The 57,671-nt window shown below is 65.0% G+C and carries 45 protein-coding genes (1 of these 45 only partly in view); 20 read left to right on the top strand and 25 right to left on the bottom strand.

Translation table 11 applies throughout. The annotated features are described in order from the left end of the window. Positions 1-891: 891 nt before the first annotated feature. Positions 892-1,812, bottom strand: coding sequence for a DNA-binding protein (locus POS15_RS06920; RefSeq protein ID WP_088434184.1), 921 nt, complete (start codon positions 1,810-1,812; stop codon positions 892-894). A 103-nt stretch (positions 1,813-1,915) separates the two neighbouring features. On the opposite strand from POS15_RS06920, the gene POS15_RS06915 reads away from it, so the two are divergent. Genes POS15_RS06915 through dsr1 form a run of 5 tightly spaced genes read left to right on the top strand, consistent with a single transcriptional unit; the run spans position 1,916 to position 12,152 of the window. After that, on the top strand, positions 1,916-2,998 hold the full coding sequence (locus POS15_RS06915) for a site-specific integrase (protein ID WP_284129281.1): 1,083 nt from the start codon (positions 1,916-1,918) through the stop codon (positions 2,996-2,998). A gap of 27 nt (positions 2,999-3,025) precedes the next feature. Continuing rightward, positions 3,026-5,416 (top strand): DEAD/DEAH box helicase family protein, encoded by a 2,391-nt coding sequence (locus POS15_RS06910; protein ID WP_284129280.1) that lies wholly within the window; start codon positions 3,026-3,028, stop codon positions 5,414-5,416. A 14-nt stretch (positions 5,417-5,430) separates the two neighbouring features. Then, entirely contained in the window at positions 5,431-7,227 is a 1,797-nt protein-coding gene (locus tag POS15_RS06905) for an N-6 DNA methylase (protein WP_284129279.1), read from the top strand. Continuing rightward, positions 7,224-8,369, top strand: coding sequence for a restriction endonuclease subunit S (locus tag POS15_RS06900; protein WP_284129278.1), 1,146 nt, complete (start codon positions 7,224-7,226; stop codon positions 8,367-8,369). The genes POS15_RS06905 and POS15_RS06900 overlap by 4 nt, the downstream gene beginning before the upstream one ends. After that, entirely contained in the window at positions 8,370-12,152 is a 3,783-nt protein-coding gene (gene dsr1 / locus POS15_RS06895) for an anti-phage defense-associated sirtuin Dsr1 (RefSeq protein ID WP_284129277.1), read from the top strand. Positions 12,153-12,284: 132 nt separating this feature from the next. On the opposite strand, the gene POS15_RS06890 is transcribed toward dsr1, so the two are convergent. The 3 genes from POS15_RS06890 to POS15_RS06880 form a co-directional block, all read right to left on the bottom strand. Then, the gene (locus tag POS15_RS06890) at positions 12,285-13,013 is read right to left on the bottom strand and encodes a DUF4365 domain-containing protein (protein WP_284129276.1); all 729 of its coding nucleotides are present in this window, start codon (positions 13,011-13,013) and stop codon (positions 12,285-12,287) included. Between the two features lie 354 nt (positions 13,014-13,367). After that, on the bottom strand, positions 13,368-14,087 hold the full coding sequence (locus tag POS15_RS06885; protein WP_284129275.1) for a GNAT family N-acetyltransferase: 720 nt from the start codon (positions 14,085-14,087) through the stop codon (positions 13,368-13,370). 426 nt (positions 14,088-14,513) lie between these two features. Beyond that, the gene (locus POS15_RS06880; protein ID WP_200899474.1) at positions 14,514-15,992 is read right to left on the bottom strand and encodes an aldehyde dehydrogenase family protein; all 1,479 of its coding nucleotides are present in this window, start codon (positions 15,990-15,992) and stop codon (positions 14,514-14,516) included. A 65-nt stretch (positions 15,993-16,057) separates the two neighbouring features. On the opposite strand from POS15_RS06880, the gene POS15_RS06875 reads away from it, so the two are divergent. After that, on the top strand, positions 16,058-17,635 hold the full coding sequence (locus POS15_RS06875; RefSeq protein WP_284129274.1) for a PQQ-dependent sugar dehydrogenase: 1,578 nt from the start codon (positions 16,058-16,060) through the stop codon (positions 17,633-17,635). Between the two features lie 141 nt (positions 17,636-17,776). On the opposite strand, the gene POS15_RS06870 is transcribed toward POS15_RS06875, so the two are convergent. After that, complete coding sequence (locus POS15_RS06870) at positions 17,777-18,460, bottom strand: BRCT domain-containing protein (protein ID WP_284129273.1); 684 nt, start codon at positions 18,458-18,460, stop codon at positions 17,777-17,779. A 7-nt stretch (positions 18,461-18,467) separates the two neighbouring features. Between POS15_RS06870 and POS15_RS06865 the strand changes: the two genes are divergently transcribed. Together POS15_RS06865 and POS15_RS06860 are read left to right on the top strand one after the other, a co-directional pair. After that, a complete protein-coding gene (locus tag POS15_RS06865; RefSeq protein WP_284129272.1) occupies positions 18,468-18,677 on the top strand; it encodes a hypothetical protein in 210 nt (69 codons plus the stop codon). Between the two features lie 284 nt (positions 18,678-18,961). Beyond that, the gene (locus POS15_RS06860) at positions 18,962-20,077 is read left to right on the top strand and encodes a hypothetical protein (RefSeq protein ID WP_284129271.1); all 1,116 of its coding nucleotides are present in this window, start codon (positions 18,962-18,964) and stop codon (positions 20,075-20,077) included. 54 nt (positions 20,078-20,131) lie between these two features. On the opposite strand, the gene POS15_RS06855 is transcribed toward POS15_RS06860, so the two are convergent. The 11 genes from POS15_RS06855 to POS15_RS06805 all read right to left on the bottom strand — a co-directional run bounded on the left by POS15_RS06855 (position 20,132) and on the right by POS15_RS06805 (position 35,237). Then, positions 20,132-20,653, bottom strand: coding sequence for a DUF6622 family protein (locus POS15_RS06855; RefSeq protein WP_019183710.1), 522 nt, complete (start codon positions 20,651-20,653; stop codon positions 20,132-20,134). Between the two features lie 155 nt (positions 20,654-20,808). After that, entirely contained in the window at positions 20,809-22,191 is a 1,383-nt protein-coding gene (locus tag POS15_RS06850) for an aldehyde dehydrogenase family protein (protein WP_026069855.1), read from the bottom strand. A 33-nt stretch (positions 22,192-22,224) separates the two neighbouring features. Then, entirely contained in the window at positions 22,225-23,880 is a 1,656-nt protein-coding gene (locus POS15_RS06845) for an acetolactate synthase large subunit (protein ID WP_019183708.1), read from the bottom strand. Positions 23,881-24,044: 164 nt separating this feature from the next. Beyond that, the gene (locus POS15_RS06840; RefSeq protein ID WP_019183707.1) at positions 24,045-25,223 is read right to left on the bottom strand and encodes an MFS transporter; all 1,179 of its coding nucleotides are present in this window, start codon (positions 25,221-25,223) and stop codon (positions 24,045-24,047) included. A gap of 101 nt (positions 25,224-25,324) precedes the next feature. Beyond that, a complete protein-coding gene (locus POS15_RS06835) occupies positions 25,325-26,230 on the bottom strand; it encodes a LysR substrate-binding domain-containing protein (RefSeq protein WP_019183706.1) in 906 nt (301 codons plus the stop codon). 52 nt (positions 26,231-26,282) lie between these two features. Continuing rightward, positions 26,283-27,221 carry a hypothetical protein gene (locus POS15_RS06830; RefSeq protein WP_157267036.1) on the bottom strand — a complete coding sequence of 313 codons (939 nt, stop codon included), beginning with the start codon at positions 27,219-27,221 and terminating at the stop codon, positions 26,283-26,285. A gap of 112 nt (positions 27,222-27,333) precedes the next feature. Next, positions 27,334-29,565, bottom strand: coding sequence for a TonB-dependent receptor (locus tag POS15_RS06825; protein ID WP_266084330.1), 2,232 nt, complete (start codon positions 29,563-29,565; stop codon positions 27,334-27,336). 247 nt (positions 29,566-29,812) lie between these two features. Next, complete coding sequence (locus tag POS15_RS06820; RefSeq protein ID WP_019183704.1) at positions 29,813-30,811, bottom strand: dipeptide epimerase; 999 nt, start codon at positions 30,809-30,811, stop codon at positions 29,813-29,815. Between the two features lie 184 nt (positions 30,812-30,995). Then, the gene (locus tag POS15_RS06815) at positions 30,996-32,438 is read right to left on the bottom strand and encodes a serine hydrolase (RefSeq protein WP_019183703.1); all 1,443 of its coding nucleotides are present in this window, start codon (positions 32,436-32,438) and stop codon (positions 30,996-30,998) included. 37 nt (positions 32,439-32,475) lie between these two features. Further along, a complete protein-coding gene (locus POS15_RS06810; protein ID WP_284129270.1) occupies positions 32,476-34,095 on the bottom strand; it encodes a D-aminoacylase in 1,620 nt (539 codons plus the stop codon). Then, positions 34,095-35,237 carry an alpha/beta hydrolase gene (locus tag POS15_RS06805; RefSeq protein ID WP_284129269.1) on the bottom strand — a complete coding sequence of 381 codons (1,143 nt, stop codon included), beginning with the start codon at positions 35,235-35,237 and terminating at the stop codon, positions 34,095-34,097. Before POS15_RS06805 ends, POS15_RS06810 begins: the two co-directional genes overlap by 1 nt. A gap of 217 nt (positions 35,238-35,454) precedes the next feature. Between POS15_RS06805 and POS15_RS06800 the strand changes: the two genes are divergently transcribed. From POS15_RS06800 to POS15_RS06785, 4 genes are read left to right on the top strand one after another with little or no spacing between them, the layout of a single operon-like run. Then, a complete protein-coding gene (locus POS15_RS06800) occupies positions 35,455-36,807 on the top strand; it encodes a TolC family protein (protein ID WP_235318882.1) in 1,353 nt (450 codons plus the stop codon). Beyond that, positions 36,800-37,816, top strand: coding sequence for an efflux RND transporter periplasmic adaptor subunit (locus POS15_RS06795; protein WP_019183699.1), 1,017 nt, complete (start codon positions 36,800-36,802; stop codon positions 37,814-37,816). Before POS15_RS06800 ends, POS15_RS06795 begins: the two co-directional genes overlap by 8 nt. Then, positions 37,813-39,000: an ABC transporter permease gene (locus tag POS15_RS06790; protein ID WP_284129268.1), complete on the top strand. Its 1,188-nt coding sequence runs from the start codon at positions 37,813-37,815 to the stop codon at positions 38,998-39,000. The genes POS15_RS06795 and POS15_RS06790 overlap by 4 nt, the downstream gene beginning before the upstream one ends. Beyond that, positions 38,997-40,109, top strand: coding sequence for an ABC transporter permease (locus POS15_RS06785; protein WP_284129267.1), 1,113 nt, complete (start codon positions 38,997-38,999; stop codon positions 40,107-40,109). Before POS15_RS06790 ends, POS15_RS06785 begins: the two co-directional genes overlap by 4 nt. A 32-nt stretch (positions 40,110-40,141) precedes the next feature. Here POS15_RS06785 and POS15_RS06780 read toward each other — a convergent pair whose 3' ends face one another. After that, entirely contained in the window at positions 40,142-40,498 is a 357-nt protein-coding gene (locus POS15_RS06780) for a YkgJ family cysteine cluster protein (protein ID WP_343312345.1), read from the bottom strand. A 161-nt stretch (positions 40,499-40,659) separates the two neighbouring features. On the opposite strand from POS15_RS06780, the gene POS15_RS06775 reads away from it, so the two are divergent. Further along, positions 40,660-41,064, top strand: coding sequence for a response regulator (locus POS15_RS06775; protein WP_284129265.1), 405 nt, complete (start codon positions 40,660-40,662; stop codon positions 41,062-41,064). An 83-nt stretch (positions 41,065-41,147) separates the two neighbouring features. On the opposite strand, the gene POS15_RS06770 is transcribed toward POS15_RS06775, so the two are convergent. The 4 genes from POS15_RS06770 to POS15_RS06755 are packed head-to-tail and all read right to left on the bottom strand — an operon-like array spanning position 41,148 to position 46,042. Next, positions 41,148-42,419, bottom strand: a complete 1,272-nt coding sequence (locus POS15_RS06770; protein ID WP_284129264.1) for a carbohydrate porin — start codon at positions 42,417-42,419, stop codon at positions 41,148-41,150. Next, a complete protein-coding gene (locus tag POS15_RS06765) occupies positions 42,416-43,813 on the bottom strand; it encodes a cytochrome c (RefSeq protein ID WP_284129263.1) in 1,398 nt (465 codons plus the stop codon). Before POS15_RS06765 ends, POS15_RS06770 begins: the two co-directional genes overlap by 4 nt. Then, positions 43,810-45,450, bottom strand: coding sequence for a GMC family oxidoreductase (locus POS15_RS06760; RefSeq protein WP_019183692.1), 1,641 nt, complete (start codon positions 45,448-45,450; stop codon positions 43,810-43,812). The genes POS15_RS06765 and POS15_RS06760 overlap by 4 nt, the downstream gene beginning before the upstream one ends. A gap of 46 nt (positions 45,451-45,496) precedes the next feature. Continuing rightward, complete coding sequence (locus POS15_RS06755; protein ID WP_284129262.1) at positions 45,497-46,042, bottom strand: sugar dehydrogenase complex small subunit; 546 nt, start codon at positions 46,040-46,042, stop codon at positions 45,497-45,499. A gap of 181 nt (positions 46,043-46,223) precedes the next feature. On the opposite strand from POS15_RS06755, the gene POS15_RS06750 reads away from it, so the two are divergent. Both POS15_RS06750 and POS15_RS06745 read left to right on the top strand, forming a co-directional pair. Beyond that, positions 46,224-46,469, top strand: a complete 246-nt coding sequence (locus POS15_RS06750) for a hypothetical protein (RefSeq protein WP_284129261.1) — start codon at positions 46,224-46,226, stop codon at positions 46,467-46,469. 6 nt (positions 46,470-46,475) lie between these two features. Then, positions 46,476-46,670 (top strand): hypothetical protein, encoded by a 195-nt coding sequence (locus POS15_RS06745; RefSeq protein WP_070474059.1) that lies wholly within the window; start codon positions 46,476-46,478, stop codon positions 46,668-46,670. 124 nt (positions 46,671-46,794) lie between these two features. On the opposite strand, the gene POS15_RS06740 is transcribed toward POS15_RS06745, so the two are convergent. Further along, the gene (locus POS15_RS06740) at positions 46,795-47,094 is read right to left on the bottom strand and encodes a hypothetical protein (RefSeq protein ID WP_070425179.1); all 300 of its coding nucleotides are present in this window, start codon (positions 47,092-47,094) and stop codon (positions 46,795-46,797) included. A gap of 211 nt (positions 47,095-47,305) precedes the next feature. Here POS15_RS06740 and POS15_RS06735 point away from each other — a divergent pair, with 211 nt between their 5' ends. Next, entirely contained in the window at positions 47,306-48,892 is a 1,587-nt protein-coding gene (locus POS15_RS06735; protein ID WP_284129260.1) for an SDR family oxidoreductase, read from the top strand. Positions 48,893-49,014: 122 nt separating this feature from the next. Continuing rightward, positions 49,015-50,802, top strand: a complete 1,788-nt coding sequence (locus POS15_RS06730; RefSeq protein ID WP_284129259.1) for a sensor domain-containing phosphodiesterase — start codon at positions 49,015-49,017, stop codon at positions 50,800-50,802. On the opposite strand, the gene POS15_RS06725 is transcribed toward POS15_RS06730, so the two are convergent. Both POS15_RS06725 and POS15_RS06720 read right to left on the bottom strand, forming a co-directional pair. After that, positions 50,792-51,466 (bottom strand): ChrR family anti-sigma-E factor, encoded by a 675-nt coding sequence (locus POS15_RS06725; protein ID WP_284129258.1) that lies wholly within the window; start codon positions 51,464-51,466, stop codon positions 50,792-50,794. The two genes, POS15_RS06730 and POS15_RS06725, sit on opposite strands and share 11 nt — an antisense overlap. Then, positions 51,463-52,062: a sigma-70 family RNA polymerase sigma factor gene (locus POS15_RS06720; protein WP_019183684.1), complete on the bottom strand. Its 600-nt coding sequence runs from the start codon at positions 52,060-52,062 to the stop codon at positions 51,463-51,465. The genes POS15_RS06725 and POS15_RS06720 overlap by 4 nt, the downstream gene beginning before the upstream one ends. Before the next feature lie 176 nt (positions 52,063-52,238). Between POS15_RS06720 and POS15_RS06715 the strand changes: the two genes are divergently transcribed. Genes POS15_RS06715 through POS15_RS06705 form a run of 3 tightly spaced genes read left to right on the top strand, consistent with a single transcriptional unit; the run spans position 52,239 to position 55,003 of the window. After that, a complete protein-coding gene (locus POS15_RS06715; protein WP_046272823.1) occupies positions 52,239-53,378 on the top strand; it encodes an SPFH domain-containing protein in 1,140 nt (379 codons plus the stop codon). Between the two features lie 21 nt (positions 53,379-53,399). After that, positions 53,400-54,758, top strand: a complete 1,359-nt coding sequence (locus POS15_RS06710) for a TFIIB-type zinc ribbon-containing protein (protein WP_284129257.1) — start codon at positions 53,400-53,402, stop codon at positions 54,756-54,758. Further along, the gene (locus POS15_RS06705) at positions 54,755-55,003 is read left to right on the top strand and encodes a hypothetical protein (protein ID WP_019183681.1); all 249 of its coding nucleotides are present in this window, start codon (positions 54,755-54,757) and stop codon (positions 55,001-55,003) included. The genes POS15_RS06710 and POS15_RS06705 overlap by 4 nt, the downstream gene beginning before the upstream one ends. A gap of 30 nt (positions 55,004-55,033) precedes the next feature. Here POS15_RS06705 and POS15_RS06700 read toward each other — a convergent pair whose 3' ends face one another. Beyond that, positions 55,034-57,671, bottom strand: the 3' portion of a protein-coding gene (locus POS15_RS06700) for an efflux RND transporter permease subunit (RefSeq protein WP_284129256.1). 479 nt of this gene lie beyond the right edge of the window; 2,638 of the gene's 3,117 nt are visible here — the last part of the coding sequence; its start codon lies off the right edge, out of view — the gene reads right to left on this strand; its stop codon occupies positions 55,034-55,036.

The raw sequence follows: 57,671 nt of genomic DNA, 5'->3' as shown, positions 1-57,671 counted from the left end.
GTCCATGGGGCCAGGTCGTGACTTCTTTCTTGAGCTTCCTCAGGCGCTTGAAAGACCGATGGCGCGTATCACGGCCTCAGTTGCGGCGAAGTTCCGCGAGTCGACCTTCTCGGCACGTGAGCGAGCCTGCTTAGGCTTGCCTGAGGCCTCGGAAGGTGGGGGGCAGCCATCCTCGCGCGCTTCGGTTGTATTGCTCCCCGCCTACAGAGTCCGCGAGCACCTGTTCCTGGATGGCCGTGTATTGGGTAGGCCCACACAGGCGGTCCTAAGAGAGATCGCGCAGGCAATGTCTCTCCTCCCGTCTGACAACCCTGCGATCGAGGCCCTGGCGCGGGCATACGAACGGGTACTGGGTCGCGGCTTCGCGAGCTCCGCCCTTCACTTGCTCGGCCGACTTGACGGCTCTGCTACCGATGATGAAGCCGCACTGATCCGCCCAGTGGTGTTGATCAGACATAGAAGGAGCTCGTGCCTTCTGACTCTGGCGTGGCTGGGCTGCGCCCGCAAGGAGCGAAGCAGAGCCGGCGGTCAGGTGTAGTGGATGGAGGATCCTTCCCTGCCAAACCTGGACCGCCCCTTACTAGTTCGTTGAGATGCAGAATTGTCTGCATCGGATCTCCGAAGGGCGGAATTGTCGGCATCTGACCTTCCAGTGGAAGGAATGTCTGCGACTGGCATCCTAGGCACAGAAAGATCTGCGTTGGATCATGGAGATTGTGGCGTTGCGATAGAATTATGACCCAAGAAATCAGTGACTTAGCTTGCCGTCAAATCTCTGCGACGAACAATCAGGTTGTGGCGCGCGTGCAAGCGACAATCGATGCAGCCAGCATGCGTCGGAAAGCCGCAGAAGATCGATTCATCTGTTCGGGGACCCTTCGGCGGTTACGCTCATGTCGACTTCGGGCTCTGGCGTCGTGGGCGCAACCTTGGGATCGCTTGCTTCGGTGTGTTCCGCTTGAAGGCTGCCTCCAGTTGCGCCGGAAGTTCTCGTAGACTGCTGAGTTGCTTCTCAAGTCCCTCGCACCTGCCCCGGAGAACATCGGCAGCTTGACCGGCCGAGATGGCTGCAGATTGGGCTGCATGCAGCTCCTGGCGTAGCTGATCCTCGATTGCCCTCTGGGCTTTGGCCTGATTGTTGAGTTGAGCCTGGAGATCTTTCGCCTCCTGCCGAGATCGATCCACGTCGCCGAGCGTTCGATTCTCGACAGATCTGACGTACTCGGTCCAGTCCTCTCGCTCAGATTTTGCCGTTTCCAGCGTTTCATGAAGCCGGGCATCAAGATTTTGTCTTGCTGCCTCAGCTCGATCGGCTCTCCGAAGCCCAAGATCCCGCTGCTCCGTTAGCTCTGAGATCTGCAGGTGTAGCTGATCGACCAACCGCTCCAGTTCGGCCGCTTGCGTACTAGCTATGCGTTCGCCGGCGATAGCCGAGGCGCGCTCTGAGCGCATTTGACTCAGTTCGTCAGCCACGAGCCGTGACCTGGCATCCAGCGCTTCACGCTGGGTAGCCAGTGACCGCTCAGTCTCTGCGAACTCTCGAAGGGCCGCCTCCCTAGCGTGCGTCAGCGCCAGCTCCCACCATTGCCCGGCTAGTTCCGCCAACACCGCCGGGGCGTCTTCAAAGTCCGGACGTCGTGGCTGCAGGCGCGTGCCGAGTCGAATCCACCAAGTCTCCAGCCAGCGAGTGACCGTGTTCGGAGAGCCGGTCCCCAGGTGAGCACGGATTCGCTCAACGGTTGGGCGCTCACCCTTGGCCACCAGTTCGTCGGCGGCGGTGTGGACGTCAGATTCGGTGATGCCGCGGGCCATGCGAAGTCTCCTGTACTGGCGCCCTACTCTGCTGGTAACGTACTGGCGATAAGTGATGATTATCGCGGTTATAAGCTCTATGTCGTAGTATATATTACATAGTATGAAAGATAATTCTACGATCCCCGTGCTCGCCGCGACGACTGCCAGCCTGGTGCTGCCGGAACAGTTGGCCCAACAAGCCGCCGAGGCGGTGCGCGAACTGCTGGCCGAAGCGGCCGCCGAGAACACCACCCGCAGCTACAGCAGCGCGCTGCGCTACTGGGCCGGCTGGCATGCGGCGCGCTACGGGATCGAGCTGACCTTGCCGGTGCCCGAAGCGACTGTGCTGCAGTTTGTGGTCGACCACGTACAGCGCCGTTCGGCCTACGGCGAATTGGCCTGGGAACTGCCGCCGGCCGTCGATCAGGCCTTGGTGGCGGCCGGCCTGAAAGCCAAACTTGGGCCCTGGACGCTGGCCACCGTGCGGCACCGGGTCGCCGTACTGTCCACCGCACACCGGCTCAAACAAGCCACCAATCCCTGCGAGCAGCCGGCAATCCGCACCGTGCTCAGTCGCGCCGCGCGGGCCGCGGTCAAGCGCGGCGAGCGCCCACGCAAAAAGACTGCGATCACCCTGGGCGAGCTGGAGGCCATGTTGGCCACCTGTGACGACAGCTTGGAGGGAGTTCGGGATCGCGCCCTACTCTGCTTCGGATTCGCCAGTGGTGGGCGCCGGCGCAGCGAGATCGCCGCCGCTGACTTGCGCGACCTGCGTCGGATCGGCGAGGCGGGCTATATCTACCGATTGGAGCACAGCAAGACCCAGCAGGCCGGCGCTACCGCCACCTCGACCCCGGACAAGCCGGTGCTGGATCGGGCCGCCCTCGCCCTGCAGGATTGGCTGGAGGCCTCTGGGATCACCGAGGGGGCGATCTTCCGGCGGCTGTGGAAGCAACGCGTGGGCCCTGCCCTGTCCCCGGCCGCCGTGGGCGAGATCGTGCAGCGGCGGGCGCGCCTAGCGGGTCTGGAGGGGGATTTCGGCGGGCATAGTCTGCGCTCGGGGTTCGTCACCGAAGCCAGCCGCCAGGGCGTGGCGTTGCCGGCGATCATGCAACTGACCGAGCACCGGTCGGTGTCGAGTGTATTGGGCTACTTCCAATCGGGTGCATGCGACCAGAATCCAGCAGCCAGGTTGCTCGAGTAAAATTGCATGGGTACTACGGGGGCACTGATGACAATTGGCGAAATCGTGAGCGAGGCTGACACCTGCCGGGAACTGGTCACACCCAAGCTCGTCGAGGCTGAATGGGGCAATGCGCCGCACGTGATCGGCGAGCAGCGCACCTTCACCAATGGCCGCATCATGGTCACCGGTGGTCGCGTGCGCCGTGGCAAGCAGAAGCGCGCCGACTACCTGCTGTACTACCGGCGCGACTATCCGTTGGCCGTCGTGGAAGCGAAAGAACTGGGGCTACCGGCGGAAATCGGGGTGCAGCAGGCTAAAGAGTACGCCGAGATTCTCGGCCTGAAGTTCGCTTATGCCACCAACGGCCATCGTATCATCGAGATCGACTACACCACCGGCACCGAGCGTGAGGTGGAGCGCTTCGCCACGCCCGCCGAACTCTGGCAGCGACTGACCGCTGCTACCGATCTACCCGATCCGGCCACACCCCACCTGCTCGAACCCTTCAACCTGGTTTCGGGCAAGGTGCCGCGCTACTACCAGCAGATCGCGATCAACCGCGTGATCGAGGCCATCCTGCTTGGTCAGAAGCGCGTGCTCGCCACGCTGGCCACCGGCACCGGCAAGACCTGCGTGGGGTTTCAGCTGTGCTGGAAGTTGTGGAGCAGCCGCTGGAACCGCACCGGCGAGTACCGGCGCCCGAAGATCCTGTTCCTGGCCGATCGCAACATCTTGGTCGATGACCCGATGGCCAAGATGTTCGCGCCGTTTGGCGATGCCCGCCACAAGATCGCCGGGGGCGATGTGAGCCAGAGCCGGGACATGTACTTCGGCATCTATCAGGCGCTGTCCACCGCCAATGAAGACGTATTCCGCCAGTACCGGCCGGACTTCTTCGATCTGATCATCATCGACGAATGCCATCGCGGCTCCAGCCGCAACGACAGCAACTGGCGTGCGGTACTCGATTACTTCGCGCCTGCCGTACAGTTCGGCATGACGGCCACGCCGCTGCGCGAGGAATCGCGCGACAGCTACGAATACTTCGGCAACCCGGTCTACACCTACAGCCTGCGCCAGGGCATCGAGGATGGCTTCCTCGCGCCCTATCGCGTGCATCGCGTGATCACCACGGTGGATGCCGCTGGCTGGCGTCCGTCCAAGGACGAGCTCGACCGTTTCGGCCGCCCAGTGCCGGACGACGAATACCAGACCAAGGATTTCGAGCGCGTCATCGCGCTGCGTGCACGCACCAAGGCCATCGCTAAGCATCTTGCCGACTTCCTCAAGGGCACCGACCGCTTCGCCAAAACCATCGTGTTCTGCGTCGACCAAGAGCACGCAGCCGAAATGCGCCAAGAGCTGATCAACCTCAACAGCGATCTGGTCAAGCAATACTCCGACTACGTCTGCCGCGTCACCGCCGACGAAGGCACCATTGGCCTTACCCACCTCGCGCACTTTCAGGACGTGGACAAACCCACGCCGGTGATCCTGACCACCTCGCAATTGCTGACTACCGGCGTTGACGCCGAGATGGTCAAGAACGTGGTGCTGGCGCGCGTGGTCGGCTCCCGCTCCGAGTTCAAGCAGATCATCGGGCGCGGTACCCGACTGAAGGTCGACTACGGCAAGGAATACTTCAACATCATCGACTTCACCGGCACCGCCACCCGGCACTTTGCCGATCCGGATTTCGATGGCGATCCCGCACGCATCGAGGAAGTGACCATCGATGAGGCTGGCGAGACCATTGAATCAGTCATCGAAACGCCCCCCAGCGTCGAAGAGCCGCAGGCCGACTACACCGTAGACGCCGACGCAGGCCAAGGCGAGATCCTCACCGAACCGCCGGAGGAACCGCGCAAATTCTACGTCGACGGTGGCGACATCGAGGTGATCGGCCATCTGGTCTACGACCTCGACACCGACGGCAAAAAACTACAAGTGGTCAAGTACACCGAATACTCGGGCCGCACCGTTCGGACTCTGTACCCGACTCGCGATGCGCTGCAATCCGCCTGGGCCAACCCCGACACCCGCGCTGACGTGCTGCGTGAGCTGACCGAGCGCGGCATCAGCTTCGAGGAGCTGGCGGCTAGCGCCGATCAGCCGGACGCCGACGCCTTCGATCTGCTGTGTCATCTGGCCTGGAACGCGCCGCTGCTCACCCGCCACCAACGCGCGGAACAGGCCAGAAAGGCAGCGCAGGATCTGTTCGAGCAGTACGGCGATTCGGCCCGCGAAATCCTCACGCTGCTGCTCGACAAGTACATCGAACGCGGCATCGTCCAGTTCAACGCCCTTTCCGTGCTGATGAAGGTGCAACCCTTCGACCGCTTCGGCAGCCCGTCCGAAATCGCAACCCGGCATTTCGGAGGCATCAAACCTTTCAAGGAAGCCGTCTCGCGCCTGCAGACGGCTCTTTACCAATGACGAGAAGTTCCTGAATGGCCGCAACCGAAAAGAAGACCAGAACCAAACGTGCCAAGGCACCGCTGACCACGCGCGACAACTTGTCGGCGCTGATCGGCAGCGCCCGCAAGATCCTGCGCAAGGACAAGGGCCTCAATGGCGACGTTGACCGCCTGCCGCTGCTTACCTGGGTGATGTTCCTCAAGTTCCTCGACGACCTCGAAGTCGTGCATGAGGAAGAAGCGGAGCTCGACGGCAAGCCCTATCACCCCATCATCGAATCCTCCTACCGCTGGCGCGACTGGGCCGCGCGTGAGGATGGCTTGACCGGCGATGAACTGCTGGCCTTCATCAACCAGGACGAATGCCACCGTGCCGACGGCTCGCGCGGCGCGGGTCTGTTTGCCTATCTGCGCGGCCTGGCTGGCAGCGGCGAGAAAGGCAGCCAGCGCGAGGTCATCGCCAACGTGTTTCGTGGCGTACAGAACCGCATGGTCAGCGGCTACCTGCTGCGCGACATCATCAACAAGGTCAACGGCATTCACTTCAGCAGCAGCGAGGAGATCCATACCCTCTCGCACCTGTACGAATCCATGCTGCGCGAGATGCGCGACGCTGCCGGCGACTCGGGCGAGTTCTACACCCCGCGCCCGGTGGTGCGTTTCATGGTGCAGGTCACCGACCCGCGCCTTGGCGAGTCCATGCTGGACCCTGCCTGCGGCACCGGCGGATTTCTGGTGGAGGCCTACAACCACCTCAATCAGCAGGTGACCAATCCGGACCAGCGCCGCACCCTTCAGCGCGACACGCTGTTCGGGCAGGAGGCCAAGCCGCTGCCCTACATGCTGGCGCAGATGAACCTGCTGCTGCACGGGCTGGAAGCGCCGCAGATCGCCTACGGCAACACACTGGAGCGGCGCATCACCGAGATCGGCCACAGCGAGCGGGTGGACGTAATCCTCACCAACCCGCCCTTCGGCGGCGAGGAAGAAGCCGGCATCAAAGCCAACTTCCCGGCCAACATGCAGACGGCCGAAACCGCACTGCTATTCCTGCAGTACATCATGCGCAAGCTGCGCTATGCCGGGCATGGCGCAGAGCAGGGAGGCCGCGCCGCCGTGGTGGTGCCCAACGGCACGCTGTTTGGCGATGGCGTGTGCGCCGTCATCAAGGAGGAGATGCTCAAGGAGTTCAATCTCCACACCATCGTGCGCCTGCCGCAAGGCGTGTTCGCGCCCTACACCGACATCCCGGCCAACCTGCTGTTCTTCCAGCGCGGCTGCCCGACCGACACCATTTGGTACTACGAACTGCCGCAGCCCGAGGGCCGCAAGAAGTACAGCAAGACCGCACCGCTACCCTTCGAGGCCTTTCAGTCCGTGCTCGACTGGTGGAACGCCCGCGAGGAAGGCCCGCAGGCCTGGCGCGTGGACTTCGCCGCCAAACGCGCTGCCGCCATCGACGCCGCCACACCACACTGGCAACGAGCCGAAACCGAGCGCGCCAGCGCCCTCGCCCTGGGCAAGCCAATCCGCGAACTGGATCAGGCCATCGGCTATGCCGCCAATGGCGACAAGGCCGCGCTGCAAGCGCAGCTGCGCGAGCTGAAGGCGCAGCAGCAGACGCATGAGGCCGCCGCCAAAGCAGCGCAGGCCGAGGGCGATGCGCTCTACTGGCCGATCTACAACTTGGACCTGAAGAACCCGCATGCCGCCGAAGGGCTAGAGCACGCCGATCCGAAGGACCTGGTGGCCGCCATGCGCGCGGGTGAGGAAGATGTGCTGCGCCTGCTCGTGGAGATCGAGGCTCTGGTAGTCGAGGTGCAGGGATGAGCCAGTGGCCGAAGATCGCACTGGGCGATGTGCTCTGTCGTTCCAGCGAGCCTGCCGTGTGCGTGCCGGACGTCGAGTACGACGAAGTCACCATCCGTCTTTGGGGAAAAGGCGTTATCAGCCGTGGCAAAGTTCGCGGTGCTGATGTCACTACTCCGCGACGTGTAGTGCGTGCCAACCAGCTGATCCTCTCCAAGATCGACGCCCGCAACGGCGCAATCGGGCTGGTTCCGCAAGAGCTTGATGGTGCGATCGTCAGCAACGACTTTCCTTCCTTCGAGTTTTCCAACAGCAGACAACTCGCTCCGGCATTCATGGGATGGATGGTGCGCTCACGTCACTTCGTCGATCTGTGCAAGGCGGCCAGCGAAGGCACAACCAACCGCGTTCGCATCAAGGAGGATCGATTTCTCGCACAGCAAATCGTGCTGCCGCCGCTTTCCGAACAACAAGCCATTGTCAGCCGACTCGACACGCTGGCCGATAAGGTGCGGCAGGTAAACGAGCGGCTCAACGCCATCGAACAAAAATCCGCAGCGCTGTTTCTCAGCCTGCACTACAGGCTGTCAGGTGATCGAGTGAGGCGGCTCGGTGACGTTGTCGAGTTGCACGAAGAGCCCGTGCCTGTTCGAGCTGACAGCGAGTATCCGCAAGTCGGCGTGCGTGGTTTCGGTGGCGGCCTGTTTCCGAAGGCCGCAGTGGCAGGCACAGAAACCTCCTACAGAGCCTTCAATCGCCTCTACGTAGATGCGCTGGTATTGAGCCAGGTGAAAGGATGGGAAGGTGCACTTGCACTTTGCGCCCCCGAGCTTGCGGGAATGTATGTGTCACCCGAGTACCGCACTTTTCGTTGCGTTCCAGGTGAAGCCACGCCCGCATATATCGGAGAACTGGCCCGGACGCCTTGGTTCTGGAGCCTCCTTCAAGACGCCACGCGCGGAGTTGGCGCTCGTCGCGAACGGACCCGACCAGAGCAATTCCTGAATGTCGAACTACCGATGCCACCGGAGGATAAGCAGCGCAAGGTTGTTGAAATCCTCGATCGGCAATCCCTCTTGAGATCCCGCCACGCCACCATCCGTCAGGCCAATGACGCGCTGATCCCGGCGACGCTGGAACGCGTTTTCTCCGGGGCTCACTGAATGCAGTTCGTCCGCCACGGCCCCGATATCCCCGAACGCCTGCTGCAGGCGCACGAGGACGGGCGCGTGGTGTTTTTCTGCGGCGCGGGCATCTCTTACCCGGCCCGCCTGCCGGGTTTCTCCGGGCTGGTGGCGAAGGTATATGTAACCTTGGCCACCACACCCAACGCGGTGCAGCAGGCCGTGATCAAGGCCGGGCAGTTCGATACCGCCATCGGCCTGCTGGAAGCGGACATCGTCGGCGGCCGCGAGACGGTGCGCCGGGCGTTGGCCGGCATCCTGACACCCGATCTCAGCGCCCCAAACGCGATCGCCACACATGATGCATTGCTGACGCTGGCCAAGTGTCGCAATGGCCATACACGCCTCATTACCACCAATTTCGATCGTCTGTTCGAGGAGGTGATTGCGGCGAAGTCCCTGCCAATCCAGCGGTTTCAAGCACCACTCCTGCCGGTGCCGAAGAACCGCTGGGATGGCCTGGTGTATCTACATGGACTACTTGGCGCCACATCGACCGCGAGTGAGCTGGATCGCTTGGTCGTCTCCAGCGGCGATTTCGGCCTGGCCTACCTCACCGAGCGCTGGGCAGCGCGTTTCGTCAGCGAGTTGTTCCGCAACTACACCGTTTGCTTCGTCGGCTACAGCATCAACGACCCAGTATTGCGCTACATGATGGATGCCTTGGCAGCCGACCGTCTGCTGGGTGAGTCGCCGCCGGAGATGTTCGCCTTCGGCAGTTTTTCCAAAGGCAAGGAAGAGCAACGGGCCAACGAGTGGCGAGCCAAGAACGTCACCCCCATCCTCTACCGCGAGCATAACCGCCACGCCTACCTGCACAAGACCCTGCGGGCTTGGGCTGAGACCTACCGCGATGGCGTGCACGGCAAGGAGCGCATCGTGGTCGAATGCGCCATGGCTCGCCCCTTGGCGAGCACCCGACAGGACGACTTCGTCGGCCGCCTGCTGTGGGCACTGAGCGATGCTGGCGGCTTGCCCGCCAGACGCTTTGCCGATCTGGACCCGGTGCCTTCGCTGGATTGGCTAGTGCCACTGAGCGAGGAACGCTACCGGCATGCCGACCTAGGCCGCTTCGGTGTCCCGCCCAGAACAACCGTGGATGACAAGCTCACCTTCAGCCTGACCCGCCGACCCTCGCCTTATCCTCTGGCTCCTTTGATGTGTTTAGCCGATGCCGGCACGCGTGGCTGCCACTTAGACGAGGTGATGCGACAACTGGCGCGCTGGCTGATTCGCCATCTCGACGACCCGGCACTGTTGCTATGGCTGGTCAAGCACGGCGGCCAGCTGCATGGCGATCTGGTCTCGTGGATCGGACAGCGTCTGGACGAGCTGGCCAAACTTGAACGCGAGGGAAATACCGCCGAGTTGGCGCGCATTCGTGAAGGCGCACCCAGCGCGATCCCCGGACCATTGATGCGCATCCTATGGCGGCTGCTGCTGACCGGGCGCGTGAAATCGTGGCTGCGCGACTTCGACCTATATAGCTGGCGCAACCGCTTCAAGCGCGATGGGCTCACCGCAACCCTGCGCCTGGAACTGCGCGAGATGTTGACACCGCGCGTACAGTTGCGCGAACCGTTCCAAGGGCCCGCAGAGGACGGCCAAAGTCGCGAGCCGGAGCGCGTCAAGGAGCTGGTGGAATGGGAGATCGTGCTGTCGGCTGGTCACGTCCATTCCAGCCTGCGGGATCTCCCAAGGGATGAGCGCTGGGATGCCGCATTGCCGGAGTTGCTGTCCGATGTAAGCGCCCTGTTGCGCGACGCGCTTGATCTGATGCGCGAGCTCGGTAGCGGTGAGGACAGGAGCGACCTTTCCTACCTGCATCAACCCTCGATCAGTGAACATCCACAGAACCGGGACTTCCGCGACTGGACCGCATTGATCGACCTGACCCGAGATGCGTGGCTCGCCACAGTTGCACAATCACCGGCGCGGGCTGTCCTCGTGGCGGAGTCTTGGTGGCACACGCCCTATCCGCTGTTCCGACGCCTCGCCTTCTTTGCCGCGGCACAGGACAATGTAATCCCCCATCGCAAGGCACTCGACTGGCTACTGTCAGACGATAACTGGTGGCTGTGGTCGGTGGAAACCGAACGGGAGGCCATGCGACTGCTGGTCGCACTGGCGCCGCACCTCGATGAGATGATGCTGCACGAACTGGAACAGGCCGTGCTCGGCGGTCCTCCGCGCGGCATGTTCAAGGAGGACATCGAGCTGGAGCGCTGGATCCATATCGTGGACCACAAAATATGGCTCCGGCTGGCAAAGATCGCCGACGTCGGCACGATATTGGGCAGCGTCGCCAGAGACAGACTGGACAGACTTTCAGCTCAGTATCCTGAGTGGCGAATCGCTGCAGATCAGCGCGACGAATTTCCTTTCTGGATGGGCGATGTCGACGAGTGGAGCAAGTTCGTCGCCGCACCGCGTAGTCGCCGTGAACTCATCGAGTGGTTGAGGCAGCAGCCCAGCCCAGATCCTTGGCAAGAGGATGACTGGCGGCAGCGCTGTCGCGACAACTTTGCCACGACCGCTTGTGCCTTATGCGCCCTGGCCAGAGAAGGTGTGTGGCCTACAGAGCGCTGGCGAGAGGCCCTGCAGGCCTGGTCTGAGGAAAAACTCCTGAAGCGCTCCTGGCGTTACATGGCGCCGATCCTGGCCACCGCACCTGACAAGGTACTGCAGACGCTCGCCCATGGTGTCAGCTGGTGGCTACAGGCCATTGCCAAGACCTTCGAAGGTCACGAAGCACTCTTCTTCGCTTTCGCTCGTCGTATCCTGGCGCAGGATCATCAGGGTGGCAGTGATACCGATGATCCCGTCGGGCGAGCCATCAATCATCCCGTGGGGCACGTCACCGAGGCACTGCTACGCTGGTGGTATCGACGGTCGCTGGAGGATGGGCAAGGCTTGCCGGAAGAGATCAAGAGCATGCTCACCGAGCTTTGCGATACCCAGATCGACAAGTATCAGCATGGCCGTGTGTTGCTGGCGGCCCATGTCATAGCCTTGTTCCGCGTCGATGGTGATTGGGCGACACAACACCTGTTGCCGCTTTTCGACTGGCAGCGCTCGGAAGCCGAAGCACGTGCAGCGTGGGAAGGATTCCTGTGGTCACCGCGCCTGTACCGCCCGCTGATGGAAAAGCTCAAGCCGGCCTTCCTAGACACCCCGCGCCACTACGCGGCATTGGGCAAGCACGATGGACAATACGCATCGTTACTGACATTCGCCGCTCTTGACGCGAGTGACACCTTCACCACTACCGAGCTGGCAGCCGCCACTCGCGCACTGCCACCGGATGGTTTGCACGATGCTGCACAGGCATTGGTCAGAGCCCTGGAGGGTGCGGGTGAGCAACGTGCCGACTATTGGACTAACCGGGTTGCCCCGTATCTGCATGCCATCTGGCCCAAGACGCGAGACAACGTTTCACCCGCCATCGCCGAAAGCCTGGCCCGCCTTTGTGTGGCAGCACAAGATGCGTTCCCCGAGGCTTTGACGCTGCTCCGCGGCTGGTTGCTACCAGCGGCTCACCCGGAGTACCTGGTGCATCGGCTACAAGAGGCAGGCCTCTGCGGCAGGTTCCCCGAACATGCACTGGACTTCCTGAGTCTGGTGATAGGGGATCAAACCCAATGGCCGTCCAGTGACCTCGGTGACTGCCTCGAGGAGATAAGCTCGGTCGCGCCTGACCTCGATACGGATCCACGTTTTCAACAGCTAATCGTGTACTTAAGACAGAGCGGGCGCAGATAAGATCTGAGCTCGTAGCCACGATAAATCTTCCTAATCCACCGCCCCTCCGGCCGCCGCTACCGCCAGTAGCGGGTGTTCAACTCTGGATTGCGCCGACTTGCATAACGAGTCCGGCTTGACCAATCGCTAGACCTACATGCCATTGACGCCATTTCTCCAACTCACCTCAGCATAGTTCCAGTAACGGTACATCTCACTTTTCATTCGCTCTATTTTTTTTGAAGAGAATTCGCTGATGCGCCAAGGGTAATGGCGACGAATTTCCTCTATTCTTGAAACAATGGATTCAAAGGTGTCGTTAACTTTGTGTATTTCATCCAATTCATCGCCAGAAATGGCGAACACATCCGAAGCAACTTGTCTTTTGTAGATGGACTCTGCCTCAGTGATCAAATCTAAAATATCTTTGAAGTGATCTGGTGATGCTAAAGAGGAAATCTTGCTCGTTGCTTCAGGTTTCAATTCATCCTCAGACAAATTGAATGTGATTTTTCTAGATGCCCCACCTGTCGCGTAGGCTTCTGTCGCGCTGATCGGCTTCCAGTACACTTTCTCGTTCTTAAGGTCGACGCAGACGATTATGGTTGGGACTGAGAATCGCTGCCAATAGTCGATATCTGAGTCATCAACGTAGACATCGTGACGCTGTGATCCTGACAACTCTTGAAAGGACTTTATTTGAAGTTTGACCACGTTTCCTGTCGCGGAGAATTGCTGGTCACAAATCTCCAATTCTGCGTCGATGCCTAAATCGACACTTTGAAGTCGACAAGGCCACTTTAGGGTTTGTGTAAACTTGTACGCCGCGAAATGCTCGCCAGCGTCGCCACTGATTGACCTCTTTGGGTACTGCTTTGCCATGTGAGTAGACCTGACTACCTGATAGCCGGATGCTTGGGTCCGGTTATTCGATTCATCCATAGCTCACCGCATGGTGGGCCATCCCCTTAATACAGCTAGATCTTAGGGCTATCGGGCACGGCGTACAAGCCAGCGAACCAGCCAGGAGAGAGATCTGCCACTACTGCAAGCTCTCCGCTCCGGTAGAGGTTCAGATGCGCGCGACGGGACGGCACGTGCCCTCCCCTGCCCCCGATAAACATTCCTAATCCCCTGCCCCGCCGATGTCCGCTTCCGGCCAGAAGCAGACATATGCCGCAGCGCAGACCTCGCCGTACATCGCTACCTTGACCTCCTTTCAAGACCCCTGCGATTCTAAGGCAGGCAAGCGACCTCCCACTTTCCGTACGGCGCCAACTCGAGAGATTTTGCAAGCCCATTCGACGCCACATTGTCTAACTGACAGCGATACTGAGCCTCATACCCGTGCTTGCCGGCGTATTCAATCATCGCGAGTATCAAAGACCTGGCGATGCCCTTACCGCGCGCTCGTGGCATGGTCAGCACTCCCATATCGGCAATGGCCGCGCCACCCCATGGGTAGAGACTGGAGACAGCCAACAGCTCCGATTCCACGAACGCGCCAAAGGCCGCCCAGTGCCCGAGCTCCACGGACGCATCGTCCTGGTCGGCTGGTGATATCTGTGCCATGAATCCATCGAACAGTGCTGCATCGTCAGGCGCCAACGGGCGTACCTCTACCAAGGTGGTGCTCCGCGTTGCGGAGACTCCGGCGGCTGCCACGTAATAGATGACATCGGGCGCATGCATCTCAACGCCTGCGGCGTGAAGTGCCTGGCGCAGCCATGATACTGAGACCGGAATACCGTCCGACGCGATTCCCAGCGCAGAGGCCACGCATGGAGACACTGCGGAACGCGTGCACCCATTGTTAGCCACCATGACCATTGCTCGCCGCGCAGTGCCAAGGTGCGGGTTGATCACCAGGCTGAACTCATCTGCAGTCGGCACACAGATACCGGAGTCGAAGAGTCCATGCCAGTAGGAGTCGACTGCGGAATTCCACTGCTGCATTGTTTCCCCCAAACCTAGCCTGGCAACGCCGATTCTAGAGGCGGGGCTCGCAGCTGTCTGCTTCCGGCCAGGACCGGACATCTACCCTACCCCTGATAACGCACCCTTATCAATGAGGTATGGAGCGGAGCCTGACGCAACTCACTTCCGATACATGCCGTTCCCGAATGCTTGGAGTCCTCGGACCCCAAGGGTGGCAGGTTCATCACGCTGTCCGACGGTCCATGGCGCCCGGAGCGTTGGGCCTCGGGCGACAGAGTAAGGGCCTCAGCGGAAAAAGCAGCAATCCTGCTGAAATCCTTTTGAGCATGAGCTTCCCCCTGTAGCTGGGGGAAGCTTACCGCTTCAAGCCTGCGCCCGACGCCCTACCCGGCTCGGCCACCGCAAGCAGGCGCAGAGTCCGGCAGCCCGGTGCCGGTGCCGAAATCAAGCCGACGCTGTAGCCGCAATCTTTATCGACTTGACGTTCACGAACTCCTTCAGACCTTCCGGACCATGCTCGCGGCCATAGCCGGATGCCTTCACGCCGCCGAACGGAAGCGTTGGCGATGCCACGTCGAAGGTGTTGATGAAGATCATGCCGGTGTCGAAGTACTTGCTGGCCAGCTCCCGGGCGCGCTGCACGTCGCGGCTGAAGATGCCGCCGCCCAGGCCGTAGCGGCTGTCGTTGGCGATGCGCATCGCATCCTCATCGTCCTCGGCGCGGATGATGGCCGCTGCAGGGCCGAACAGCTCATCCTCGTAGGCCACCTGCCCCGGTGCCACATCCGCCAGCACCGTGGCCGGGTAGAACCAGCCGGTGCGGTCCGGCACTTCGCCGCCAACTATCAGACGTGACCCTTGGGAGACGCTCTTGGTCACCTGTTCGTGCAGCTTGTCGCGCTGCGCCTTGGAGACCATGGGGCCGAGTTGGGTGTTATCGGCATTCGGGTCACCCATGCGGATAGCTTCGAACGCCGTTGCGTAGGCGCTGACGAACGCCTCGTAATTCTTTTTTGTCACGATGAAGCGCTTGGCATTGACGCAGGTCTGCCCGTTGTTGAACAGGCGCCCTTTGACGCAGGTCTTCACCGCCAGGTCCAGGTCGGCGTCGTCCAGCACCAGATACGCGTCATTCGAGCCCAGCTCGAGCACCGTCTTCTTGAGTGCCGCGCCGGCCTTGGCGGCCACGGTGCGCCCTGCGGCCTCGCTCCCGGTCAGCGTCACCGCGCGCACCAGGTCGTTCTCCACGATGTCATTGGACTGGTCGTGGGTGATCAGCAGCACCCCAAACAGCCCCTTGGGCAGCCCGGCGCTTTCGTAGATGTCACGCAGCAGCAGCCCACTCCCGGTGCAGCTCTCGGCATGCTTGAGCAACACCCCGTTGCCCGCCATCAGGCTGGCGATGGAATAGCGGATGGCCTGATAGGCCGGGAAGTTCCACGGCTGAATGCCGTAAACCACGCCGATCGGGGCGTGAGTCACGATGCCGGTGGCGCCCTCCACCTCGCGCTCTTCATCGGCCAGGGCGACGGGCCCTTGCTTGGCGGTGTAGTCGCAGATGCTGGCGCACAGCTCGACTTCGGCACGGCTGTCTTCAATGAGCTTGCCGACCTCGTCGGTCATGAGCTGCGCAAACTCTTCCTTGCGCGCACGAAGCGCCTTGGCGATGTCCGCGATGACTTTCGCTCGCTCATCCAGACTGCGCAGACGCCACTGAAGAAATGCGTCATGGCTTGCCTTCACCGTGGCGGCGGCTTCGCCGTCTGACATGTAGGAATAGGTGGCGAGCACTTCTTCGGTCAACGGATTGATGGTCGTGAGTTGCTTGTTTGTCATGGGAAGAGAGGCTTTACGTAGAGGGAAGATCCGTAGAGGGTCGCCGCCGTGCAGTTCCTCCGCTGTGAATTCTTCAACGGAATGCATCACTGGAGGTTCACCGGATCTCATTGTTAGAGTGTGGATTCGGCCTGCTTTGACCAACTCCCTGCATGCGCTCCTGGTTGCGAACAGTCTCAATCACCCTCACTGCTGCATTGGCGACGGCCGCTGTTGCCAGCCTGCTCCAGACCCAGATCAATCTGCATGCCCTTACCCAGCTGGGCCTGGACGTCAGCTGGCCGGCACGGGCCGCAGTCACCGTGGAAGATCTGGCTCGGTTCGGACCTGTAATGTTCAGCTTTTCGCTGGCCGGCGGCGTGCTTGCGTCAGGTCTGCAGCCAATTCTGCGCCGGCTTGGCCTCCATGCCCTGCCCTGCGCACTGCTCGCCGGTGTAGCCGGGCTGGCGGTCGTGCTCGCGCTGCTGCGCAGTGTGATTCCGATGCCGGCGATCGCCGCCATCCGGGAGCTTCCAGGCTACGCCCTGCTCAGCCTGTGTGGGCTGGTGGGCGGCTATGTGAGCTACACGCTGAGGGCGCGTACCGTGCGCGAAACGCACCCCCACGGCGGCGTGGCCTGGCTGTTGCCGGCTGGCCTGGTGCTGCTTCCGCTTGCCTCATTCATGTTGATGCAGCCGACGGCGCAACGTGCACAGCCGCCTGCGGCAGGAGGCTACCAGGTCGCGACCGTCGCCAGCGGCCTTCAGTGGCCGTGGTCGCTGGCGGGACTGCCCGACGGAACGCTGCTCGTCACCGAAATGGCTGGCCGCCTGAAGCTGATTGACCGCGCCGGTGCACGTGTGGACGTCAATCTATCCAAAATGCCCGCGGGCTATCAGCGTGAACGCGTGATCGGCCTGATGGACATTGCGCTGTCGCCGGATTTCGAGACCGATCGCCGCGTCTATCTGACGCAGGGTTATCGAGATCAACGCGGCGTGGGTGTTCGGTTGATCCGTGGCGCGCTGGAACGCGTTGGCGATGCGTGGTCCATGGAACAGGTGGAGATTCTTTTCGAATCCACGCCAAAAGCCAGCGACGGCAACAACGGCGGCCGCGTGGCCTTTCTCGACACGCACATCCTGCTGATGACCGTGGGCGACGGTAGTGCCCGCCGGGAGGAAGCGCAGAATGTGCGCAACTCACTGGGCAAGGTGATGCGCATCCATCTCGCGCCTGGCGCGAGCGTGGCGCCCCTGTACACCTCCGGGCATCGCAACCCACAAGGCATCGTGCATGACCCTGTCACAGACTCCATCTATATCAGCGAACACGGGCCGCGCGGCGGTGACGAGCTCAACCGACTTCGACCGGGCGCAAACTACGGCTGGCCGATGCTCAGTCACGGGATCGACTACCCGTTTGCCCGGGTGAGCCCGTTTACCCGGCACAAGGCGTTCGAGGACCCTGAGGTGATCTGGTCGCCGTCCATCGCGCCCTCCGGTCTTGCCGTGTATCAAGGCGCCCTCTTCAAGGGATGGCAGGGAGATCTACTGGTGCCTGCATTGCGTGAGCGGAGCATCCGCCGGCTCGTTCGTGACGGTGATCGCGTGGTGCGCCAGGAGCGGCTGCTTGTCGAATTGGGTGAACGGATTCGTGACGTCATGGTCGCTGCAGATGGCTCCGTCTATGCGCTCACCGATGGGGTGGACGGCAAGCTACTTAGACTGATACCGGAAAAAACGATGTGAGCACGTCGCTCAGGTGAAGTCACGTGCGGAGGATTGACCCCGCACGCTCACGCTCGCCAGCAGGCCCGCGCCGAAGGCAAGCGCGGTGCCACCGGCGCTGGGGGTATCGCTGGCCCTGAAGCTGCTGGCGGCCCAGGCGAATCAGCCGCCGTGATCGGCCAATGCATCGTGAAAGTCGAGCTCGTGAACGAGTACGACACGTGACCCTGACTTACGAAGCGCAATGGCCTTTTCGACCTTGCGCCCGTAGCAGGCAAAGGCCCAACAAGGATTGCCTTCCGCGCCGATGACCAGGTAGTGGACCTTCTTCGATGGGGCCGCGTGGGCCGATCCCCCGAGCCTCTCGACGATCTGTTGGAACTCGGTGCGGGTGAAGCGTGACGATGCGCCGGTAAAGCAAAAGCCCCTATCCAGAAAGTTGATCTCGGGATCCACGGCGCACAAGCCGACGATCCTCTGTTCTTTCAGTACGAGCGGATTGGTAATCGTGCGGTCGTCGAGCAGTGGCGTGAACTCCGCAAAGAATGCGAGGAGCAACGCGTGTTCCTTCGGGTCTATCTGTCCGTCGGCGAGTACGCCTGTGATGAGGCTCCCCACCTCGTCGAATGGCCAGCATGTCCTCAGGTGCTCGTGATCTGCCATCCAATCTGACAGGGCGCGGAGCTCTTCCACGGAGATGTGCGTATCCGCAACGATGCCCCCCAGGATTCCGTGCAATCGCTGCAGGTCGGCAGTCACATCGGCGTAGAACTCGGTGGAGCGCAGCCGTTCGCACAGCCACAGGATGTCTGCGCGCTCTTCCTCGGTCAGGACGCCGTCGGCCACGGCGGTAGTGACAACCGGCACCAGCTCGTTGAATGGGGTGCTGCTCTCGCACTGCCTCGTGCTCGACCAACCACAGGTTGAGGTAGTCGAGCTCAAGGGGATTGATCCGGCCGTCGATCACGATCCCTTCGACGATGCCGATCAGGGCGTTGACGGATTTGTTCAGTCGGGCTTTCGAGGTGAACCTGAAGTAGCTGCGGTGATCGGGGTGCATTGAGGTACGTCCCTGTTGGACGCCGTCCAGCGGCGTGTCATGGAAACTTACCGCGTCATTGACATCTGGCGCCAGAGGCAGGCTGGCCCCTGTAACGATCCAGTTGCAGCATCGCAGCTGCGGCGTGACTACAACCAATGGCACACGAGCCAGGGGGCTGTGCACGCTATGTTGGTTCCGATGGAATGGAGGGAGTACGTGTGAGGCGTCTATTTTTCTCGGCAGCGCTGCTGTTGATGTGTGCGACGGCCGGAGCAGGTTCCAAGGCCGCCGACGGGACGACAACCGTGATCGTGCTTGGCGTGGACCACGCTGCCCAGCTTGTGGCCAGAAATGACCGCCCTGCCCGCCTTGCGGCCTTCCTGGCGCATGCCAGGCCCGATGCCATCTGCATCGAGCGGTCGCCGGAGGCCTTCGCACGCAACGACTATTACGAGTTCACCTACGAAGTTCAGGACGTCGTGGTTCCTTTCGCCCGGCGCAACGGGATCGATCTGTGTCCCATCGACTGGGAGCCACCCGTCGAAGATGCCAAGCTTGGATTCGGCCTGGACCTGGGGGCGCCGCCGGAACTGCGCCCTGCCAGCGGGTTCCAGCAGTTCCTTTCATTCCCCTCCCCGAGCCAGCTCACGCGGGATCTCTTCCACGCCGACGAGGCAAAGGACGTGGAGCGGATCGCGCAGTGGGCCGCAACGCCGGCCAAGCGGGCAGCGGATGATCTGCCACGCAGGCTGTATCTCTATCGCACCTACCTGCAGGCGCAGCGGGTAGCCGCCGCGGTGAAAGCGCGCCCCGGCGGCACGGTTGTCGTGGTGGTTGGCGAGTTCCACAAGCGGGACATCGAAGCGATCCTGGCCGCTTCCCCGGACCTGCGGATCGTACAGCCCTCCAGCCTCGGCGAACCCGGTGAGGCGCTGGTGCAGCGGGAGGAGCGCCGTGAGTACCACGCCGCTGTCGCCAGCTTCAACCTGCTGGGCGTCCAGTCCGGCACCGGCAACATGGACCGCGCGTTTGTTCGGGAGTCGGTGCAAGCCCTCAAGGTAGAGCGCAACTCGCCTGAAGTCGCGTTGCTGCAGACGCGCCTGGATGTGCTGGAAGGCAGGATCGCGCCGGCCATGGCAGTGGACCGGTACCGATCCATTGCCACGGAGGCGGGCGAAACACGCTTCACCTGGACTGGCGTAGCTGACGCCTCACGCCTTGACTCTTACTTCGACCCCTTCGGTAACCTCAACGTACGCCAGCGGGCGCTGCTCGAGACGGCCCGCGAGTTATACCGTGCCGAACGTGGCGAGGAAGCAGCAGGGATACGGCAGACCCTCGGCAGCGAGCTGGGCAACCGAAAGGCGGCTCAGCTTGCCGGCTACTGGGAGCGCTACGTCGTGAAGCCGGCATCGCCTTAAGCTGCATGGTGGTCAAGCGAATCAACATGACCGCCGATGTGCGCCGGCCCCAACTCAGCCCACCGCATCCACGGTCCTGTCCGGTGCAGCAAGCCGAGACGCGCGCAGGTACCGCAGATACTTGCCGAGAAAGATGCCCGTGAACCCGCCAGACAGCAGCAGATACGCGGCACGGAAACTGCCGTCCGCGCTCAGTGAGGGGGATACGGATAGCGCGCACTCGAAGCCGTACTTCACCGCAAAGGTCACCAGGAGCAGCGGCAGGAGACTGTAGTCCGCACTGCGCCACAGCTTTCCCGTCGACGGCTTCAGGGTGAGCGTTGCCCGGCGCAGCAGCAGCCATCCAAGCCCCACGCCTGCACCGATGCCCACCGACCACTGACCCCATGCTTCCCAGGCATTGCCGAACCGGTGGTTTATCGACACGATGCCCCACGCCACGAAAAGGGTCGGCACGATGGCCAGTTTCGTGAGCGAGGTTTCTCCAGGTTTCATGGCGGCGACGCCCCGTGCGACCAGAAAGACCAGAAGCGCCCAGACCCACACCGGGGTGTTCGAGAGAAGGGGATGCAGCATGTTCACGGGGCGTCCTTGAGCTGGGTGGGTGCCGGCGATGCAGCGCCGTGCGGGAATGGGTCCATTCTCGCTTTGCACCGACCCGTCACAAGTGACAGGTGTCAGGCATCCGGACGTACATTACGCAGCCAGCGCCGTAGACGTCGCCTGCCCGATCAGCTCCTGCGCATCAGGATCATCTTCTCCTGTGACATGTCCCGCATCGTGTACGGGATGCCGCCTGTGCCATACCCCGACTCGCGGCGCCCGGCGAAGGGCATCCAGTCGGTCCGGAACGCGGTGGCATCATTGATCATGACGGCCGAGGCATCCAGCCGGTTGGCGGCGCGCATGGCGATATCGATATCCTGCGCGAATACGCTCGCCTGGAACGCGGTGGGCAGCGCGTTGGCACGCGCGATCGCCTCGTCCAGGTCGGTATAGCGATACACCGCCACCACCGGCCCGAACACTTCCTGCGTGGTGATCCGTGCGTCGCTGGCCGGATCCAGCAGCACCGTGGGCTGCAGCGTGGTCTCGGAAAGTCGCTTGCCGCCGGTGGCCAGTTGCGCACCGCCACTTACCGCTTCGTCAATCCATTCAGCGACGCGGTCGGCCTCGCGTGGCTGGATCAGCGGGCCGACATCCGTGTCCTTCAGTGTGGGGTCGCCGGTGCGCAGGCGCTCGACCCGTGCGATGAGCGCCTGGGTAAAGTCATCGGCAACATCCTCGTGGACGAAGACGCGCTGGGTGGAGACGCACACCTGGCCTGCATGGTAGTAGCCGCCTTTGACGACCGGTTCGATGATCCTGCCGAGGTCGGCGCTGCGATCGACGATGGCCGGGGCGACCCCGCCGTGTTCCAGCGCCGAACGCGCACCGTGTGCGAGCTTGGCGTGCAGCGACCACCCTACCCTGGCCGAGCCGATGAAGCTCAGGAAGGCCACCCGCTTGTCGGTGGCCAGCGCCTCGGCCAGGTCGTTGCCCTCCGGCAGGAAGCTCTGGCACCACGGCTCGGGCAGCCCGGCTTCGTGCACCATCGCGACGAATTCCAGGCACGACAGTGGCGTCGCGGAGGCAGGTTTGATGATCACCGGGCACCCGACGGCGATGGCCGGCGCCACCTGGTGGACGATCAAGTTCAGTGGGTGGTTGAACGCAGAGATCGCGGCAACCACGCCGATCGGCTCCCGCGTGGTGAACGCCCAACGCCCCTCCGCCGCGGCCGACAGCCCCATCGGGATTTCGCGACCGGCGAAGTTGCGCAGCTCGTCGGCGGCGTTGTGGACACCGTCGATGGCGCGTGTGGTTTCGACGATGGCGTCCGGCAGCGGCTTGCCGCCCTCCCGGGCAATCTGCAGCGCCAGATGATCACGCCTGGCGTCCATCAGCGCGGCGAGCCGGCGCAGGATCGCGATGCGCTGGTGCGGCGCGAGCCAGCCGTCGCGGTCCTTGAATACCCGCTCGGCGGCACTGAGCTTGCGCTCCAGGGCCGCGGCGGTATCCAGCCCGATCTCGGCGATGGGGGCACGGTCGAACGCCTGGACGACAGTCAGCATGTTGGGTTCCTTGCTCAGCATCAGGGATGACGATCAATCACAGCCCACGTCCGGCGTGCGGTTGCGCAGTTCATCGACCAGCACGCGGGTGTTCTCGGCATAGTCGATCGGTACATCCAGCACGTGGACGCCGCCGCCGGCGAAAGCGGCCTCGATCATCGGCACCAGCGCTTCGACCGCGGTCACCCGGCTCCCCTTCGCACCGTAGGCTTCGGCATACTTCACGAAATCCGGATTGCCGAAGCGCATGCCGAAATCGTCGAAGCCATCCACTGCCTGTTTCCAGCGGATCATGCCGTAGGCGCTGTCGTTGAGGATCACCACCACCAGGTTGAGCCCCAGGCGTACCGCGGTTTCCATCTCCTGGGAGTTCATCATGAAGCCGCCGTCACCACACACCGCCATGACGCGGCGCTGCGGGTAAAGCATGGCTGCCATCATCGCCGACGGCAGGCCAGCGCCCATGGTGGCGAGCGCGTTGTCCAGCAGCAGCGTGTTGGCCACGTGCGTGCGGTAGTTGCGGGCGAACCAGATCTTGTACATGCCGTTGTCGAGGCAGACGATGCCGTCGTCCGGCATGGACTGGCGCACGTCATGCACCAGCCGCTGCGGCGTGACCGGGAAACGGTCCTCTTCGGCGCGGTCGTTGATGCGGGCCAGGATTCTCTGGCGCAGGGCGATCATGCCCTCGTCCGCAGGCAACCGCCCTTCCAGGCGTTCGGCCAGGGCATCCACCGAAGCCCCGATGTCGCCCAGCACTTCGATATCCGGCTGGTAGACCTGCTCCACCGTCGCGGACTGGAAGCTGATGTGCACGACCCTGGGTCCGCCGCCGCTCTTCATCAGGAACGGTGGCTTTTCAATGGTGTCATGGCCGATGGCGATGATCAGGTCAGCGCGGGCGACCGCCTCGTGCACGTAGTCGCCCTCGGAGAGCGCGGCCGTGCCCATGTAGAGGTTGGAGCCGCCGGTGACCGCACCCTTGCCCATCTGTGTATTGAAGAACGGCAGGCGCGTGCGCGCAACGAATGCGGAGAGTGATTCGGCAAGCCATGGCCGGCTGCCCGCCGCGCCGATCATCACCAATGGGCGTTTGGCGGCCAGGATCGCCGCTTCCGCCCGGTCGAGCGCGGCAGAGGGTGCGATGGGACGTTCCAGCGGGTGGATGGGGATGATGGGCACATCCTCCACCTCCTCACCTGCGACATCCTCCGGCAGTTCCAGGTGCACCGGCCCGGGGCGCTCTTCCATGGCCACCCGGAAGGCATCGCGTACGGTGGCCGGAATCGCGGCAGGGCTGACGATCTGGCGCGTCATTTTCGTGAGCGGCTTCATCGACGCCACGATATCCACGATCTGGAACCGTGCCTGCTTGGCGCTCATGACAGGCTTCTGGCCGGTGATGAGAATCATCGGCCACGCGCCCAGGTGGGCATACGCCGCGCCGGTCGAGAAATTCAGTGCGCCGGGGCCGAGGGTGGCCAGGCACACGCCGGGCCTGCCCGTCAGCCGGCCGTGGGTGGCTGCCATGAACGCGGCCGCCTGCTCGTGGCGGGTGAGCACCAACTCGATGCGCGAGGTCCGGAGCGACTCCAGGAAGTCCAGATTCTCCTCGCCCGGCACACCAAAGATGCGGTCGACGCCCTCGTTTTCCAGCGCCTTGACCAGTAGATCCGAGCCCTTCTGCATAGCTTCGATCCTTGCGGTGAAGTCAGGGGCACTATACCGGGGCGGATGTCGCTGCCGTGTGGCCGCCAGCGCGGGCACACTGACGCGCGCATCGAAAAGATCCTGGGGAGCAACTACGCCCGGCGGTTCACGGAGGCATGTGGATGGGGGCGCTCGGTCGCTACTCAGCCGGTTGAGGCTGCCGGCGCGCGCATCCGTCGCTTCTGCAGATACAACACGACCGCCGCCAGCACCGCGGCCACGGCGCCTGTCAGCGGTACCGAGGCCAGCGTCGCGTAGCTGATCGTGAGGCTGCCCAAGGCACCGCCCAGCGCGGTTCCAAGGTTGAACGAGGCAATGTTCAACCCCGCGGCCACAGAGCTGTATGCGGGGATGAGCTGTTGGGCCTGCCTGAGCAGACGCAGGGTCAGCAGCGTCACGATCGAGAAGAAGCAGATGCCCAGCGTGCCGACCAGGAGCATCATCAAGGCTGGGATACGTGCGAAGCCGTAGAGCCCGATCAGGTTCAACGCCAGCGCGATCAACGCCAGCCGGAGGCTGCGATCCCCGTCCATCGCATCGCCCAGCCATCCCCCGAGCAGATTGCCTGCGATCGCGCAGGTGCCGAACAGCAGCATCCCCAGGCTCAGCCACTGCACATCCACAGCGGTGATCTGCTGCAGATAGGGCGAGACGAAGGTGAAGAACGAGAACGTGGCGACACTGACCAGCGCGCCGATGCCGGCCGTCGTCAGCAGCTGCGGATGGGTGATGGCCTTCACGCCCTTCCACGCACCGCCCCGGGATCGGGTGGAGCCGGCATGCTCGGGCATGCACAGTGCCAGCCCGAGCATGCCGGCCACACTGAGCACGCCGATCGCCATGAAGACCACGCGCCACGACCACGCGCTGCCCAGCCAGGTCCCGATCGGCACGCCGAAGGCCAGCGCGAGCGTCAATCCGATCCACACCACTGACAACGCCCGACCGGACCGCTGCGGGTCCACCAGCCGGGTCGCGGCGTCCGAGGCTACCGCCATGAACACACCGTGGCCGAGGCCGACCACAAACCGAATGACCAGCAGGGTGACCAGGTTGGGCGAGGCGCTCATCAGCAGGCTGCCCAACGCCAGCAACGCAGTGGCCAGCAGCAGGATCTGCCGGTCCCGCCAATGGGCGACCAGTGCGGTGATGAGCGGTGCACCGATGGCAGCGCCCAAGGCATAGGCGGCGATGGCCGTCCCGACGAGAGAAATCTGCGCGCCAAGGTCGTCGGCAATGGCGGTCAATACGCCGGCGACGACGAATTCGGACAGACCGAACGCAAAGGCGCACAGCGAGAACACGTAGATGGCAGCAGGCATGGCGGGTCCTTCACAGCAGGGCCGCAGAAGCCTAGTGCCTGGCCATGCGCGGGTGAAGGACGGGTTTCATACCGCAGCAAGACGCCGCGCGTCTCGTCACCTCAGGATGGAGAACGGGTCTGCAGGACTGCCTGTAGCAAGCGGTCGCGGATCGCTGACGGCCGGGTTTCGTTCCACGCCATCAACAGGTCCAGCCGTGACGCTTCCTCCGGCGCATCCACCTGAAGCGGCCGGAACACCACATCCTCGCGGGCTTCCATCGCCAGCGAAGCGGGGAGCAACGCGATACCGAAGCCGGCGGACACCAGCGCGATCAGGGTCTGCATCTGCCGGCCCTGCTGCACGATATCGGGCACGAACCCGGCGGCCTGGCACAGGCTGATCAGCTGGTCATGAAATCCTTTGCCGAGTGACCGTGGCGAGGCGACGAACGCCTCCTCCTTCAGCGACGCAAGGTGGATGCCCGGTTCCGCGGCAAGGCGGTGGCCGGCCGGCAGCGCCACGCAGATCGGTTCGCTCAACAGGCGCTCCATGCGCAGGTGCGGCGTCGTGGTGCCCGGCGTGCGCATGAAGCCAATATCCGCCCTGCCCTGTTCCAGCGCGTTTACCTGCTCCTGGGTGGTGGCCTCCAGCATCGTGAAGGCTATGCCCGGGTTGAGCGCTCGAAACCGGCGCAGTGCCTGAAGCAACGCGGCATACGGGGCGATGTTGATGAAGGTCAGGGTCAGATGGCCCTCGATGCCCTGGGCCACCCGCTGCGTTTGCGCCACGCCCGCTTCCAGCGACTGCAGGGTGCGGCGGGCGGTATCGAGAAATGCGGTTCCGGCCGGCGTCAACGCTACGCTGCGGTGCGTCCGCACGAACAGCGGCGTGCCCAAGGCGCTTTCGAGCCTGCGGATGGCCTGGCTCAGCGGCGGCTGCGCCATGTGCAGCCGCTCGGCAGCGCGATTGAAATGCAGTTCCTCGGCGACCGCGATGAACTGTTGGAGCAGGCGGGTCTCGATCACTGAAACGCCAGACCTCGTGAATGCCGGGATTGAGCCGGCCCAACATAGCAAATCACGGCTTTTTCGGCAGATCCCGCGTAGCGTCCGCGTCCATCAGCTCGCGGCGCTGCGCCTCGATCCAGGCATCTCCGGCAGCCCGTGCGTCCGCATCGAGCGCCTTGTTCTGCCGGTCGTTCTCCTGGTACTCCGCCCACACCTCCGGCGTGATCGTGTCCAGTTGATGATCAGGCCGCAGCTGGATCGAGGGGGCATCCCCCATGGACACCGTAAAGCTGTCGAACAGCCATTGCCGGCGCAGTTCAGGGGAGGCATGCAGAAGGTCAGGCTCCGCGTAGGTGTGCATCGGCAGTGCCTGCTGGGCAAGCGTGGTATCGGAGGAAATCCGCGCCAGTTTGACGACCAGGCGCTCATGGTCGCGATCTTTCTGGTACAGCGCGGCGATGTCGCCATCGATCCACAGGACGTACCAATACCCCGCCAGGCGATGGACCTGGAAAGGGTGTTCACGGATCAGGATGAGATCGCTGCGGTCGTCGTAGAGCGCGCGCCACCCTGCAGGTGCCGGGCGAATGCCGCAGTCGACGGTGCCCTGCAGGATCGTCTCCAGCGTCACCCTGCCCTCGCTGGGGGAGAGCCGCGTGGCCCAACAGCGTGAGCTGTCGCGGTTGTGCGATGCCATCAGGATCGCGCCTTCGTCCAGCACCACCGCATCGGCATGCACGAACTGGTCGTCTGTGGCGTCAGGATCCTGAAGGAGCGTCGAAAAAGCCTTGTCCGACAGCTTTCTGCCGTCCACGTAAAGCTCGTACGTCGTGTAATGCTGATACTTGCTGACGTTGATATCCAGCCGGCTTTCCGTAACGGCCACCACCTTCAGCGTGCCCGAGGAGAACACGGTTTCCCGTGTCGTTGGTGCACATCCGCCGGCAAGCAGCGCTGCACACAGCAGCACCCCCACGCAAGGCAGGACGGAAAAGCTTCTGACATTCATCACGCTGCGGCCTGCGGGTGGGGGAAGCTGACCCCTGCAAGCATATCCGCTCCGCCGCCGCGTATCGGCCGGTGCGGCACCAGCGGGTGCCGCACCACCCCTGCCCGCTCGGTCAGAAGCTGTAGTCCAACGACACACCCACCGTGCGCGGCTGCATCATCACCGCATTCCAGCGCCGGTACTGCTGCGCACCGGCCGCAGGAATCGTCCTGCCAGCCGCCACGTAGATGTCCTTGTTGGTGAGATTGGTGACGAAGAAGCGCACGGTCGTGTTCTGGCTGCTGACTTCGGCGGTCAGGTCCACCGTGGTGTAGCTGGGCAGGTCAAAGGACTGTGTCGACGCCACCGATGCCGCACGCTCGCCGTAGTAGCGCAGCGCGCCGCCGACGCTCCAGCCCCATTCGCCGCTCGTCGGGAACTGGTAATCGGCCTGCAGGCTGCCGGCCCACTCGGGCACCTGTGGCAGCTGGGCACCGGATTCGGCCTGGTTGGGGCCGCCCGGGCGCGCCGGCGGAATCGGCGCGGTCAGCTTGGCATCGGTGTAAGTCAGGCTGCTGCTCAGGCGCAACCCATCGATGGGCATCAGTGCGCCGGTGAACTCAACGCCCTGGCTGCGTGCTTCGCCGCCATTGACGCCATAGGAGATGCCCTGGGCCGTGAGCAGATTGAGACGGATGTCATCCCAGTCGATGCGGAAGGCGGCCACTTCCACCAGCGCACGGCGATCCCAGAAGTGGCTCTTCAAGCCGGCTTCGTAGTTGATCAACGTGTCCGACTTGACCTGCGCGGGGACTTCCGGCGCGGCCGGCAGGATGGGGTTCGGGCTGCCGGCGCGGTAGCCGGTGGCTACGCGCACGTAGGCCATGGTGTCCTCGCCCAGGAACAAGCGGGGGCTGGCGCTCCAGGTGGTCACGCTCTCGGAGGATTCGGTGATCCGCTGCACCCCGTCACCGCCCAGCGGGCCGCCGAGGGTCTGGCGGAACTCCTGGTCGTTGCGGGCATGGCGCACGCCCAGGGCCAGATCGAAGCGGTCGGTGAATTTCCAGGTGGCGTTGCCGAACAGCGCCTTCTCTTTGTAGGTGGTCAGCACCGAGGCGGTGAACAGATCGAGCACCGGGTTGAAGGCCGGGCTCAAGGCGCTGCCGCGCTCGATGTAGGCCGCGTCTTCATCGGTGTAGAACGCGCCGAGCTGCCATTGCAGGCGGCTGTCGCCCTTGGAGGTCAGGCGGAATTCCTGGGTCCACTTCTTCAATTCGATATCCGTGTCCAGGCCGGCGTATGCCATGACCGGGCCCACGCCGGGTTTCTGGCCGAGCAGCGGAATGTACTCGACCGACTGGTCCTGCAGACGCCAGGAGTTGGATTTCATCCAGCTGCTGGCCGAGGTGAAGTCGGCCCAGCCCACGTCCCAGTCCACTGTCAGGCCGTACACGTCGTACTTGATCGTGCTCGGCTGCAGGAACAGGTACTCGTTCGAGTAGCCCGGCAGCTTCGGCTTGAATGTGACCGGGTCCAGTGCGACCGTCGCGAAATTGTCGCCCTTGTTTTCCTGGCGCATCGCGGTGAGCAGCACGTCCACCGTGTCCGAGGCTTTCCACAGCAGCGAGAGGCGGCCGGCGTTCTGGTAAACGTCGTTGGTGTCGCGGCGATGCAGGACACTGTTGTCGATCCAGCCCGGGCTGGTCTGCTCGGCATAGCTGGCGCGCAGGGCCAGCTGACCCTTCACCAGCGGCACGTTGACCGCAGCGCGTTCGGAATGACCCACCCGGCCACCATCGTCAACGACACGCATCGTCGCCCCGGCGCGGCCCGCGAAGTACTCCAGGTCCGGCCGCTTGGTGACGTACTTGACCACGCCACCCAACGCGCTGGCACCGTACAGCGTGCCCTGTGGACCGCGCAGCACTTCCACGTTCTGCACATCGTAGGGAAGCAGGTCGAACATGCCCGAGGTGGCGCCGGACAGCGAGCCATTGGCGGTCAGTGGTACATCGTCCACGTAGATCGAGGTCGAAGCGGTGTTGCCCATCGGGGTGATGCCGCGGATCGAGATCGTCGAGCGGCCCGGCGCGCCGAGGCTGGTGATCTGCAGGCCGGGGACCAGACCGGCCAGGTCGTTCATGTTGTTGACCTGCAGGCGATCGAGCTGCTCTTCACTGATGACGCTGATCGACATCGGGATATCGGTCACCACTTCCACGCGTTTCTGCGCAGTGGCGGTGACCGTGCCCAGCGTATGCACGTCATCGCGCTCGGGATTCTCGGCGGCGACCTGTGCCAGTGCCGTGGCGCTGCAGCCCAGGGCCAGGATGCCTGCAGCGCAGGCCAGCGACAACGCGTTCATTCGGAGCGAACAGTGACTCATGGTGATGAGACCTCGGTAGCGAAGCTGGGAGCCCACGGCAATGGGCACGGAATGCGGCAGTCAGGGCACCCCGGCGTTCTGGGGTGGGGGCCGGCCTGGCAATGACGCTCCTGGGGACGAATGGCTGCTTACAAGCCCATGTAGGACACAATAGTCCTGTTCAGAGAACTGTCAATCCTGCGACGCAGCATTGACATCACATCGTGCGCCAGGCGTCCGCCGCGCCTCAGCGTGCGGCGCCCCAGACCGCCTCGTCGCACCAGATCGTGCCGTCGCGATAGACGACCCCGGGCGTGCGGTCCTGCTTGAGGAACGTAGGGCCATCCAGATCGACGAGATCGCACAACTGCCCGACCACGAAGCCCGGCGCAGCGCCCAGGCTGCTGCAGACCATGCAGCCGACCATGACGCCCAGATCCGCTTCGCGCGCGGCTCCCGCGATGAGCAGCGCCTCAGTGAGGCCGCCGCACTTGTCGAGCTTGATGTTGTAGACGTTGAAGCGACCCTTCAGGCCGTCCACGTCGGCCAGGGTGAGCGCGCTTTCGTCCGCGGCCAGCGGAATCGGCGAGACGAATCCATCGAGGTCGGCTTCGCGCCCGCGGGCCAGCGGCTGTTCGATCAGCGCCACACCGGCGTCCACCATGGCGGTGGCCAGCCGGTCGAGATCACCAATCTGATACCCCTGGTTGGCGTCGACGCCCAGCCACACATCCGGCCGTACCGCGCGGATGGCCGCAACGCGGGCGATGTCCAGGTCGAGATCGCCCGTCAATTTGACCTTGATCGAACGCGCCTGACGGTAGGCCACAGCGGCCGCCGCCATCGCGGCCGGCTCATCGGCGCCGACCGTGAAGGTGGTCGGCAGTGGACGCGGTGCCTCGAGCCCTGCAAGCGCCCACACGGGCGTTCGCGTCTGCCTGGATTCCAGTTCCCACAGGGCGGCATCGACCGCGTTGCGCGCGCCGCCGGCCGGCAGGATCGCACGTAGTTCCTCGCGCGTGGGATGCGCCTGGATCGCATCGCGCGCCGCTTCCAGCTGGATGCGCATGGTCTCCACGTCTTCGCCCAGGTAGTACACCCCGGTCGCCTCGCCACGCCCGATGTGCGTGCCGTCATCCAAGGTGACGAGGACGGCCAGGCGTCTGTCGAACACGTGGCTGGAAATGCGGAAGGGTGCCGCAAGGCGCAGGGCGTCGACGGCGATGCCGAGTTTCAGGCGGGCCATCAGACGTGCGCCCCGGTTGCGGCACGGTCACGCGTCAACGGGGACGTTCCCAACAGCTGGATCAAGCACATCTGGTTTCCCTGCCTCATGGTGAGGAATTCTCACATTGAGACATTAGTTCTCTCATAAGAGAACTGTCAACGGGCGCCGGGTTCGGCGCCCTCCCCTTTCCCTGCTTTTCTGGTTACTTTGCGGCGGGAGCGCCGGGCGCAAGCGCGGCCGCGATCTGCGAGAGGTACTTGTTCCAGTCGAACTTCTGGCCTTCGGGCGTCCAGCCCAGGCGCACGATCACCGCATCCTGCGAGGGAATCACGGCCACGATCTGGTGGTTATGGCCCATCGCCATGAAGGCATCTGTCGCGACATCCTGCAGCACCTTGCGTCCTTCTCCGCCGGCTTCGGCCCGGTTCAACCACAGCTGCGCGCCGTACGAGGGCCGCGGTGAGGCCGGGGTCGGTGTCACCGCGAAGTCGAGCCATTGCTGCGACAGCAGCCGCTTGCCGCCCGCCTCGCCGTGGTTCAGATGCAGCAGTCCGTACCGCGCCCAATCGCGTGCCGTCGCGTACCCGTACGAGCTGCCGACCAGCACACCCGATTCATCCGGCTCGATCAGTGCACTGCGCATCCCTGCGGGCTCGAACAGCCGCGTCTGTGCAAACCGGGTCATGCCTTCCAGCGTCCCACCGGTCGCCTCGAAGACGATCCGCGACAGGATGTTGGTCGTGCCGGACGAATAGCTCCAGAAGGTTCCCGGCGCGTGCTCCAGCGGCAACGCAGCGGCAAGCGCCCCCATGTCGCCGGCCTCGAACAACATCTTGATCGAGTCGTTACCGGGCTTGTAACTCTCCACGAAGGTGAGCCCGCTGGACATCGTCAGCAATTGGCGCAGCGTGATCGCGCCGCGCGGGTCGCCGGCGCCCTTCCACTCGGGCACCGGTGCCGGCTCATCCAGCTTGAGCACGCCGTCATCGACCAACAGGCCGACCAGGGTGCCCATGATGCTCTTGGTCGCCGACCAGCCCAGCATGCGCGTGCTCTGGTTGAAGCCGGGCGCATAGCGCTCGGCGACGATCGCCCCGCCCTGCACCACCACGATCGCCCGCGTGTCGGGATAGCCGCCGACGTTCTGCTCATCAAAGGCGGCGCTGACCGCGGCATCGAGTGCAGCCCGGTCAAGTTTCGCTTCAGCCGCCGCCTGCAGCGCCGGCACGGGCGTGTCGCCCTGGGGCCAGGGGCGCGCCGACAAGGGAGCAAGCGGTTTGAGCCGCCCCGCCTGCGTCTTGAGGGCCTTCAACGGAACATCCCCGGTGGTCAGGGTGCAGCCGACCGCCGGGCGATACAGCGCGGTACGGGTCGGCGTGCCGGGCGCGGAGGCGGTGACCGTCCCGGCCTTGCGATCCACCGACAGCGCGACCGTTCTGGTGAAAGGCGCCAGCGCATGCACGTCATCGCGCAGGACGTCGGCTTCGGTGCGGTTGGCCACGAAAATGCCGGCGCACGCAAGCTGCGCCGAGACCGCGGTACCCAGATCGTCCGCGCTGGTGATCGGCGGTGCGGCCGCCAGCACCGGCGCGGAGGCGGCGAGCGCCAGGGCCAGAAGGCTGCAGCGGGAGGAGTATCGAATCATGAGGTGGGTCCTGAAGTTGGTTTGACGCGCACGTGGATCAGCGCGTGTGGCAGGCGTGGCGCAGCGCCGAGCCCGCCCGGGCGCCGGTGTGCCTGCCACCCTCGAAACTCACCACGCCGTTGACGATGACGGTCTCGATGCCGGTCGGCGCGCCGGCCGGTGCATCCCAGCTCGCCACATCGTCCAGCGTGTCCAGATCGAACAGCACGATGTCCGCGCGCATGCCCTCACGGATCAGCCCGCGGTCGCTCAAGCCCATCCGCTGCGCGGGCCAGCCGGTCATTTTGCGGACGGCATCCTCCAGCGTCAGCACCTGGTTCCGCTTCACATACTCGGCGATGATCCGCGGGAAGGTGCCGTAGGCGCGCGGGTGCGGCAGGCCGATGGCACCTTCGCTGCCGTAGTTCACCGCCGCCGCGGCATCACTGCCGATGCTGACCCAGGGCTGGCGCAGCGCGAGCTGCACATCCTGCTCGCTGATCATGAAATACAGCGCGACCGCGCGGTTGGGCAGCCCTTCGAGCGCGATATCCCAGGCCGCATCGGCCGGGTCCAGAATCAGTTCGGCACCGATCTCGGCGAGCGTCCTGCCGTGGAAGTGCCGGTACTTGTCACTGAAGCTGTTGGCCAGGCGCACGTTCTGGAAACCGCCCGAGGCGTGCACCAGGTTCGACCAGCCGGGCATCGATCCAGCGGCGACTTCCTTCTTCATGCGTTCGCGTACCTTCGGATCGCGCACGCGCTCGATGCCCTTCTCGAGCCCATCGGCCCAGACCCAGCTCGGCGCGATGATCTCCAGCCCGGTGCCGCCGGCGGTATATGGGTACAGATCCGCGGCGACATCGACACCGCGGTCGCGCGCCGCATTGATCGTGGCCAGCGCCTGCGGCATCAGCTTGCCCCACTCCGGTGCATAGGCCGCCTTCAAGTGGAAGATCTCCACCTTCACGCCGCCCTTTTCACCGATCTCGATCGCTTCTTCGATCGCCTTGACCACGCCCTCGCTTTCGTCACGCATATGGGTGGCGTAGAAGCCATCGCATTGCGCGGCCACCTTGGCCAGCGAAATGAGATCCGAGGTGCTCTGGAAGCTGCTGGGCGCATAGATCAACGCGCTGGAGATACCGAACGCACCGGCCTCCATCGCGATCTTGACCTGCTCGCCCATGGCATCCAGCTGCTTGCGGGTCGGGGCACCGGCGGCATCGCCCATGACATGCACGCGGGCCTGGGTAGAGGAGTAGTAGGTGCCGAAGTTGACCGCGATGCCCTGCGTCTCCAGCTGCTTGAAGTATCCCGGCATGCCCGCCGCAGGCACCGGCGGTCCGCCCTCGCCGCCGATCAGCGTGGTCACGCCCATGCGGAGCTTGTTCTCCGCGGCGCCATCCTTGAGCAGCGCCGCGCCGGACTGGTCCATCATGTCGATGAAGCCCGGCGACACATACCGCCCGCGCGCGTCGATCTCGCGGGTGCCGGTCCCCGGCACCTGGCCGACCCGTGCGACCCGCCCGTCCTTGACCGCCACATCGGCACGGACCCAGGGGTTGCCGGCACCGTCCAGTACGCGGCCGCCACGGATCACCAGGTCATAGTCGGCAGCAGCCGCATGGGCGGCGAACAGCATCGACACACCGGCCCAGAGCAGAGTGCGCTTCATCATTTCATCTCCTTGTCGGTACGCGCGTCTGCACGCACGTCATCCACGACCTCACGAACCGCGTCCACCACCCGATCCGGCTGATCGATCTGGATGTAATGGCCGGCGTCGCTCACGATCTGTTGCTGCCCGCGGCTGGACATGGCGGCCTGCTCGGCATGCAAGGTGCGCCATTCCTGCTTGAACCGGGCGCCCTCCTCCGCGGTCAGGCCCATCTTTTCCAGCTCCTCGGGCTTGAACGGCTTCAGCGCGGTCAGCACGATCACCGGGCGATCGCCAAACGAGGTGACCGCGCGGGCATCGTCCATGGTGCGGTCGAAACCATCCACTTCGGCGGTCGCGCCCTTGACCGACGCACTGGAGAAGGCGGTGATCTCCGCCGCCTCATCCTCGGGGCGGGGACCATGATCGGCGCGCGAGAACAGGAAGCGCACCAGGCCGGTCCGCGACAGTGCCGTCGCGGTATGCATCAACAACGACACCTTCTTCGGGTGGACGTTGATGCTGACCACGCTGCCAAGCCGGGCGATCTGATCTGGATGCGAGGGGTCGACCATCACCAGCCCGGCGACCTGATCACCGTAGCGACCCACATAGGTCCGGATGTAGGGCCCGCCGATCGAATGGCCGACCAGCACCAGCGGATCGGTGATGCCGGCGCCCTTCAACAACGCATGCAGATCATCAGCCACGGCCGATGCACGCTGCGGGGAATCCTTTGCGTCGCTGCGCATGATGCCGGCACGGTCGTAGGCGCAGGCACGGGTAAAGCGGGCGATCCGGTCGTGCACGCGGGTCCAGTCGAGCGTGCCGCCCGTGCCCAGGCCGGATTCGAAGATCACCGTCGGCGAGCCGCTGCCCCGGCACTCGATATGCATCTGCCGCCCGCCGATGTCGACCAGTTCGCCGCGCAGCGGGTGCGCGTCCGCCGCGTTCCGGCGCGCCAGCGCCTCGTACACGACGCCCACCAGGGTGAGGAGAATCACGAGCGCCAACAGACCCAGCAGGATCCACTTCACCCATCGCCAAAACCGCCGCCAACCCTTTACTGCTGTCATGTCGTGCTCTCTTGAAGGGCGTACTGAAGCGCGTATCGCCCCGCGGTTCCGTCTCGCGCGGCGTTCAAGGGAGGACCACCCCATGCGGCAGACAATCATCCCGAATGGGATATAAACGTCCTGATAGGAGAATTGTCAATGTGCAGTGCGCCACTGTCCGGGTTCCCACGGTCACCGTTGTGAAGACCCGCACTTCACGCGACGCACACTACCCTCTTGCCGTCACACCCCACGGAGCTGCCCCCTCGTGAGCCGGCATTGGCCGCCAACGCGCGCGTTAAAAGGACTTTCCAGTCTCTCCCTGCTGTTTTTCAGTGGCCTGGCCATCGCCCAGCCCGCCCCGGGCGCCGCCGCTATCCCCGCGCTGGACTGGCAGCAGTCCCAGCAGCGGCTGGAGCAGGTCTCCGATGCGCTGGCCGCCGCCGATGCGTCGGTGCGCAACAAACAGGACCTGCAGGACGCCACCCGCCTGTTGCGGTTGCCGGAGATCACCGGTGAAGTGCGCCGCCTGCAGTTCCAGAAGACCCTCACCCTCCCCTTGGGTTCGCTGGCCCCGGTTGCCGAAGCCTTCGGTATCGATTCGCCGCTGCAGTTCACCGAGCGCGACTGGCGTACCCGCCCGGTGGTGACCGCGGTGCTGCCGCTGTATACCGGCGGGCTGATCCCGGCGGCGCAGCAGGCGGCGGCCGGCGCGACCGACCAGGCCAGTGCCGAGCGCGAGTCGCAGCGGCAATCGCTGAGCGTGCAGCTGGCCCAGGCCTATTTTGGTCAGCGCCTTGCCGAGCAGGCCGTCGATGTGCGGCGGGATGTCCGCGATGGCCTGCAGCGCCATCTCGACGACGCCTTGAAGCTTGAGCGCGAGGGCTTTGCCACCCGCGCCCAGCGCCTGCAGGCCAACGTGGCCCGCGACAAGGCCGAGCGCGATTACCAGAAGTCGCTGAACGATCTGCAGACCCTGAAGGCAGCGCTGGCCACCCTGCTCCGCAGCGGCGGCGAGGTCCGCCCGGTGTCGCCGCTGTTCGTGCATCGCGCGCCGATCGGTGCACTGCCCACCTTCGAACGCGAGGCCCAGGCCCGGCAGCCGCAGATCGCCCGGCTGCGCGCCCTGGTGGCGCAGGCCGAACAAGGCGTGCGCGTGCAGCAGGCCAAGCTCAAACCCACCGTGTTCCTGTTCGGCCAGTACGATTTCCGCCGTCGCGACGAGATGCTGACCGATCCGGACTGGGCGTTCGGCATCGGCCTGAAGTACACCTTCCTCTCGCCCAGCTCGCGCCCGGCCCAGATCAGCGCCGCCCGCGCGCAGCAGGAGCAGGCTGAAGCCGGCCTGCGCGAGGCCGAGAACCAGGTGACGCTGGGCGTTCGCAAGGCCTGGTACGAACTGGACACCGCCCGCCAGCAGTTCCTGTTGCTGGACAGCAGCATCGAACAGAACCGTGAGAACCTGCGCCTTCAGGAGCTGGCGTTCCGCGAAGGCCAGGCGACCTCGCTGGACGTGATCGATGCACGGCTGGGGTTGGGGGGCGCGCAGGTGGAACGCGCGCAGGCCGCCTATCAATACGACGTAGCGCTGGCACAGCTGCTGGAGATCAGTGGACAGATGGACCGATACGAAGAATTCCGCCGCCGGGGCGACGAGGTGATCGCGCATGAATGACACATTGCAGGCCGCCGCCGACGCGCCGCCGCCGAAGAAGCGCAAGGCGGGCATCCTCATTGGCCTGGCCCTGGTGGTCGTCGTGGTGGTCGGCCTCTGGCTGGCCTGGCGCACCCCGGCCGAGCAGCTGCAGGGCATGGCCGACGCCGACACCATCAACGTAGCCGCGAAGATCACCGCGCGTCTTGCCGAGCTGAAGGTGCGCGAAGGCGACCGGGTCAAGGCCGGCCAGGTGCTGTTCGTACTCGACAGTCCGGAAGTGGCGGCCAAGGAAGAGCAGGCGCACGGTGCACTGGAAGCGGCGCGTGCCGTGGCCGACAAGGCTGACGAAGGTGCACGCAGCGAGGATATCCGCGCTGCGCAGGCCAACTGGAAGCGTGCCGAAGCCGGTGCCACCCTGGCCGAGGCGACCTATCAGCGCGTGCAGAACCTGTTCAACGAAGGGGTCATGACCCGGCAGAAGCGCGATGAAGCGTTGGCGCAGGCGCGCAGTTCGCGCGAGCTCTCCAATGCCGCACGGGCGCAGTACGACCAGGCGCTGGCCGGCGCCCGTGACCAGGACAAGCGCGCCGCGCAGGGCCAGGTCCGCCAGGCGCAGGGCGCGGTGGCCGAGGTCAACGCTGCCCGCGATGAGGTCAACGGCCGCGCGCCGGTGGCCGGCGAGATCAACAAGCGCATGTCCGATATCGGCGAGCTGGTGCCGGCCGGCTACCCGGTCTTCACCCTGGTCGACATCGACCACATGTGGGTTTCAGTGAACCTGCGCGAGTCGCAGATGCGCGGCCTGAAGGTGGGCAGCCGCCTGCACGGCAGCGTTCCCGCGTTGGACCGCGACGCCGACTTCGAGGTGTATTTCATCAATCCTGCGGGCGACTACGCCACCTGGCGCGCCACCCGGCAGTCGTCCGGCTATGACGTGCGCAGCTTCGAGATCCGGCTGCGCCCGGTCGCCCCCATCGAAGGTTTCCGGCCGGGGATGAGCGTGCTGTTCGCGTGGCCGCAGGGATGAACCGCCGGGCGTGGGCGGGCATCACCGCCTCGCTGCAGCGCGAGCTGCAGCACCTGCGTCAGGATCGTGCCGATCTGCTGCTGGTCACCCTGCTGCCAGCGCTGATGCTGGGCGTGATGGCCTGGCTGTTCGCGGCCTCGGTGATGCGCGATATCCCGATCGCCGTCGTCGATCTGGACCGCAGCGCCGAGAGCCGGCAGCTGGCCCGGATGCTCGATGCAAGCCCCGGGGTGCGCGTGGCCAGCCAGCCGATCAGTCTGGCCGATGCGCAGTCGCAGCTGCGGCGGCTGGACGTGTTCGCCGTCGTACTGGTGCCGCGCGATGCGACCCGCAACGCCCTGCGTGGCGAACAGGGCACGGTGTTCGCGTACTACAACGCCACCTATCTCACCACTGGCCAGTCCGCCGTGCGCGACATCGTTGAAGCCGTCAGTGCCTGGAACGCGCGCCTGCTGGGCGGGCGCATCGCCAAGCAGGTGGGCCCGGCCAAGCTGCGCGCGCCGCCGATCGCGGTGCAGTCGGACATCCTGCACAACCCGGCACGCAGCTATGAGCTGTTCCTGCTGCCGCTGCTGTTCCCGGCGGTTCTGTCGCTGGGGTTGGCGTTGGCGGTCGCAGCCAGCCTGGGCCGCGAAGTGCGCGACGGGCACCTGCGCGCGTGGCTCGGCGACGCCCCGTGGTCGGCCATCGTCGGCAAGATCGCGCCCTATGTCCTGCTGTTTTCGGCGTATGGGGCGCTCGGCGTGCTCTACCTCGCGCGGGTGCGTGGCGACGGCATCGCCGGCAGCACGTTGTTGCTGATGCTGGGCCAGCCGCTGTTCTACCTGGCCTGTGCGGCGGTGGCGCTGCTGTTCGTGGGGCTCACCCGCGACATGGGCAGCGCGCTCTCCGCGATCGGCCTGAGCATCGGGACTGCCTTGGCATTTTCCGGGGCGACGTTCCCGGTGGTGGATGCGCCACTGTTCACCCGCATCTGGAACGCCCTGCTGCCCCTGACCGCCTACGTCAAACTGCAGACCCAGCAGCAGTTCGTCGGCGCGCCGTGGAGTGTTTCCCTGTGGCCGCTGGGCACCCTGCTGCTGATGGTCCTGGTGGCGGGCGGCATCGGGGGGGGGCGCTTGATCGCCGCCGCGCGGGCTGCCGATCCGGGCACGCCCGCCGCGGCCTCCGGAGCCAGCACATGAGCCGCTTCGGCAGCAGCCTGCGCCTGACCCTGCGCATGGTCCTCACCGACCGCTACGCAGTCGTGCTGATGGTGGGCGCGGTGGTGCTGTACTCGTTCTTCTACCCGGCCGCCTACCGCCACCAGGTGGCGACCAACCTGCCCATCGTGGTGGTCGACCACGACCAGAGCGCGACCAGCCGGGAACTGCTGCGTCGCGTGGATGCGCTGCGCACGGTGCGCATCGTCGACCAGCCGGCCAGCGTCGACCACGCCCGGAATGAAATGGAAGCCGGCCGCGCCGAAGGCATCCTGCTGATCCCTGCCAACCTCGAGCGCGACATTCTGCGCGGTGGCAATGGTTATCTGGTGCTGATGGGTAACGGCGCCTACCTGGGCCGCGCCAGCTGGGTGCTCGGCGGCGTGGCCGATGCCCTGACCGCGTTCGCCCGTGAGGCGGCGGTGTCCCAGGCGGCCTTCATGGGCGCGCCGCAGGCACCGCCGATCACCCTGGTGCAACGCCCGCTGTTCAACACCCAGGAGGGCTATGGCAGCGCGATCGTCCCCGGCGTGGCCGAACTGATCGTGCACCAGACCCTGCTCATGGGCATCGGCGTGCTGCTCGGCGCGCGGCGGCTGGCGCTGGGCCGGCGGCTGCGTTTCGACCTGCCGACGCTGGCCGGGATGGCCGTCGGCTTCGGTGCGATCGGCCTGCTCGGCCTGCTCTACTACGCCGGGTTCACCGCGTGGGTGCAGGACTATCCGCGCGGTGGCAATCCGCTCGGGCAGCTGCTGGGCGGCACCTTGTTCATTGCGGCCACGGTGGCGTTCGGCCTGTTCGTGGGCAGCTTTTTCGCCACTCGCGAGCGTGCGTTCCAGGTCGTCATCGCCTGCTCGATCCCGTTGTTTTTCCTGGCCAACCTGTCCTGGCCCGCAGTCACCTCACCGCCGGCACTGGTCGCGCTGGCGCACCTGCTGCCCACCACGCCCGGCATCAACCTGATGGTGCGCTTGAACCAGATGGATGCCAGCCTCAGCGAAGTCAGCCACGAAATGTGGACGCTGGCGGCGCTGCTGGCGCTGTACGGCGGCCTCGCCGTCTGGCGTCTGGGCGCCCGCAGGTCGAGCTGAGGGCATGGCGTCCCGCACAGCCACAGTGCCCGTCAGATGAGGACCTGGCGGGTGCTGCGCAGAAACTGGTGGATCTCGGCTTCCACGCGTTCATCCAGCATGTAGACCGGTCGCTGGCCGTTCGGGCAGCGCAGCGTAGGCGTGGTCCCGAACATGCGGCAGATCAACGGCCGCTCTTCGTAGACCTCGCAGCCATTGGCGCCCAGATACGGGCAACTCAGCGCTTCCAGGGCGGCGGCATGCTCGGCATCGCTCTTGAGCGGCAGGCGGGCCACTTCCTCGCTGGAGGCGGTGACCGGCCCACAGCAGTCGTGGCACCCCACCACGCAGCGGAACGAAGGAATCTGCTCGCGCAGCCGCTGGATCGCGTCACGGGTCGCATAGGGCATGGGGAGGGCACTCATCAGCGTCAGCGGCTGGCCATTTTACGCCTTCGGCGGCCGCGGGGGCGGCTGCCGGCCGGCGCGTGTCAACGGACAGGCAACGGCCCTTCCCTCGTCCTTGACGCGTGCAGGCACACCATGGAGCCCTCTTCTTTTGTCCCACCCCCATGAACCGTTCCACTGTTGTACCTACAGGCCGTACCGTACTGGTTGTTGAAGACGAAGCCGAGCTCTCCCGGTTGTTCATCGAAGTGCTGCAGGAGGCAGGTCATACGGCGGTCACCGCTGATTCCGTGACGGATGCGCTCAGCGCCCTCACGGGCCAACGATTCGATGCGGCCATCCTCGACGTGGAGCTTCGCGACGGATCTGTCTTCCCCGTGGCCGACCGACTGGCCGCCACGGGCACCCCCTTCCTGTTCGCCTCCGCGGTCTATCACCAGGTCGTGCCACGCGCCCATCAACGGGTGCCGTTCGTGTCCAAGCCCTTTGACATCCGCGTGTTGCAGCAACGGGTGGCAGAAGCGCTGGCCACAGGACCGGGGTCAACGGGCAACCCACAGCAGGCCTAGTGCCCCAGCGACGACGCAGCGCCGCGACCGCACCACCGTACTGTCGCATGGTCCCGGACAGAGCGCCTGGCCCTGTCGCCCCCTCACAGCGTCGCCTGCGCCTGCAGCGTGAACACCCAGCTGTCCGGGCGGCTGTCATACGCACCCGGCCGCGCGACGTACTGCACCGCGGGCCGCAGGATCAGCCACGGGGTGACCTGCACGCCGTAGTTCAGCTCGACGAACTGCTCGTTGCTCTGCACGTCCTTGCCGGTAATGCGCTGGTACTGGGCGAGGCGGTCGGAGATGTCCAGCCGGGTCCAGGCGAGACTGAGCACGTCGTCTTCGCGCGAGGCCACGACACCGCGCCAACTCAGGCCGGCCTCCCACGAGTAACGCATCAGGCCGGTCTTGGCATCCGCGCGCGTGGCCACGCCAAATACCGACACCCCGCGCACGGTGTCGCCTTCGGGTTTGAGCACGCGCTGCGCCAGCTGGATGTAGGAGCCGCTGCGATGGGAGGCACGTGGCGCCGCCGGATTGCCGATATCGTCGGCGTTGGAGGTGTCCAGGTAGTAGCCCACCTTGTAGGTGCCGCCGTAATGCGCGCCGGTGTTGCCGTGGCTGTAGCCCACTTCGACAGGCAGGAACAGACCGGTCTTGCCACGGTCGGACACCCGGAAGCCGCTGCCGGCCTGCTTGCGCATCGGCACGACGTCATAGATGCCGGTCTGGGCGTACCAGCCGGAAGGGTCGGCCCATTTCACCCGAAGGCCCCACTGGCCGGTCGGGTTGTCGAGCCAGCCGGAACTGTAGATCGGCCCCAGCGGGTGGCCGCACTGGCCGTTGTTGTTGAAATTGCAGGTATAGGGCAGACCGCCGAAGTCGTTGCCCATCGAGTAGAAGCCGCCCTTCATGCTCAAGCGCTTGTCCAGCAGCCAGCGCTCGTAGGAGAGTTCATTGAAACGCAGGTTCTGGCCCTGCCCGTAGAAGGCCTGGTTCTGCACGTAGGAGCCGGTGGAGCGGTCGTTGACCGCGTTGCCGAAGCGGTCGGAAAAGACCACGCGCATCGTGCCGTCAACACCGAAGGCCTTGCCGGTGTCGATCATCGCGCCGATGTCGACGTGCTCGGCGGTGGACCAGCCAGTGCCTTTGTAGCCGTCGCTGTTGACGCCGGTGGCGACCACGATCCGGGCGCTCGGGGTCACACCGCGGTCCTGCAGCCATATCCGGGCCGCCCACGCCGCGCTCAGCGGCGTCTGGGCGATGGTATCCACCGGTTTCGGCCTGGGCGCCTCGGCGTCGGCCGCCCAGGCCGGCATGCTGGTCGCGGCCGCCAACAGACCAAGGGTGATCAGACAGGGGGTGTGTTTCATGCTGAGGCCCTCCGCAGCCTGCGTTTCTTCCAGGCGCGTCGCACCATCGCGATCACCACCACGAACGCCGCAAGCCCGAGGATGAGCAGCGGCAGCCACAGGCGTGCGATCTTGGCCAGCAAGGGCTTCTCACCGCCGTCGCGGATCAGCGCGACCTGCGCTTCCGTCACCTGATCACCGGGGCCGAAGTTGGTCCGTACATACGTCGCAACGGCGGCGATATCGGCATCGCTCAACGCCTGGACGTAAGAGCCCTCGGAGAAATGCGGCATCACCACATGCTGACCATCCACCTCGCGGTCGATGCCGCCGATGATGGTGGCCACCAGGTTCTGGGGCCGGGTCATGCCGACGGTGCTGTTGTGCACCAGCGACGGGTAATAGCCGTCCTTGCTGCCCTCGCCCTGCGGCCCGTGGCAGCTGGCGCACAGGCCGGAATACAGCACCGCACCGGAGGTGATCGGCGCGTCCGTGCCGCGCACCGGCTGCTCACCGGGCGCCTTGGCGGCATCGCCCCAGGCGAAGGCGGCGCGGGTGGCGTCCTTGTCGGCCACCGCAGGCACGGTCCGCAGGTAGGTCACGATGGCGCTGATGTCTTCATCGCGCAGCTTGGAGAGGCTGTTGGTCACCGCCTCGGCCATGCCGCCGCCGGCCTGTCCCTTGCCCTCCACCCGGCCGGTCTTGAGGTATCGGGCCAGTTCGTCATCGCTCCAGCCGCCGATGCCGCTGATCGGATGGGAGGTGATGTTGGGGGCATACCAGTCACCCAACGAACCGCCGGCGAAGGCTTTGCCACCCACTTCCTGCATCATCAACCCGCGCGGGCTGTGGCAGCTGGAGCAGTGCGCCAGCCCTTCCACCAGATAGGCGCCGCGATTCCACTGGGCGCTCTGCGCCGGATCAGGTTTGAAGGGCGTCTTGTCCAGGAACAGCAGATTCCACACCGCCATCGACGAGCGGACGCTGAAGGGGAACGGCAGCTCGGTGGTCTGTGCCTCTTCATCCACCGGCGCGACGGCCTGCATGAAATAGACGTACAGCGCGTGGATGTCCTCGTCGGTCAGTTTCGCGTACGAGGTGTAGGGCATCGCCGGATACAGATGCGCGCCGTCCTTGCGCACGCCCTCGCGCACCGCCTTGGCGAAATCGCCTTCCGTGTAGTTGCCGATGCCATGGCTCTTGGACGGGGTGATATTGCTGGCCCAGATCTCGCCCAGTGGCGAGGCGATCGCATAACCGCCCGCATACGGCTTGCCCTGCTTCGGGCTGGTATGGCAGGCCACACAATCGGCGGCCACGGACAGGTAGCGACCGCGCTCGACCGTCTCGTCGGCGCGTGCAACCTGGCTGCCAACTGCCAACAGGCCGAACGCGATAAGGAGGAAGGTCTTCATGCGGCACGCTCGATCGCATCGGCCGCGCGCAGCGCCAGCGCAGCCATGGTCAGGGTGCTGTTGACGACGCTGGCCGAGACCATCGCGCTGCCACCCGGCAGCCACAGGTTCGGGTGGTCATGCGCGCGGCAGTCGCCGTCGACCACGGAATCCCGGGGGTCGGCACCCATGATGGTCGAGCCCATGATGTGGTTGTTGGCGTTGAGCGCCGTAGTGATGACGAATTCTTCGGCATTGAAGAGCTTGCCGATGTGCCGCAGCTGCTCGCAGGACTTGTCGTAGCCCTTGCGCGCGTAATCGCCCAACGAGTAATGGATGTCCGGGCAGGCCAGGCCATGACCATCGACGCGGGTCTTGGAGAGCGTCAGGCGGTTGCTCGGATCCGGCAGCGGCTCCAGGCTGATCGACAGGTCCACCCCGTAGATCGAACGGCGGCGGATCTCCGCATCCAGCGCCTCACCGGCCAGCCCCATCTTCAAGGCCTGGTCGGTGGCGATCGCCACGCGGCTGATGTTGTTGAGGATGATCTTGGTCGCCGAGTACTCCGAGCGGAACGCCCCGTCGCGTGGCCCGACCATGCAGCTGGACTGCGCCGGACCACGTCCCAGCCAGATCGGCCGGTCGGCAATGAAGGAGCAGTGGAAGCCGGAGTGGTCCAGCATGTTGCGGCCGACCTGGTCGGAGGAATTGGCAATGCCGTTCGGGTTCTGTTCGTTGGCGGCCAGCAGCAACAGGCGCGGTGTTTCCAGCGCGTTGCAGGCGATCACGAAACTGCGGCCGGTGGCCTTGTGGCTCACCTTGTCGCTGTCATACCAGTGGATCGCGGTGACACGGTTCTGGTCGTCGGTATCGATCCTGTACGCCACCGATTCGGCCAATACCTTGGCACCCAGCGCCTCGGCGGCCTGCACGGTATGCACGCCGTTGTACATCGCCCCGATCGGGCAGATCGGCTGGCAGTTGTTGTTGCCGCAGCAGGCAGGCCGGTCATTCCACGGCTTGATCATGCGCCCCTGCGGAATCGGCACCAGGTTGTAGCCATGCGGATTGACCACCTCGGCGAACACCTTGTCGCCGTTGCCCCACGGAATCATGTCGGCCAGGTAGGGCTTCGAGCGCTCCGAGGGGCTCTGCTGCGCCGGGTCGTTCGGCCCGGACACGCCCATGGCCTCCTCGGCACGGCAGTAGTACGGCTCGATGTCCTCGTAACTGATCGGCCAATCGCGACCGACGCCATAGGCCGATTGCATCTTGAAGTCGACCGGGAGATGGCGCCAGCACGACGCCGCCCAATGCCAGGTGGTGCCGCCGACGGCCTTGATGAAGCCCTGATGGAAGCTGCTGGCATCGGGCCCGGTCAGCCCGACGTAGTCGTTGGCCGGGAAATACAGCGGCGCCGTCGCGAATTTCGATTGCGGGAATGGCCCCTGGAAGTCGCTGCCGATACGGCGCTCGAAACTGACGTTGCGCCAGTTCTCGACCACATCGGAGCGGTTCAAGCGGGGCCCGGCCTCGAGGACCAGGACCGATTTGCCGGCGCGCACCAGCTGGTGGGCGATCAATGCACCGACGACGCCCGAGCCGACGATCACGACGTCGGCATCGACGTCGCCATCACGGAAAACCGGAGCTTTCATGAGAGAGATTCCAGATCAGTAACAGGGAAAAGAGAACCGCGCAGGCTTATGCGTGGGCTCGAATCGGGGCCGGCGGCTCAGCGGTCCACCAGGCGGGTCCGCCCTGGACATAGGTCGGTGGCGAAAGGCCGTCGTCCACGCAGCGCTGCATCAGCGCATCGCGATAGGACACGGTCACGGCGTGGACCCCTTTGCCCACCGTGCCGGTATACCAGGCAGTGATGATGGCAAGCGCCGCGGGCTTGGCCTCGCCGGCGGCGGCGACCAGCGCCGTGGCACCGCTCACCTGCCCGGCCAGCGTGACCAGGGCGGGGAACTGCGCATGCAGGTCGGGCTGCAGGGTGGCAAACGCCTTTTCGATCCGTTCGGCCGTGGCCGGGTCGAGGTCGTTCTTGTCGGTCAGGGCGCGGGACAGCGAGAGGAAGACGGTATCGGTCCTTGCCGCCGGCGCTGCTGCGGCGGGCGTTGCCACCGCAGGCGCTTTATCACGACAGGCCGCGAGCAGCGAAACCGAACCAACCGCAAGAAGGAAGCCTCTTCGTGTGAGGCCGTGCCCGCGCCGGTTCTCGTCCACTCCCTCGGGAATACTCATGATGTCTACTCTGCTCCGTAACACGCCGGCTCCCCGCCCGCAGACCACGGAACGGCTAAGCATCGACGGCGGCAAGGGTACTCCATGCCGCTGTCGTCACAGAGTGATCAACGAGGTGATCACGGATCAGCAACAGCCTCGGCGTTACAAACCGGAGTGGTATCACTCCCGGAGAATCGTCATGCGCACCTTGTTGCTCACCGCCCTTGCCACGATGGCGCTGTCTGCCTGCAGCCAAGCCGAGCACACTGATCAAGGCAAGCACGCCGATACGATCGAGCAGCCTGCCACGGCCCCGGCCGCGGGCGATACGTCGCGCAACGTGCCCGGTGGCGGTAGTGGAACGGCCGCCTCCGAGGCGCAGGACTCCGGGCACGGCACCGGGACCAGCGCGGAGCCGAAGCGCGAATCCCCGCCTAAGCCGTGATCCCCCATGACCCCACTCGATAAACCCGTGCGCCGGGAGGTCCAGATCGGCGACCAGGCGTACACGCTGACCATCGATCCCGACGGCCTGAAGCTGGTGCCGAAGGGAAAACGGAATGGCCTCACCCTGAAGTGGACCGAATTGGTGAATGGTGACGCCGCGCTGGCCACTGCATTGCAGGCCTCGCTCGCGTCAGGCTGAGCGAGCGCGGCGTTCGCGCCCGATCGGGGCTGGACGCTGTTCTTGGATCTGGCGTGCTCATCGGCCGGCAGATCCGCACCCCGCGATGGCGTGTCCGCATGCTCATGCGGCTGGCCGGATCGGATCAGGTGCCGCACACGCCCGCCGCACGCCACTGGCGCAATGCGGCCCCCTTCAGGGACTGCTCGCCGCAGCCGGTGGGGCAGCGCAGCAGGCGCGCCGCCGAGGTGCTCACGAATCCTTCCCCTTCCCGGGCGTTGAACACCACCTCACAGGACAGGCACCGCGCCACCATCGAGTACAGATGCACGATACGGCCGCTGCCCGGGTCCTGCAGGGCGCTCACATCCAGCAGCTCGAAGTGGCAACTGTCCGGCAACGGGCGCCGGGGAAGCGGAAGGGACACGGAGGTCTGCAGGCTCACGGGGAAGGGCCATCGATTGGGTGGAGGCCACTCTATGGGGCGCGGTGTGGAGCGGATGTGGAGCCAGGGATGGGCGCCGCTCAGCACCAAATCCCAGGATCAGGGACAATAGCCGCCCATCGTTTGCCCCGGCCTGCCGGCGCATGCCCCGTCGGGGGCCACCGCGCGGCGCCCGCCTGCCTGTCTTCCTGCTGCTTTTCCCGGACCCGAATTGAATACCACCGCCCTGCCCCTTGCCGACGACGACCTGCCCCTGACCGACCGGCTGCGCGCCGCGCTGGACCTGCTGGAGGCCATCGAAGCCGACCGCAGCGTGCTCGATACGCTGCCCGACGCCGACCGCACCCGCCTGCACCAGGTGGTGGCGAAGGTCTACCACCCCGAGCCCAAGGCGCGGCGGGCGAAGCTGAAACAGCAGGCCAAGCAGCGCCACCAGGAAAAGGTGGCCAAGGCCGAGGCCCTGCTGGAGCAGACCGGCATCCGCGCCCTGCGCCGCAAGCCCGTGTTCAGCACCCCGAATTACTTCCCGCCCCATGCCGCCGGCCTGCATGACGCCTCCAATGGCGAGCATGCCGCCGCCGCGCCGGAGCCGGTGCATTCCCCGGAGCTGCGCCACTGCTATGTGTGCAAGCAGAAGTTCACCCAGCTCCACCATTTCTATGACCAGATGTGCCCGGCCTGTGCCGAGCTGAACTTCTTCAAGCGCACCGAAACCGCCGACCTGAGCGGGCGCGTCGCGCTGCTGACCGGTGGCCGGGTCAAGATCGGCTACCAGGCCGGACTCAAGCTGCTGCGCGCCGGCGCCGAGCTGATCGTGACCACGCGCTTCCCGCGTGACTCGGCCGCGCGCTACGCCGAAGAGCCCGACTTCGCCGAATGGGGCCACCGCCTGCAGGTGTACGGCCTGGACCTGCGCCACACCCCCAGCGTGGAAGCCTTCTGCAGCGAATTGCTGGCCACCCGCCCGCGCCTGGACTTCATCATCAACAACGCCTGCCAGACCGTGCGCCGCCCGCCGCAGTTCTATGCGCACATGATGGCCGGTGAAACCGCGCCGCTGCACGAGGTGCCGGACACGCTGCGCAAGCTGATCGGCGATTACGAAGGCCTGCGCAGCGCCGAACTGCTCGGCACCACCGCCTCGGCCGCGCTGCCGGTGGTCCAGGGCCGCGACTTCAATGCCGCCAACGGCCTGGCCCGTGCTGCCGAGCTGTCGCAGGTGCCGCTGCTGGACGATGAGCTGGTGGCGCAGCAGCATCTGTTCCCGGAAGGTCGCCTGGACCAGGACCTGCAGCAGGTGGATCTGCGCGGGCGCAACTCCTGGCGCATGCTGATGGCCGAAGTGCCCTCGGTGGAGCTGCTGGAAACCCAGCTGGTCAACGCCATCGCACCGTTCATCATCAATGCGCGCCTGAAGCCGCTGATGCTGCGCACGCCCGAGCGTGACAAGCACATCGTCAACGTTTCGGCGATGGAGGGGCAGTTCTACCGCAACTTCAAGACCACCCGCCACCCGCACACCAACATGGCCAAGGCTGCGCTGAACATGATGACGCGCACCTCGGCGGCGGATTACCAGAACGACGGCATCCACATGAACAGCGTCGACACCGGCTGGGTGACCGACGAGGATCCGGCGGATATCGCGGCCAAGAAAGTGAAGGAAGAGCGCTTCCATCCGCCGCTGGATATCGTCGACGGCGCCGCCCGCATCGTCGACCCGATCATCCACGGCATCAACACCGGTGAGCACGTCTGGGGTCAGTTCCTGAAGGACTACGCGCCCACCGACTGGTAACTGCATCCAGCTGCGTGTGTCGTACGTATAGCCTGGAAGGAACGCCGCCGGTTCGAGCGGCAAGGGACAGGAGGCCCACTTTTCCGGCTTCGGCCGTGGCCTCCACCCCCAGTCGAATCACGATGAGCCCCCCCACCTCACAACGCGACGAACGCAGCGCGGTCCTCAGTGCCATGCAGGTCGACGGTCTGGCGTCCCTGCCTGCACTGGACAGGCTCACCGCGCTGGCCGGTTACACCTTCGATGCCCCGGTGGCATTCGTCTCGATCCTTGGGGATGTGAAGCAGCGCTTCCTTTCCCGGATCGGCCTGCCCATGGCGCAGACCGACATCCGCGCCTCGATCTGCGCCCACGCCGTCACCGCCGATGGCGTGCTGGTGGTTCCGGATCTCCGCCAGGACCCCCGCTTCCGCGACAACCCGCTGGTCACCGACAGCCCGCATCTGCGCTTCTACGCGGGCGCACCGCTGGTGGCAAAGAACGGGGTCGCCATCGGTGCCCTGTGCGTCATGGACACACGCCCGCGCATGTTCGACGAGGGTGATCAGGATCAGCTGGCCACCCTGGCCGAGCTGGTCGTCGCGCAGCTGGAGCTGCGTGCGATGTCCGGTCGGCTGGACCCGGTCAGCGGCCTGCCGAGCCGGCACCAGCTGCATGCGGATCTGCCCGGCATCCTGGCGCGTTGCACTGAGGGAACGGCCTACGCCGTCGCGGTGGACATCCTCGACATTCCACGCGCCAACCAGGTGGGCCAGGTGCTGGGCCTGCGGCCGCTGGAGGCCTTGATCCGGCGCGCCGGCGTCCGCCTGCGTGCCGCGCTGGAGGGCGTGGCCACGGTGTACCACGTGGGGGTGACGCGGTTTGCCTTCGTGGTCGAGATGCCGGCCGCAGCCCAGGTGGAGGCGCTGATCCTGGAATTGAGAACGCGCATGCTGCGCCCGCTGATGGCCGCGGCAGTGCCGATGTCGCCACGCTTCCATGCCGGCATCTGCGCCGTCGAACCGGGCGAAGAAGACAGCCACGACCTGCTGCGGCGGCTGCTGGTGAGCATGCATGGTGCGTTCGACGCACGGCGGCCGTTCTGCTGGTACTCCGAACAGCGCGACGAAAAGATGCACCGCGCCTACCGCCTGGCCTCCGATGCCGAACACGGGCTGCAGGCCGGCGATTTCCACCTGGATTACCAGCCCCGCTTCACCCTGGACGGCCGGCGCCCGGTCTCGGCCGAAGCCCTGATCCGCTGGACCCACCCCACCCTGGGGTCGATCAGCCCGGCCGAGTTCATCCCGGTCTTCGAGCGGACCGCCCTGATGGATGAGGTGACCAACTGGGTGCTCGACACCGCGCTCGATCAGGTCCAGGCGTGGCGCGCCCAAGGGCTGGATATTCCGGTCTCGATCAACCTCTCCAGCAGTTATCTGTCCAACGCCTCGGCATGGCACGACATCCGCAGCAAACTCGAGCACAGGGCGCTGCCGTTCTCGATGATCGAGCTGGAGATCACCGAGGGCGAATGGCTGCGTCCGGGCTCCCCGGCCATCGGCCATATCGCAGCGATGGCGCAGGCCGGCATCACTGTGGCGATCGACGACTTCGGCAGCGGCTACAGCAATTTCAGCTATCTGTCCGACCTTCCCATCCACACCGTGAAGCTGGACAAATCGTTGATCGATGGCATCGCCATCAATCCCCGGGCGCGCGCCAAGGTGTCGGCCATCCATCATCTGGCGCATGAGCTGGGCTACCTCACCGTGGCCGAGGGAGTCGAGCAACAGGCGCAGGTGGAGGTGCTGGCTGCGATGGGGGTCGACGAAGTCCAGGGCTACCTGCTTGCCCGGCCGATGTCCCCGGCCTTGGTGATGCAGGTGTTCGAAGCGGCCGCGATCACGGCCTGCCCGGTTAGAGTTTGAACACTTGCTGCAGCTTCCGCGCGAACCATCCGCTGAAGACCAGTGGCGCATCCAGCGCTGAAACGCAGATGCACGCCACCCCGGGGGTGGTCACCGGCTGATGCTCGACCTGGCTGTCGAGATCGGCCACATCGCCGGGGGCGAAATGCCCCAGTGAATCATCGTAGGCACCGCGAAGGATCTGGGTCAGCTCGCTGCTGCCATGGCTGTGCATGGGCAGGCATTTGCCCGGGGCGATTTTCAGCATGATCAACGACGGGTGCGCCGCTGCGCGGATGCAGTGGACACCCGGCGCCATCCACCGCCATTTCAGCGAGCGGTAGGACGTTCCGAAATGTGGCGCCAGTGCCGCCGGCAGTTGATCCGGGTCGTGCGCAGGCGCGCCGCGCACCGCTGCCTGGCCACGCATGCCATCCTCCGCTGGCGCGGCATCCAGGCGCGCCAGCATGGCCTGCCGAAGCGCGGCCTGGCGATCCTCCGCGCCGGGCGGCGGCAACTGCTGCTCCAGCAGCAGTCCCCCGACCCGTTCGGCAGCGCGCAGTTGTTCCCGGCAGCAGGCGCAGGCTTCCAGGTGCGCCGCGGCGACCACCGACATTTCCGGCGCCAGGGTTCCGGTGGCAAAGCCCAGGACGGTGGTCGGGTCCAGGTGATGACGAGGATTCATCGCGACTCTCCCATCAGCGACTGCAACTGCAGAAACGCACGTCGGATATGGGACTTCACGGTGCCCAGTGGCATATGCAGCTCGGTGGCGATCTCGGCGTGGGTTTTGGCTTCGAAGTAGGACATCCGGATCAAACGGGCCTGCGTTGCGGAGAGTTCGTCCAGCCGCTGCTTGAGCCTGACGTGCTCGGTATGGCGCTCGGCCAGCGAGCCGCCCCCGTCGGCCTCTTCGGCGGCCTGCTCGACCACCTCGTGGGCATGCACCCAGATATGTTCCCGGCGCACGCGGTCGATATGCATGTTGCGCGCGACCCGGTACAGCCACGTGCCCAGGCTGCTGCGCGCCGGATCGTACAGGTCGGCACGGTTCCACAGTTTGAGCAGCACTTCCTGGGCAAGATCCTCGGCCACGCCATCGGCCGCCCCCAACCCACCCAGGTAGCGGCACAGACGCGGCATGAAGTGGTCGTAGATGCGCAGGAAGCACTCGCGGTCGCGCGAGCCGGCCACCGCCGCCATTTCCGCCGCCCAGGTCTTGATTTCCGTCGTGGATTGAGCGGGGGCGGCAATCATCCGGGCGGCCTCGAAGGGCGTCATCCTGGCAACAGGCGGGTCAGCCTCCATGGTAGGCCACTTCCGGGGGATCGGCGACTTGGGGTTCATGGCGCTTGTACGAGCAGAGCGGCGTTCTGGATGCAGGTGCGTTGGCTGCTGATATAGTCGGCCGAGCATGGCGGGCACGGTGCCCGGCCACGAATCACAGGGAGTTGGTCATGGGTCTTCGTCAGGCGGTGGCAGGTGCAGTGGGTGGTGTTCTGGCCGACCAGTGGAAGGACTTCTACACCGTGCCGACGGGCCTGCCCTCCACGGCAGCGCTGTTCGCGGCGGTCCCGCGCGGCACCAATGCCGGGCGTGGCTCCAACACCAGCGCCTCCTCCAACATCATCACCAACGGCTCCAGGATCGTCGTGCCAGAAGGCTACGGCCTGCTGCTGTTCCAGGACGGCGCGATCACCGGCTTCGTCGCCGAGCCGGGTGGCTATGAATGGCGCTCGGACGATACCAACTCGCAGTCGATCTTCGCCGGCGACGGCTTCGTCAGCCCGCTGATCAAGCAGAGCTGGGAACGTTTCAAGTTCGGCGGCCAGCCCGGGTCGCAGCAGGCGGCCTTCTTCGTCTCGCTGAAAGAGCTGCCGGACAACCGCTTCGGCACGCAGTCCGAAATCTACTGGGACGATGGCTTCCTCGGCACGCAGGTCGGCGCGGTCACGCGCGGCTCGTACACGCTGAAAATCGTCGATCCGATCCTGTTCGTGAAGAACTTCGTGCCGGCCAGCTACCTGCAGCCGGGCCAGGTGTTCGATTTCACCGATCTGGACAACGCCGCCGCGAGCCAGCTGTTCAACGAGGTGGTGGGCTCACTGGCCCCGGCCTTCAGCCTGTATACGAACGACCCGGGCAAGGGCAACCGGATCACCAAGCTGCAGCAGGACTCGCTGGGCTTCGCGCAGAGCCTGTCCGCCGCCGTCGAGCAGGGCTACCAGTGGAAGTCCGATCGCGGCCTGGCCATCGTCAAGACCGCCATCGTCTCGATCGAGTACGACGCCAACACGCGTGAACTGCTCAAGACCGTGCAGCGCGCCGATGCACTGGCCGGCTCGCGCGGCAACTCCAACCTGCAGGCCAGCGTGGCCCAGGGCATCCAGTCGGCGGGCGAGAACGGCGGTGCCGCCGGCCTGGTCGGCGTCGGCATGGCCTCGGGCATGCTCGGGGTTGGCGGGATGCAGCAGCCGGTCGCCCCGGCCGCGGACGACCCGGTCGCCAAGCTGAAGAAGGCCAAGGAGATGCTGGATCTCGGTCTGATCACCCAGGACGACTACGACAAGCTCAAGGCCAAGGCGCTGGGGCTGTAAGACACCGAGCGCACCGACACCATGTCCGACCCAAAGATGCCACCGCCGATCCCGGCGGGTCCGCCACCGTTGCCGCCCTCGCCCTCGCCCTCGCCCGCGGCGCCGGTCACCGGCCCAGGCTCGCCCCGGGAGGTGCCGCCGGTGCCGGGCAGTTTCCCGATCGACCCGGCCACCCTGCCCCAGCCCATCCGCGATGAAGTGCTGGCGCCCGATCCGGCCGCGCTGGACACCTCTGCGGCCGAGCTCAAGGACGGCGTCAACCGCTGCCCGAACTGCGGCTCCAGCGATGTGCGGCTCAAGCTCGGCACCGATGTACTGGTCTGCCAGTTCTGCCGTCACGAATGGCACGGCGACCGGGTCGAGGAAGCGTTCGGGTTCGGCGAAGGGATCGGCGAGCTTCGCGGTACGGTGGTCGCATCCGGTGCGCGCGACATCGACACTGGCACCGCCAGCCTGATGAGCTTCAAGTGCACCGGCTGCGGTGCTGAGGTCACCATCAACACCGAAAGCACCATGACCGCCCGCTGCCACTGGTGCCGCCATGTGTTCGGGGTCAACGAGCAGGTTGCCAATGGCGCGGTGCCCGATGCGGTGCTGCCGTTCCGGATCAGCAAGGACGACGCGGTCGCGCGGATCCGGCAGTTCGTGGACAAGCGGCGCCTGTTCGCGCTGAAGGCCTTCAAGGATCAGTTCACACCGGAGAACGTCACTGGCGTCTACCTGCCCTACATGATCGTGGACAGCAACGTCAGCGCCAGCGTCTCCGGCAAGGGTGAAATCCAGACGCGGCAGTACACGCGCGGCACCGAAAAGAACAAGCAGACCTACTACGACGCCGACGTCTACCAGGTGGATCGCCAGGTCGATTTCACCGTGGACGACCTGACCCTGGAGTCATCGGCCGAGCGCGGCAATCTGGACACCCAGAGCAATACCAACAACATCATCAACGCGATCCTGCCGTTCGACACCAAGAATGCGCTGAAGTGGAACGCATCCTATCTGGCCGGCTTCACTTCGGAAAAGCGCAACCTCGATGTCGAGACGCTGCGCCCACGGCTGGAAGACCAGCTGCTGTCGATCGCCCGCGCGCAGGTGGAAGGCTCGGTGCGCCGCTACGATCGGGGCGTGCGCTGGGAGCGTGAGCGCGTGGATGTGCATGGCACCCGCTGGGTGTCGATGTACCTGCCGGTGTGGCTGTACTCGTATCACCAGCCGGGCCGCAACGGCGGCATGCTGCACTACATCGCGGTGAATGGCCGCACCGGTGAAACCATGGGCAGCGTGCCGGTGCAGCAGTGGAAGCTGCTGCTGGCCGCGCTCACGACCGGCACCATCATCGAAGCCCTCGTGCTCTTCTTCCTGGTAGCTGCCTCATGAGCGATGACAGTGGTCTCTGGCTGCTTGCCGCCGGCCCTGCCGGTGCAACCGCGTTGTACTGGGCGCTGTACCGGTACTACCGCAACACCGACAAATCCCACGCGTTCGAGCGCGACACCGCGATCGACGCCAAGCCCGTCACCGGTTCAGACCGCAAGGTCGATACGGTGACGGGCACGCAGGAACGGCGCATCCGCGGTGACAATGTGGCGGCGTACCGAACGCGGGTGCAGCGCGATGGATGACACCTCCATCGGCATTGACTGCCGATGGCATCAACGCGTTCGGTTGAACCCCCGCTGCACGATGACGAAGAACAGCGGGACAAAGAACACACCCAGCAGCGTGCCCACGACCATGCCGCCGAGTACGCCAGTCCCGATCGCCCGCTGAGCGCCGGAACCGGCACCCGACGCGAGCGCCAGCGGCAGCACGCCCAGGCCAAAGGCCAGCGAGGTCATGATGATCGGGCGCAGACGGTCGCGCACGGCATGCATCGTCGCTTCGATCAGGCCGGCGCCCTTCTCCAGGTTTTCCTTGGCGAACTCCACGATCAGGATCGCGTTCTTGCTGGTCAAGCCCACTGTGGTCAGCATCGCCACCTGGAAGTAGATGTCGCGCTCCATGCCGCGGAAGGTGTTGGCCAGCACCGCGCCGAGGATGCCCAGCGGCGCCACCAGCAGCACCGCGGTCGGCACGCTCCAGCTTTCATACAGCGCGGCCAGGCACAGGAACACGATCAGCAGTGACAGCGTGTACAGCAGCGGGGTCTGCAACGTCGCACCGTTTTCCTGGAGTGCCGTGCCGGTCCATTCGATGCCGAAGCCCGGCGGCAGCTGCTGGGCAAGACGTTCGATTTCGGCGATCGCGCGTCCTGAGCCTGTCCCTGGGGCCGCTGCCCCGAGGATTTCCCGGGCGGGCATCCCGTTGATGCGCTCCAATCTCGGTGAAGAATGCCTCCATTCGATCGAAGCAAACGCGCTGAACGGCACCATCTCACCCGCCGCATTCCTCACCGACCAGAGTGCGAAGTCATCCGGGCTCGTCCTGAACGACGCATCGGCTTGAAGGTAGACGCGCTTGAGCCGACCGCGGTCGTTGAAGTCGTCTACATAACGGCTCCCCCAGGCGGTGGCCAGGGTGCTGTTGACCTCATCGATCGACAGTCCCAGCGCCGCAACCCGTTCGGCATCCACATTCACCTGCAGCGAAGGCATGTCGCTCAGCCCATTGGCGCGCATGCCAGCAAGGATCGGACTGGCCTCCGCCAGTGCCAGCAGCCTGTCCTGCGCCTCCAACAGCGCGGCATGGCCCTGGCCAATGCCATCCCGCAGGAAGAAGCTGAATCCTGCGGCCGTTCCCAATGCCGGAATGGCGGCAGGCGTCAGCACGTGGAAGGTGGCGCCCGGGTATGAGGCAAGCGCGGACCTGGCGCGCTCCGCCACCTTGTCCGCCTCGTCATCACCCCCTCTCGTGGACCAGTCCTTCAAGCGTATGAAGGCCTGCCCGTTGTTCTGCCCCATGCCCGAGTAGCTGAAGCCGACCACGGTGAGAAGGGCATCGACCACCGGATCATCCTCAAGGAAGTGCTTTTCCACCGCTTTCAACGCTGCCTCGGTATGGGCAAGTGTCGAACCGGCCGGACCCTGCACGAGTACCACCAGCGTTCCCTGGTCTTCGGTCGGCAGAAACGAAGAGGGAAGCCGCATGAACAGCACGATCATCGCGCCGGACAACAGTGCGAACAACGCCATGCTTCGCCACGGACGGGCCAACAGACCGGCGACCCCGCGCTCATAGGTGGCGCTGGTGCGTTCAAAACCCGTGTTGAACCTGCCAAAGGCCCGGGCCAGCGCGCCTGCCGGTGGTGACTGATGCCCGCCGGTCCTGACCGGCTTGAGCAGGGTTGCGCAGAGCGCTGGGGTGATCACGACCGCGACCAGCACCGACAGCGCCATGGCTGAGACGATCGTGGCCGAAAACTGGCGGTAGATGATGCCGGTGGCCCCACTCATGAAGGCCATCGGCACGAACACCGCCGACAGCACCAGGCCGATGCCGACCAGCGCACCGGTGATCTGGCCCATGGACTTGCGCGTGGCCTCCAGCGGAGAAAGTCCTTCCTCGGCCATGATCCGCTCGACATTCTCCACCACCACGATCGCATCATCGACCAGCAGGCCGATCGCCAGCACCATCGCGAACATGGTCAGCATGTTCACCGAGAAGCCCAGCGCGGACAGGATGCCGAACGTGCCCAGCAGCACCACCGGCACCGCGATCGTCGGGATCAGGGTCGCGCGGAAGTTCTGCAGGAACAGGTAGATCACCAGGAACACCAGCACGATCGCCTCCAGCAGCGTGGAGATGACGCTGCGGATGGAGGCCTTGACGAAGGGCACGGAGTCATACGGCACCACGACGCGCAGCCCGGCGGGCATGTCCGGGGCCATGCTTTCCAGTGCTTTGTCTACCGCCTCGCGCGTGCGCAGTGCGTTGGCCCCCGGAGCCAGGTAGACCCCGATGGCCGCAGCGGGCCGTGCATTGAGTCGGTTGCTGAAATCGTAACTTTCCGCGCCGAGTTCAACGCGGGCCACATCACCGAGCCGCAACTGGCTTCCATCCGGATTCCCCCTCAGGATGATCGCCCGGAACTGCGCAGCACTGGACAAACGCGATCCTGCGTCGACGAATGCCGTCATCGCCTGCGCCTCCACGCCGGGCGCGCCGCCCATCTCGCCCAGCGCAATCTGCGCGTTCTGCGCGCGAATGGCTTGCGCTATCTCATCGACCGTCAAACGATAGGCGTGGAGGCGAGCAGGATCCAGCCAGATGCGCATCGCATACTTGCCGCCATACTCGCGTACAAAGCCAACGCCCTCCACTCGGCTGATCACATCCACCACGGACGAG

This window comes from Stenotrophomonas sp. BIO128-Bstrain, from assembly GCF_030128875.1.
Classification (GTDB): Bacteria; Pseudomonadota; Gammaproteobacteria; order Xanthomonadales; family Xanthomonadaceae; genus Stenotrophomonas; species Stenotrophomonas bentonitica_A.
This window is presented reverse-complemented; position numbering and strand designations above follow the sequence as displayed.

Coding starts and splice junctions, on each gene's coding strand:
- POS15_RS06920 (WP_088434184.1), bottom strand. CDS start 1,812: ATGGCCCGCGGCATCACCGAATCTGACGTCCACACCGCCGCCGACGAA.
- POS15_RS06915 (WP_284129281.1), top strand. CDS start 1,916: ATGAAAGATAATTCTACGATCCCCGTGCTCGCCGCGACGACTGCCAGC.
- POS15_RS06910 (WP_284129280.1), top strand. CDS start 3,026: ATGACAATTGGCGAAATCGTGAGCGAGGCTGACACCTGCCGGGAACTG.
- POS15_RS06905 (WP_284129279.1), top strand. CDS start 5,431: ATGGCCGCAACCGAAAAGAAGACCAGAACCAAACGTGCCAAGGCACCG.
- POS15_RS06900 (WP_284129278.1), top strand. CDS start 7,224: ATGAGCCAGTGGCCGAAGATCGCACTGGGCGATGTGCTCTGTCGTTCC.
- dsr1 (WP_284129277.1), top strand. CDS start 8,370: ATGCAGTTCGTCCGCCACGGCCCCGATATCCCCGAACGCCTGCTGCAG.
- POS15_RS06890 (WP_284129276.1), bottom strand. CDS start 13,013: ATGGCAAAGCAGTACCCAAAGAGGTCAATCAGTGGCGACGCTGGCGAG.
- POS15_RS06885 (WP_284129275.1), bottom strand. CDS start 14,087: ATGCAGCAGTGGAATTCCGCAGTCGACTCCTACTGGCATGGACTCTTC.
- POS15_RS06880 (WP_200899474.1), bottom strand. CDS start 15,992: ATGCATTCCGTTGAAGAATTCACAGCGGAGGAACTGCACGGCGGCGAC.
- POS15_RS06875 (WP_284129274.1), top strand. CDS start 16,058: ATGCGCTCCTGGTTGCGAACAGTCTCAATCACCCTCACTGCTGCATTG.
- POS15_RS06855 (WP_019183710.1), bottom strand. CDS start 20,653: ATGCTGCATCCCCTTCTCTCGAACACCCCGGTGTGGGTCTGGGCGCTT.
- POS15_RS06850 (WP_026069855.1), bottom strand. CDS start 22,191: ATGCTGACTGTCGTCCAGGCGTTCGACCGTGCCCCCATCGCCGAGATC.
- POS15_RS06845 (WP_019183708.1), bottom strand. CDS start 23,880: ATGCAGAAGGGCTCGGATCTACTGGTCAAGGCGCTGGAAAACGAGGGC.
- POS15_RS06840 (WP_019183707.1), bottom strand. CDS start 25,223: ATGCCTGCTGCCATCTACGTGTTCTCGCTGTGCGCCTTTGCGTTCGGT.
- POS15_RS06830 (WP_157267036.1), bottom strand. CDS start 27,221: ATGAATGTCAGAAGCTTTTCCGTCCTGCCTTGCGTGGGGGTGCTGCTG.
- POS15_RS06825 (WP_266084330.1), bottom strand. CDS start 29,565: ATGAACGCGTTGTCGCTGGCCTGCGCTGCAGGCATCCTGGCCCTGGGC.
- POS15_RS06820 (WP_019183704.1), bottom strand. CDS start 30,811: ATGGCCCGCCTGAAACTCGGCATCGCCGTCGACGCCCTGCGCCTTGCG.
- POS15_RS06815 (WP_019183703.1), bottom strand. CDS start 32,438: ATGATTCGATACTCCTCCCGCTGCAGCCTTCTGGCCCTGGCGCTCGCC.
- POS15_RS06810 (WP_284129270.1), bottom strand. CDS start 34,095: ATGAAGCGCACTCTGCTCTGGGCCGGTGTGTCGATGCTGTTCGCCGCC.
- POS15_RS06805 (WP_284129269.1), bottom strand. CDS start 35,237: ATGGGGTGGTCCTCCCTTGAACGCCGCGCGAGACGGAACCGCGGGGCG.
- POS15_RS06795 (WP_019183699.1), top strand. CDS start 36,800: ATGAATGACACATTGCAGGCCGCCGCCGACGCGCCGCCGCCGAAGAAG.
- POS15_RS06790 (WP_284129268.1), top strand. CDS start 37,813: ATGAACCGCCGGGCGTGGGCGGGCATCACCGCCTCGCTGCAGCGCGAG.
- POS15_RS06785 (WP_284129267.1), top strand. CDS start 38,997: ATGAGCCGCTTCGGCAGCAGCCTGCGCCTGACCCTGCGCATGGTCCTC.
- POS15_RS06780 (WP_343312345.1), bottom strand. CDS start 40,498: ATGCCCTATGCGACCCGTGACGCGATCCAGCGGCTGCGCGAGCAGATT.
- POS15_RS06775 (WP_284129265.1), top strand. CDS start 40,660: ATGAACCGTTCCACTGTTGTACCTACAGGCCGTACCGTACTGGTTGTT.
- POS15_RS06770 (WP_284129264.1), bottom strand. CDS start 42,419: ATGAAACACACCCCCTGTCTGATCACCCTTGGTCTGTTGGCGGCCGCG.
- POS15_RS06765 (WP_284129263.1), bottom strand. CDS start 43,813: ATGAAGACCTTCCTCCTTATCGCGTTCGGCCTGTTGGCAGTTGGCAGC.
- POS15_RS06760 (WP_019183692.1), bottom strand. CDS start 45,450: ATGAAAGCTCCGGTTTTCCGTGATGGCGACGTCGATGCCGACGTCGTG.
- POS15_RS06755 (WP_284129262.1), bottom strand. CDS start 46,042: ATGAGTATTCCCGAGGGAGTGGACGAGAACCGGCGCGGGCACGGCCTC.
- POS15_RS06750 (WP_284129261.1), top strand. CDS start 46,224: ATGCGCACCTTGTTGCTCACCGCCCTTGCCACGATGGCGCTGTCTGCC.
- POS15_RS06745 (WP_070474059.1), top strand. CDS start 46,476: ATGACCCCACTCGATAAACCCGTGCGCCGGGAGGTCCAGATCGGCGAC.
- POS15_RS06730 (WP_284129259.1), top strand. CDS start 49,015: ATGAGCCCCCCCACCTCACAACGCGACGAACGCAGCGCGGTCCTCAGT.
- POS15_RS06725 (WP_284129258.1), bottom strand. CDS start 51,466: ATGAATCCTCGTCATCACCTGGACCCGACCACCGTCCTGGGCTTTGCC.
- POS15_RS06720 (WP_019183684.1), bottom strand. CDS start 52,062: ATGACGCCCTTCGAGGCCGCCCGGATGATTGCCGCCCCCGCTCAATCC.
- POS15_RS06715 (WP_046272823.1), top strand. CDS start 52,239: ATGGGTCTTCGTCAGGCGGTGGCAGGTGCAGTGGGTGGTGTTCTGGCC.
- POS15_RS06710 (WP_284129257.1), top strand. CDS start 53,400: ATGTCCGACCCAAAGATGCCACCGCCGATCCCGGCGGGTCCGCCACCG.
- POS15_RS06705 (WP_019183681.1), top strand. CDS start 54,755: ATGAGCGATGACAGTGGTCTCTGGCTGCTTGCCGCCGGCCCTGCCGGT.